Genomic DNA, 56,658 nt, shown 5'->3' with positions numbered 1-56,658 from the left:
CCCCCGACCTCCTTGTGCTCGACCTCGCGCTCGGCGATCGCGAACCCGGCGTCCGGAGTCAACAGGTCTTCGATCATCTCGACCACGCTCGGCGCGCTGGTGGCGATGCCGAGCAAGCGGCCGGCGGTCTCCGAGGACACCACCACCGAGTCGGCGCCTGACTGGCGCAGGAGATGCTGGTTCTCGGCCTCTCGTACCGAGGCGATGATCTTGGCCTTCGGGGCGAGCTCCCGGGCGGTCAGGGTAACCAGCACCGCAGTCGGGTCGCTGTTGGTGGCCACGATGATGGAGTTGGCGTGCTGGGCGCCGGCCAGCCGCAGCACATCGGACTTGTTGGCGTCGCCTTTGACAGTGACGAGCCCGGCCGCGTTGGCCCGGTCCAGCGAGGCCTGGTCGGTGTCGACGACGACGATGTCGGCGGGGGCGGCTCCGTCACCGACCATCGCGGCGACCGCCGTTCTGCCCTTCGTCCCGTACCCGATGACGACGGTGTGGTTGCGCACGCTGTTCCTCCAACGCTGAATCTTGAGAGCCTGCCGCGACGCCGTGGTCAGGGTTTCGACGGTGGTACCGACCAACACGATCAGGAACGCCACCCGCAGCGGGGTGATCACGAGGACGTTCACCAGCCGCGCGTTCTCGGTGAAGGGCGTGATGTCGCCGTAGCCGGTGGTCGACAGCGACACCGTGGCGTAGTACAGGCAGTCCAGGAAGGTCATGGACTCGCCGCGGACATCTCGGTAGCCGTCGCGGTCGAGGTACACGATGACGACCGCGGCGAACAGTGCCGTCAGCGCGTAGAACAGTCGACGAGCGATGCGTCGGCCCGGGCTGACGAACTTGTCGGGGATGTGCAGATAGTCGACAAGCGCACTGTCGGGCTTGGCTGCCAGGTTCTCGTCGATCGCCTCGAGCCTGCGCCGCAACCTACCCTTGGCCACGCGACTCCGTCATCGTGCCCAACCCTCTCGCACCGGGTGCCACCACTCCAGCATTATGTACCTATGCCGACGACGACTACCGAACTCGAACCCCAACGCAGCGCCAGCCAGCTGCCCGCCTACCGAACCGCCGCGATGCTCATTGGCATCGGCATCGGCCACTTTGTGGCCCCCAAGCCGTTCGATGACATCGTGCCCGCCGAGTTGCCCGGCGATGCGCGGTTCTACACCTACGCCTCGGGGGTTGCCGAAGTCGGCATCGGCGCCATGCTGCTGGTGCCGCGGACACGCCGCGCCGGCGCGGCGTTCGCGATCGCGTTGTTCTTGGCGGTGTTCCCGGCCAACGTCAACATGGTCCGCCTGTGGCGGGACAAGCCGTTGCCCATGAAGCTGGTGGCCCTGGCGCGGTTGCCGCTGCAGGTGCCGATGATCACGCAGGCGTTGGCGATCAGGCGCAACGCTCCGCGCTACTAGAGCGCGTCGGCTCGGTCAGCGCCCCGTAGGTGACGGATCGCGTTATTCCGCGGATGTCGGGGACCGGGTAGGGCCGCCCCGTCATCGCGTTGCCGGCGTCGACCTGCTGGACCATTCCGACGACGACAACGTCGTTGGTGGGGTCGACCCAGAACCAGGTGCCGTGGACGCCGCCCCAGTAGTAGGTACCAGCACCGATCGCCCCGCCGTTGAAGTCGGCGTGCGCGGGGTCGAGCACGATGCCGACACCCATGCCGTAGCCGACGCCGGTGAAGGGTTGCAAGAAGCGCAGCGGCACACCGTCGGGTAGCAGGTTGCTCGTCATCAGCGCAACCGACGATGGCGCCAAAATCCCTGCGCCGTCGAGCATTCCGCGGTTGGCGAGCATCTGCGCAAACCGCAGGTAGTCCTGCGCGGTCGAGTACAGCCCTGCGATCGACAACAGATACTTCGGCTTCTCCCCCGCCGGGGTGCCGGCCAGCACCGGGAACGGCGACTGATCGTCAGCGAGGTGGAGTTCGAGGTTGTCGTCGAGCGCGTACCGGGGCGCGATGCGGTCGCGCTGTTCGGGTGCGACCCCAAATCCGGTGTCTGTCATGCGCAACGGCGCGAAGATCCGGCGCTGCAGGAAAACGTCGAGCGGCTCACCGGCGATCCGCTGGATGATGACGCCCTGCACCTCTTGTTGGAGTCCGTACCGGAACAGGGTGCCGGGTTGCGCCTCCAGCGGGAGTTTGGCGATCTTGGCGATGAAGTCTTCGTTGGTGCCGCTGAAAAGACCTGCCTGCGCATACATTTCGTCGACCTTCGGGTTGGTGCTGCCCATCGGGACGAGAAAGGCGAATCCTGCGCAGGTGGCCATCAGGTGGCGCATTGTCATGGGCCGGTCCAGCGGCACCAGATTTCCACCTTGCAGCACCTTCAGGTCCGCGAACTCGGGGATGAACCTGGTGACAGGATCGTCGAGCTGCCAGCGGCCCTCTTCGTAGAGGAGCATCATGGCCACGGCGATGATCGGCTTGGTCATGGACGCGATGCGAAAGATCGCGTCTTCCCGCAGTGGCGCACGGGTTTCCAGCGACTGATAGCCGTAGCGGTTAGCCTTCACGAGCTGGCCGTGGCGAGCGATCATGACGCTGATCCCGGCGTAGTGGCCGGCGTCGATTTCGGCCTGCATCGCCCCGTCGAGACGGTCCAGGCGCTGCGGATCGAATCCGAGCTCCTCTGGGGCGGCTTGTGGCAGTGAAGTTGTCATGACAGACCCTTCGCGAAGTCGGCGATATCGGCGGCGGTGCTGCGGCTGACGTCGGGACAGATGACCGGCAGGATTTCGGTGGCGTGCACAGTGCCCATGACCTGGCGACCGCGCGCGGCGACGCCGCTTTCGAGGAGCAGCCGGTAGAAGCCGATTCCCTCGTCTCGCAGGGGATCACACTCATTGACGCTGATGACCACCGGCGGAAGGCCACGCACGTCGTCGATGGTGGCCATGCCGGGCCAGGCGAGCGGGTTGCGCTGATTGAAGGCGTCGATGCCGTAGGCCATGGTGCTGCGGTTCTCCTGCACGAAGATGAAGATGCCTTCGTTCTCCGTCGAGGAGGGGTTCTGCGGCAGCGGCCACTGACCCGCGATGAATGGACACATCGCGTACAGCCCGGTGATCAAGTCGAGCTGACCATCCCGCTTGAGTGCCATTCCAAGCGCCAAACTCAGGTTCCCGCCGCCACTTTCGCCGGCCACGATGATGCGATCCGGGTCGATGCCGAGCGAGTTTGCATTGGCGTGCACCCACTTGAGGCCGGAGACGCAGTCGTTCAAGCCCGCGGGAAACGGTGCTACCTCTGGCGCCGAGGACGGGTGCACCGAGTTACGGAAGTCGACCATGGCCACCGCGACGCCGCGGGCGGCGATCATCCGCCCCCAGGTCTTGTAGTTGCCGAGGTAGCAGGAGCTGAACTGCATCCGTCCGCCGTGGATGTAGTAGACGCACGGCAGGGTCTCGTCGGTGTCCGGCCGGATGTACTGGATCTTGATGGTGTTACCGTCCGGCGACGAGACGAAAGTCTCAGTGCGGACAGATAATCCGGCCGATGGTGCGACGTCCTCGCTGTCCATGGCGTCGAACAAGGCGTTGGTGGTGTCCTGAGCGGCGAGCGCTGCCGGGGTGTATTCCTGCGCCAGCAGCTCGTCCCGACTGGAGACGTTGGGCCGCACCGTCCCCAGGTCGATTCCGGCGAAGGCCGCCTTGATCCGGGGATCGATCCTCGGGTCGGCTTCAAGCTTGGAGGTCATCGCGCGGCTAACGTGTCGTCGAGCCAGTCGTAGATGCGAGCGAACGCAAGACGCCCCGCACCGGCTTGGCAGTGCGCGCCTGCGCCCTCTGCTTCGGTGAACTTCAGCAGTGCCTTCGGACAGGTGAGGTGGTCGAAGAGCAGCTGAGGTTGACCCTCGAAGAAGATATCGGTGGCCGCTTCGCACACCAGCGTCGGGCAGGTGATCTGCTCGGCGATTCCATCGGCCAGCGTGTAGTCGAGGTAGGACGCGAAGAACGCGCGCGGGCTGTCGACTCCCATGACGTACTGGCCATGCGTGGCAGCCCAGCGGATGTTCGGGTCGGTCTTCATGAGGTCCTCGATCATCGCGTCGACCTCCGGCGCGGACTCGGCCCGCAGAACGGCCTCCACCTCGGCTCGCGGAGCGGGCATGCGCTGCGTCACCGTGAGGCCCATGTCGTAGACACCGTCGAACGCGATGCAGGCGGCGAGTCGGTGCTCGAAGGCAGCCGCCCGCGGCGCCAGCTCTCCACCCATAGAGGCACCGAACAATGCGACTTTGTTCGGGTCGACGTCGGGTCGCTGCAGCACCCAGTCCACCACCGGGGTGACGACGTGCTCCCAGTCGGGGCGGAACACCAGCCCGTCGAAGTGCAGCGCCGCCGGCTGGCCGGGACCGTCGAAGGTGACGACGTTATAGCCACGCTCCTGAGCCGCGGCCGCCCCCAGGTAGTGCATCTCTTCGCAGGTGCCGTCGAATCCGCTGTGCATGAGGATCGTCGGCCTTGGGCCGCCGTCGCCGCGGTGTGCTGGATAGAAGTACCCGTGCAACACCGTGCCCTCGTAGGGAATCTCGACGGGCTCGACGGGCGGATCCATCAGGGCCGCCGCGGCGATGAAGCATTCACGGGCCCGAGTGTAGGAGTGGCTGATCCGCGGGTCGGCGGGATTGCCGTGCAGATAGAAGTCGGCCGACCGGTAGTAATTACTGGCTCGCAAAAGACCGTCGCGTGCACTGACGTGATGCCCTGCGGCCTGGGCTTTCTCCGCCTCGGCCGCGATCCGATCTGCGGTGGCCAGCCACTGGTCGTACCAGCCGTCGTAGTCGCCGGCGGTGATGGCCTGCGCCGTAACCAGGACCTCGCCGATGTCGGCTCCGCCGTATGCGGTGGCGCCGAGCACCCGCAATGTCTCGAACCAGAACGAGGTGTCGTCGGCGAAAAGGACGGGTTCCATGAGGTGCTCCTTAAATCAATGACAGTTGCTTTAAGCGACACTACGACGGCTATGTGATAAAAGCAAGAGATGATGCTTTAAGCTTGACGTGTGGCAGAGAACCCAGAAGTGCGCCGCCGCCCTGGCGGCCGCAGCGCCCGAGTGGTGGCTGCAGTTCACGAGGCGGTGGACGCACTGCTGATCGAATGCGGCCCAGGCGGTTTCACAGTGTCCGATGTGGCGCGGCGCGCAGGCGTGAACCCGACGAGTATCTATCGCCGCTGGGGCAGCTTGGAGGCGGTCATCCTGGACGTCGAGGCGGCCAGACTCTCCGAGACCTCACCGCTGCCCGACACCGGGACATTGCGCGGTGATCTGCTCGCCTACGCCCGCAGCGCCGCGGCCGATATCCCCCGGCCGGGCCGACTGGCGTTTCTGCAGGCCTTGATCAGCGCCGGTGAGCTTACCGCCGAGCAGCGACAGTCATTCCTCATCCAGCGTGCGATGCAGTTTCAGGACATGCTCGACCGTGGACGCGAACGCGGCGAACCCACCCTGGCCTACACCGCAATCGTGGACTGCATTCTGGCGCCGATCTACCTGCGCCACCTGCTCGGCGTCGGTGTCGCCGAAACGGACCTGGAGTTGTTCGTAGAACGTTCGTTCACCACGAAACAGACTCACTAGCAACGCAATTAGCGTCCGCCACTCGCACTGGCAAGCAGCGCCACCAATTCGTCTGGGCCGGAGAGGCTTTCCGGCATCACAGTGACACCTGCGCGCACATAGTGGAACGCTGCTCGCACTGACTCCTCAGGGCAGCCGCGCAGGGCAGCCCACGCCAGCCGGTACACGGCGAGCTGGACGGCGGCATGGCGTTGGGCGTTGTCGTCTTTCGGAGGTTCACCCGTTTTCCAGTCGACCACGGTCATGCCGCCGTCGGCATCGGCGAACACCGCGTCGATCCGGCCGCGCACCACGGTATCGCCGATCGCCATCTCGAACGGCACCTCGACGTCCACCGGTGTGCGCTGTGCCCAAGGTGATTCGGTGAAGGCTTTCTGCAGGGTGGCCAATTCCTCGATGTCGCCGGCCGTGCCGTCGACGGCACCGGGCAGGTCGTCGAGGTCGAACAGCCGCTCGGCGCCGTAGAACCGCTGCACCCACTCGTGGAACGCGGTGCCCAGGATGGCGTGCGGGTCTGGGCGCGACGGCAGCCGACGGGTCAACCGTCGCAGCGCCGCCGGGTCACGGTCCAGCTCGACGAGGGCGCTAACGGACAGCTGGCCGGGCAGTTCGGCCGGAGGCGCTGTGACGACGCGGGATCGCTCAGCCAGCAGGGCGTCGACGTCGGCGCCCCAGCCCTCAGGGTCCTCGCCCGGGCCAGATACCGCCCCTGCCTGTGCCGACCGGACCAGCGCGGCCCCCTGCTCGACGTCGGCGCGCGCGCGGCCGAGCGGGTCGGCAGGCCACACGGCCTCTTTGGTGTTGTCGTGCATGGGATTTCGATCACCCTCAGCAGGCGGTGGGGCCCACAGCTCGACCTCGCCGCACGGCTGGCCCGCCGCCGCCGAATCATCGATGATGTCTTTGATCTCCTGCAGGAAGTCCGACGGCCCACGCGGCTTGGTATCGCTGGGTCCCCAGTGGTGGCCGGAGAGCAGCAGGGTGTCCTCTGCTCGGGTGATCGCAACGTACAGCAGCCTGCGCTCCTCATCGAGGCGGCGCTGCTCGAGCTGATTGCGGTGGGACATGATGCTGTCGGACAATGCTTTTCGATCGTTGACCTCTGCGGTGTCGAGCACCGGCACGCCGTGCAGGCCGGCGGCCGCCCGGTCACCGCGCAGCAGCGGCGGCAGATCGGCCGGGTCGGTCAGCCAACTGCGCTTGGACGCCGTGGACGGAAAGACCCGGGCGGACAGGTGCGGCACGGCCACCACCTGCCACTCGAGGCCTTTGGCCGAGTGCACCGTCAGCACCTGTACCCGCCCAGTGGCCACACTGACCTCCGCGGGAGCCAGCCCGTTCTCCACTTTCTCGGCCGCGTCCAGGTAGGCCAGCAGACCGTCGATGGAGGCGTGCGGCCGGGCCGCGTAGTCGGCGACCACGTCGGCGAGCCGGTCGAGGTGCTCGGCACCGGACCACCCCGCCGCGACGGGCCGCGCGGCCCGTACTTCCACGTCCACCCCGAGTGCACGACGCACCTCGCTGACGAGCTCGGTGACCGGATGGCCCAAAAATGTTCTCAGTCTTGCCAGTTCGTCTGCCAGTTCGGCGATCCGCCGGCGTGCTTCTTCCGAGTAGGCGGCGGGCGGCCCGGGATCGGCCAGCGCATCGGCCAGGCTCGCGGTGTCGGCGTCGGGTGCGGCCGAGGCGATGATCTGCTCAGCGGACGCGGTTGCCGGCCGCGCTCCGTCGAGCGCGACGGCGCGGCGCCACAGGGCGGCGAGGTCGGCTGCACCCAGCTGCCAGCGCGGGCCGGTCAGCACTCGCATAGCCGCCGCACCGGCGGCCGGGTCCGCGACCAGGCGCACCATCGCGACTACGTCGGCGACCTCGGGGATCGACAGCAGACCGGCCAGCCCAACGACTTCCACCGGAACACCACGGGCGGTCAGCGCTTCCGCGATCGGACCGGCGTCGGCGTTGCGGCGCACCAGCACTGCCGCGGTGGGCGGTTCGCCATCGGCCTTCGCGGCGTCCTCGTAACGCGCGGCGATGTGCTCGGCGATCCACTCCCGTTCGGCGGCGACATCGGTGAGCAGGGCACAGCGCACGGTGCCGACCTCGGCGCCCGGGCGCGCCCGCAGCGCACGGACTGCCACCGATCGGCGGCGAGCCTCGGCCGAGACGGCGTTGGCGATATGCAATGTGCTCGGCGGGTTGCGCCAGCTGGTCCGCAGCTCGAGAGTCGGTGCGGGAGAGCCATCGGGTCGCGGGAAGTCGGTGGTGAACCGCGGCAGGTTGGTCGCCGACGCACCGCGCCAGCCGTAGATGGACTGGATCGGATCCCCTACCGCCGTCAGCGCCAGCCCCTCGTCGCCACCGGCGCCGAACAACGAGGACAGCGCGATCCGCTGGGCGTGACCGGTGTCCTGGTATTCGTCGAGGAGCACCACCCGGAACCGTTCGCGCAGTTGCTCTCCCACCTGCGGGCAGGCCGAGGCCAGCCGCGCCGCCGCCGACATCTGCGAGCCGAAGTCCATGACCTTGTCGTCCCGCATCCGCGCATGCAGTGCATCGATCAGCGGCACCAGGGCGGTGCGTTCGGTCTGAGTGGCCAGCATGTTCAGCAGCCACTGGCTCGGGCCACGGTCTCGCTGGTAATGCCCAGCCGGCAGGTGATGCACCAGGCGTTCGAGCTCGAGGTGGGTGTCGAGCAACTGGTCGGTGTCGACCAGATGCTCGGCCAGCTCACTGGACAGCCGCAACACCATTGCGGTGACACCGGCCGGGTCCCTCTCGGTGTCCAGCGGCCCCGGATACGAGCTGACCACCTCGAAAGCCAGCTGCCACAGCTCAGTTTCGCCGAGCAGACGGGCGTCGGGCTCCACCGGCAACAGCGGCCCGAACTCACGCAGCAGCGCACCCGCGAACGCGTGGTAGGTGCTCACGGTCGGCGCGCCCTGCTGGGGGGTGCCCGCGAGGTGACCGGCCAGCCGAGCCAGCCGGGAGCGAACCCGGCGCAGCAGCTGCCCGGCCGCCTTACGGGTGAACGTCAGGCCGAGAACCTGTCCGGGATCGGCGAATCCGTTGGCCACCAACCACACCACGCGCGCCGCCATCGTCTCGGTCTTGCCTGCGCCGGCACCGGCGATGACGACCAGCGGCCCGGGTGGGGCGGCAATGACGGCGGCCTGCTCGTCGGTGGGCGTCGGAAGTCCAAGGGCCTCCGCCAGTTCGGTGGGGCTATAGGTCACGACGGCTCCGTTCGCGGCGAGATGTGGGCGGGGCAGGCCGCCCGCATGGGGCAGTGCGTGCAGCCGTCGTTGACCCTGGCGACGAAATGCGGGCCAGCGGTGGCGCCCGCGGCCTCCTGCACGGTCTGGCGCCACTCGCCGGCGCTGTCCGGGGTCAGAGCGGACTGCTCACGTTCGGTCGCCCCGGATGTGTTCGGCTTGGCGACGTAAACCAGCTTTCCGCCACCGGGGCGATCCCCTTCTGCGAGTGCACCTTCGGCCACCGCCAACTGGTAGAGGCCGAGCTGGGCGTGGCGCTGGGCCGCATCCTTGGTCACCGGGCTCTTGCCGGTCTTGACGTCGACGATGACCAGCCGGCCTTCGGCGTCACGCTCGAGGCGGTCGACCCGCCCGCGCACCCGAACACCGGGCAGCTGGCCATCGGGGTCGGCGATCACCCCGTCGACGTCGATCTCCGTGCCGATCTCGGTCAGCTCGTGGCGGGTCGCTGACCGCCAGGCCACGAACGCCTCGAGCATGGCGCGGTGCCGATCCAGCTCGTTGTCGGCATACCACGGCGAATCGAATGGCAAGCTGCTCCAGAGCTTCTCCAGCTGTGCGGACAGCTGCTCGGAGCTGCTCGCCGAATCGGCGATCAGCGCGTGCACCACCGAGCCCAGCGTGGAGCGCAGCTCGCGACGGTTGGCGCCGCCGTGGCGTTCGGCCAGCCAACGTAGCGGGCAGTCCGTCAGGGTCTGCAGGGTCGACGGGCTCAGGGTGACAGTGTGCTGGTCACCGCTCCACAACGGCTCCAGTGTGCTGACGCTGGTCATGCCGTACCACTGCGACGGGTCGGCGCCGGGCACGCCCGCATCCGCCAACCGCGCCAATTGCTCTGCAGCTGTGGCACGTTCACCTTCGGTGACCGTGCCGACCCGGGCGCACACCACCGCGCGCAGCCGGCCGACGACCGCCGCCGGTGCGAGCACCGGCGGCGCGACGGCCGGCTGAGGCGCGGCGGCCTCGCCGGTGGTGTACTCCGCGAGTTCGGCGACGAACGGCGACGGCAACGCCGTGTCGTCGCCGGCCTCGCTGTCGACGGCGGTGATCAGCAGCCCGCGCCGGGCGCGACCCATCGCAGCGATGAGCAGCCTGCGCTCCTCGGCCAACAGCGGTGCCCGCGCGGACACGTCATCGCCGAGGCCGTCGAGGACGTCGAGCAGCCGCTGGGTGCCCAACACACCACCGCGCGGTGTGGTGTTGGGCCACAAGCCGTCTTGCAGCCCGGCAATGACCACCAGCTCCCAGTCGCGGTCAAGGGCCGCGTGCGGGCTCAGCACTGCCACCGTCTCAGCCGACGTCCGGGAATCGACGCTGACCTGTGGAAGTTGCAGGCCCGCAACATGATCGAGCAGGCCACGCAGCGACGCGCCCGCGGTACGCGAGACGTAATCGTCGGCGATGTCGAACAGTGCAGTGACTGCCTCGAGATTGCCGTCGGCCAGCGCTCCCTCGGTGCCCCCGCGCTCGGCCACCGACAGCCAGCGGCGCTGCAGTCCGCTGCGCTCCCAGGCCTGCCACAAGGTGTAGCGGGGGTCGCGGTGCTGACGGTGGCCTCGGGCGGCCGCCGTCAGCACCGCTCGCACCCGGTTGACCGGACGGGCCAGCGTCGCCGGCAGCTCGACCCGGCCGGTGGTAAGTGCCGCGACGAGTTGCTCCCCGAAAACCCCGGGCCCACTGCGGCGCAGCGCACGACGCAGCTGACGCAGGGTCACCGGGTCGACCCGGCCGATCGGCCCGGTCAACAAGGCCACCGCCTGCTCGCCGGTGAGACCGTCCGCGGTTGCGGCCAACACCCCCAGCAAGGCTGCGGACGCGGGTTGCTCGGCAACCGGCCCGGCCACGTGATTCGCGGCGACCGGAACCCCGGCACCCGCCAGCGCCCGGGGCAATGCCGCAACCGCCGACGGCGAGCGGACGATGACAGCCAGCTGCGACCATGGCACACCGTCGACGAGGTGTGCGCGGCGCAGCGTGTCGGCGATCAGGGCCGCCTCGGCATGCGCCGAACCGGCCACCCGCACGCGGACGGATCCGCCGTCGTCGCCGTTACCGTCCAGTGCGCGCCAGGCGCTGTTACCGGGCAGGCCCGCCGCGATGCCACTGATCGCCCCGGTCACCGCGGGCGCGCACCGATGTGACCGGGTCAGTTCGACCAGCGGGGTGTCCGCGGCGGTCAGCACGGCAGGGTCGGCACCCCGGAACCCGAAGACCGCCTGGTTCGGGTCACCGGCCAACAGGGTGAGATCGGCGCCCGCGGCCAGCACGCGGACCAACCGGGCAGCCTGCGGGTCGAGGTGCTGGGCGTCGTCGACGAGCAGCAGCCGGATCCGGGAGCGTTCGGCGGCCAGCAGGTCGGCATTCGAGGCCAGCGCCTCCAGCGCAGCGCCAACCAGCTCGGCGGCGCCCAACGCGGGCACGGTGGCCTGCGGTGCGGCCGTGCCGACGGCCGCGCGCAACAGCATCACCTGCTCGTACTGCTGGGCGAACCGGCCCGCCGCAGCCCATTCGGATCGCCTGGACAGCCGTCCGATGCGTTGCAGCTGCAATGGATCCACCCCGCGCTCGGCGCAGCGGGCCAGCAGGTCGCGGAGTTCGGTGGCGAACCCGGCGGTGGTCAGCGCGGGACGCAGTACCTGCGGCCAGCGCGATGCGGAGGCCTCCCCGTCTTCGAGGTCACCGGCGAGCAGCTCGCGGATGATGGCGTCCTGCTCGGCTCCGGTGACCAGGCGCGGCGGCGGATCACCAGCCCGGGCGGCGGCCTGCCTCAGCACCGCGAACGCGTAACTGTGCACGGATCGGACCAGCGGCTCACGCACCACCGCGCGGCACGGTTCGGCTGAACGTGCCGCGAGCAGCTCGGTGGTGAGCGCGCTGCGGGTGGTCGCGGCCAGCCGGCCCGAACCCGTCAGCAGCAGAACCGATTCCGGGTCGGTTCCCGCCGCGATGTGCGCAGCCGCCGCCGCGACCAGCAGGCTGGTCTTGCCGGTGCCCGGCCCGCCCACAACTCGCACCGTGCCACGCAGCTCCGGGCGCAGCACGTCGGCCGGCTCGGTCACCTCGTGCACGAGTGCGGGTGTCGTCATGACAGGCATGACACCACGTACCCCCGACAAGTTCGATCAATGGCAGCATGAACGCCGTGACCCACGCCCTTCACGTGCATCGGTTCGGCCCGGACGGACCAGTTCAGGTGCTGGCCATCCACGGCCTGACGGGTCACGGCCGCCGCTGGGGCAGGCTGGCCGCCCGGCACCTGCCCGAAATCACCGTGGCTGCACCCGATCTGATCGGGCACGGCCGCTCGTCATACTCGGCGCCGTGGACCCTCGAGGCCAATATCACCGCACTCGCGACTTTGATCGAGAACGACGCCGACGGCCCGGTGCTGGTGGTCGGCCATTCGTTCGGCGGGGCCGTCGCGCTGAACCTGGCGGCGGCGTACCCGGATCTGGTGTCCGGGTTGGTGCTGCTGGACCCCGCGATCGGCCTGGACGGCCAGTGGATGCACGAGATCTCCGAGGCCATGCTGGCTTCGCCGGACTACCCCGACCGCGACGAGGCCCGCACCGAGAAGTTCACCGGTTCGTGGGCCGACGTGGACCCGGCCGAACTCGACGAGGACCTCGACGAGCATCTCATCGCGCTGCCGAACGGGCGCGTCGGCTGGCGGATATGCGTGCCGGCGATGATGTCGTACTGGAGTGAGCTGGCCCGAGATATCGTGCTGCCGCACAAGGGAACTCCTACCACAGTGGTGCGGGCGCAGTGGACGGATCCGCCGTATGTCGGCGAAGAACTGATCAACGGGCTGTCCGAACGGCTCGGTGCCGACTTCAGTCTCGTCGAGCTGGCCTGCCAGCACATGGTTCCGCACGCCAAACCGGCGGAGACCGCCTCGCTCATCCGAGAACTGCTCGAGGCACGCTAGCCATGGCCCCGGTCACCGAGGACCAGGTCGAGCTGGTGCGCCGGCTGGTGGCGTCGATACCGGCGGGCCGGGTCGCCACCTACGGTGATATCGCTTCGGCCGCAAAACTTTCCAGCCCGCGAATCGTGGGATGGATCATGCGCACCGACTCTTCGGATCTGCCATGGCATCGGGTGATCACCGCGTCGGGTCGGCCGGCCGCGCATCTGGTGACCCGACAGCTCGAGCTGCTACGCGCAGAAGGCGTGCTGGCCAAGGACGGCCGGGTGAGTCTGGCGCAAGCCCGTCACGAGTTCTAGAGCACCAACCGGATCAGCGCCGCGGTCCGCGCCAGACCGGGGAACGCCGCCGCCGTCGAACGCGGATGCAGCGCGTGCACCGCAAGCCGAAAAATCAAGGCACGCAGCAACATCTGCGGCCACTCCGGCAGGGCATCCCAACGCTCGATCAAACCGTCGTCGGCCTCACCCCACGCGAGTGCATCGACAACGACCACTCCGGCCGCCCACGACGCCGGCCGCCAGTACGGGGTGATGTCCGTGATACCCGGCGCGGCCGTCCCCGCGAACAGAACGGTGCCGTACAGGTCGCCGTGAACCAGCTGACTGGGGCTCTTGGTCGGCTTGCGCAATCCGGCCAGCTGATTGATCAGTTCCACCGACCGTTCGCCGTCGGCCGAGCCCGGTGCCACCATCGCCCCAGGCGGAAGCGAGTGCAGCGGACGCTCTTCCCACGCCGCGCGGTCCGCGGCGATGAACACGTCCACATCGCTCCACGGTGCCACCGGCGCCTGGGTCAGGAACCGGGGCCTCTCCAGTTTGGCGGTGGCCTCGTGCAGGCGCACTCCGGCCGAGACGACCTCGTCGTGGCGAGGCTCCGGAGTACCGGCCACGAATGTGTCTGCCCGCCAACCCGACACCACATAGCGGCCGTCAGTCGACCGCACCGGCCGGGCGAGCCGGACTCCGTCGATGAACAACGTCTCGCGCGCCTTCGCCGACCAGGCGGCCCTGGCGTGGTCGGCGATCACCGAAAGCACCACCTCGCCGCACTTGAAGCCGCCCTCCCAGCCCCCGCCGAGCGGTTCGGGATCATTGCCCTTGAGACCGAACGCCGCCAAAACATGTTCGGGCGGGTTCTCGTCAGTCACCCCGACAGCCTAAATTGTCGCGGTGCAAAGTTAGCGTCAGTAGATCACCATGTCGGGATCGATTTGCTTCGCCCAGGCGACAATGCCGCCCTGCAGATGCAGCGCATCGGCGAAACCGGCCCTCTTCACCACGGCCAGCGCCTCGGCCGAGCGCACCCCCGTCTTGCAATAGAGCACCGGGGTGCGGTCGTGCGGCAACCTGCTCAGGCCTTCACCGGACTCGATCACCGACTTCGGGATGAGTTCGGCGCCGGTGATGTGGTTGATCTCCCACTCCACCGGCTCTCGGACGTCGATCAGGGCGACCTTCTTGCCCGACTCGATCAGCTCACGCAACTCCAGCGGAGTCACGGTGGAACCCTGGGCGGCGTCGGCGGCGGCATCGGACACCACCCCGCAGAACGACTCGTAGTCGATGAGTTCGGTGATCTTCGGCGTCTCGGGGTCCTTGCGGATCCGGATCGTGCGGTACGTCATGTCCAGCGCGTCGTAGACCATCAGCCGGCCCAGAAGGGTATCCCCGATGCCGGTGATCAGCTTGATGGCCTCGGTGCCCATGATCGAGGCGATCGAGGCGCACAGTATGCCCAGGACGCCACCTTCGGCGCAGGACGGCACCAAGCCCGGCGGCGGTGGTTCGGGATACAGGTCGCGATAGTTGAGGCCCAGACCGTCGGGGGCGTCCTCCCAGAACACCGAGGCCTGTCCCTCGAAGCGGTAGATCGAGCCCCACACGTAGGGCTTGTGCGCCAGCACCGCGGCGTCGTTGACCAGGTAGCGGGTGGCGAAGTTGTCGGTGCCGTCCAGGATCAGGTCGTACTGCTCGAACAACTGCACCGCGTTGTCGGGCTCCAGGCGCAGCTCGTGCAGGTGCACCGTGACCAGCGGGTTGACCTCGAGGACGGAGTCGCGGGCGCTCTCGGCCTTGGAGCGGCCGATATCGGACTGGCCGTGAATGATCTGGCGCTGCAGGTTGGACTCGTCGACCACGTCGAACTCGACGATGCCGATCGTGCCGACGCCGGCCGCGGCCAGGTAGAGCAGGGTGGGCGAGCCCAACCCGCCGGCGCCGATCACCAGGACCTTGGCGTTCTTCAAGCGTTTCTGCCCGTCCACACCCAGGTCCGGGATGATCAGGTGGCGGCTGTAGCGCGCGACCTCTTCACGGGCGAGCTCGGCGGCTGGCTCGACCAGCGGCGGCAACGAAGACACCGGCTACTCCTCGGATTCGCTCGAATCGGCACTCGCCCGACGGACGTTCCTCATCCATCTCAGCAGGTGGTCAGAGCAACGGCAAACAGCCGCGAAACCTTCCCGAGCCTGGCCTCACCCTGCATCGTCGTCAGGCGCTGCCCGATTGCCCGACTCCTCCTCAGGGCTCGTACCTCACCCCGCATCGTCGTCAGGCGCTGCCCGATTGCCCGACTCCTCCTCAGGGCTCGTACCTCACCCCGCATCGTCGTCAGGCGATCGGATACGGCCACGAGTTGAACCGGCAGGTCTTCCCGTCGGGCTTGACGTACTCCGGGTCGAACCGCGAGGCGTCGTTGTCGGCGGTGGAGAACGTCTGCTGCATCATCACCGGAGCCAGGCCGCCGTTGTCGTCGCAGGGTTCGTGGTGCTGATAGCCGATGGCGTGGCCGACCTCGTGATTGATCAGATATTGCCGGTAGGAACCGATATCGCCCTGGAACGGCACCGCGCCGCGCACCCAGCGGGACTCGTTGATGAACACCCGCGGCTGGGCATCAGGGCCGCCGTACGCCGGGTTGTAGCAGGAGGACTCGAGCGGAATCTCGTAGCCGCAACCCTCGCGCACCGTCATCGGGGACGTCAGCGACACCCGGAAGTCCGGTTTGACGCCCGCGCTGCTGGCGTCGACCCGCTGGAAGGCGAACTGCGGATTGTGGATCCAGCTCTTCGGGTTGGCCAACGTCTCGGTGACCATCCGGGCAAACCCCTCGTCACCGCCGAACGATGCGGTGTCGACGCCGTCCTCGACTTCCACGGTGTAGGTGAAGGTCTTCGCAGTGCCCTCACCGACCTTGGGTGTGGTGCCCGGCACGATGTGCCATGTCTTGGCTCCGGCCTCGGTGTACTCCCCGCCGTCGGGCAGAATCCCGGTCGGTAGGTTGGCGTCGAATTCGGTCAGGCCGCGCGGCGGCGCGCCGATGATCGACGTGCCACTCGACCCGATCGTCGGCGGCCCCTGAACTTCGTGTTCGGCGGTGCCCTCCGGAGCCGGAGCGGCGGTTCCGGTGATGGTCTGATACAGCACCACTCCGGTGAGCACCACCAGCACCGGCAGCGCGTATGCGCGCCAGCCGTAGGTCGAGATGAACCTGCCCAGCCAACTCTGCTTACGCCATTGACGACGCTGGTCCCGGTTGGATCTGGGCCGGCCCGACTCTTCCGCCAACGGATCCCGTAGCGCGCGCAGCGGCTCGCGCCACTCGTTGCGCAGCATCGGCACACGACCGCCGCCGCGGTGCCCCGGGTCGTAGGTCACGGACCCAGGATGGCACAGCAGCCGAGGACGAGACTCCCGGCGCGCCCGTACCGACGCCCGCGTGCGCTACGGGCGAGTAACCCCGGCCGGGTAGTAATGTCGGTTCGACGGGGGTGGCAGCGTGGGGTGGTGCCGCCCGTCTACACACCAGATTGAGGACTTGATGAGCGATCTCGCCGACACGGCCGAGCGGAAACCCGCTCGAGCGGCCACGGGCGACCGACCCGCCGCCACCCCTCGGCGCGGTAGCCGCCTGCCGCGAGACGAGCGACGAGGCCAGCTGCTGGCAGCCGCCAGCGAAGTCTTCGTCGACCGCGGCTTTCACGCCGCCGGCATGGACGAGATCGCCGATCGCGCCGGTGTGAGCAAACCCGTTCTGTATCAACACTTCTCGAGCAAGCTCGAGCTGTACCTGGCAGTCCTGAATCGGCACGTCGAGAACCTGGTGTCCGGTGTGCGGCAAGCCTTGCGCACCACCACTGACAACCGTCAGCGGTTGCGCGCGGCAGTTCAGGCCTTCTTTGATTTCATCGAGCACGACGGCCAGGGCTACCGGCTGATCTTCGAGAACGACTACATCACCGAGCCGCAGGTTTCCTCGCAGGTGAAGGTGGCCACCGAATCGTGTACCGACGCGGTATTCGACCTGATCAGCCGCGATTCCGGCCTCGATCCGCACCGCGCGAGGATGATCGCGGTCGGGCTCGTAGCCATCAGCGTCGACAGTGCGCGGTACTGGTTGAACGCCGACCGCCCGGTCTCCAAAGAGGCCGCGGTCGACGGAACGGTGCAGTTCGCCTGGGGCGGACTGTCACACGTCCCGCTGACGCGCTCCTAAGCCCTAAGCGCCGGCAGACGATCCTGCGGCGATCCCGAAGCCGACCCGTCGCACGTCGGCGACACCGATCTCGACATAGCTGATCTTGGCGGTCTGCACCAGGAAACGGCGTCCCTTGTCGTCGGTCAGGCTCAGCACGTCCGGGCCACTCTTCGAGAACGCCGAAGTCACCAGCTCCTCGACCTCTGCGGGCGTCTGGGTGCTTTGGAACACAAGTTCACGCGGGCTGTCCGTGACACCGATCTTGACCTCCACACTGGCCCCTTCCCTGTCGAATGCAGCGTTACCCCAGAAGGCTAGTGGACGCTCGACGGCGGGGTGACAGCCAGCCGTTCGCGGTCAGCGAATAGGGCGTCAAGCTGGGATAACAGCATGGCAACGGACAGGCGCGCCGTGCAGCGATAGTGATGATTCGTCCATAACCTTGCCTCGTGAGCGACGAAAAGCGCCGGCGGGGGCTGGTGCAGTGGCCGCGGGTGGCCCTGACCACCGCGGGCGTGCTGGGCGCCGCCTGCGCGACGATGCTGGTGGTCCGGACCGGCGATGCTGCCACCACCACCCCCGAATTCGGTGGCGCCACCCCGACTCGCACCGTGGTGGCCATCCCGGCTCCCCGGACGTCGACGCCCGCACCCGCGCCGGTCACCGTCACTGTGCCGGGGCTGCCAGTCGAGACACCGGTCCTGGTCCCCCAGACCAGCACCCCCGCAGCGCCCATGGCCCAGACGACGGTCGATCCCCGCCTGATCGTCTACACCGTCGCGGGCAACCAACGGCCCAACGACCCGGTGACCATCACCTACGCCGACGAGACAGGCGCGCTGCGGACCGTCGACAACGTCGTGCTGCCGTGGCAGCTGACCGTCATCCCGAACGTGCCGGTCAACTACGTCACGGCCAGCAGCGGCGGAAGTCAGCTCAACTGCTGGATCACCGACGCCAGCGGGGCGACGGTCGCCGCCCAGACCGACAACGCCATCTCGGCGACCTGCAACCGCTAGGCCAGACCGAGCTCGCGCATCCGCTCGTCATGAGTGCGCTGCAGCCGGTCGAAGAAGTCGGCCACCTGCCCCAGGCCGCCTGGGCCGGCCAGCACCAAATCCACCAGCTCGTCATGTTCGGCCAGCACGTACTGGGCCTGCGTGATGGCCTCACCCAGCAGCCGGCGCGACCACAGCGCGAGCCGGCTGCGTTGCCGTCCGCTGGTGGTCACCGCCTGGCGGACCTCGGCGACCACGAATTGCGAGTGGCCTGTCTCCGACAGCACCCCGCGCACCACGGCGGCCACCTCATCGGGCAGCACGTCGGCGATCTCGAGGTAGAAATCGGCGGCCAGCGCATCGCCGACATATGTCTTGACCAGCGCCTCCAGCCAGGTGCTCGGAGTGGTCAGGCGGTGGTAGTTCTCCAGCGCCGAGGCGTGGCGCGACATCGCCGGGACGACGTCGACGCCGCGGGCCAGTAAAGCGTCGCGCAGCAGGTCGTAATGGGCCATCTCGGCGGCGGCCATACTCGCCATATTGATGCGGCCGCGCAGGTCGGGCGCCATCCGCGCCTCGTCGGTCAGCCGGTAGAACGCCGCCACCTCGCCGTAAGCCAGCAGCGCGAACAACTCGTTGACGCCGGGATGATCGGCGGAGATGCGCGCCGGTGACGCCGGGGCGGGTTGAGGGGCTGTCATGGCCGTCACTGTAGTCGCGGCTGAGACTGTGATCGGTCCCAGCGACCGCGACCAGCTACAATGAGAGCTGATTAGCGCCGTGAGGCGCAGTCAAGGAAATGTGCGTGCACGCAGTGGGCCCGCCTCCCTCAGTGCAGGGCCCGGCGAATCGGCATCGAAACTCTTGAAGCCGAATCCATTCCGACTTCTCAGAACTCGTGCGCGCTGGACAACACCACGAGGAACGACAGCGGAAGGCAAGACGCCACCAGCATGACACCACTAACTACACATCCCCAGACCACATTCGCCGAACTCGGAGTACGCGACGAGATCGTCCGCGCCCTCGGCGAGCAGGGCATCGAACACGCATTCGCCATCCAGGAACAGACGTTGCCGCTGGCCCTGGCCGGCGACGACCTGATCGGCCAGGCCCGCACCGGCATGGGCAAGACCTTCGCCTTCGGGGTGCCGCTGCTACACCGCATCACCACCGACACCGCACGTCCGCTCAGCGGCATCCCGCGCGCACTCGTCGTGGTGCCGACTCGCGAGCTGTGCCTACAGGTCCACGGCGACCTCGTCGCCGCGTCGAAGTATCTGCAGGCTGACGAATCCCGCAAGCTGACCGTCACCGCGATCTATGGCGGGCGCCCCTACGAGCCCCAGATCGAGGCCTTGCAGAAGGGCGTCGACGTGGTCGTCGGTACCCCGGGCCGGCTGCTCGACCTGGCTCAGCAGGGGCACCTTCAGCTCGGCGGTCTGTCGGTGCTGGTGCTCGACGAGGCCGACGAGATGCTTGACCTGGGCTTCCTGCCCGATATCGAGCGCATCCTCAAGCAGATCCCCGATCAGCGGCAGGCCATGCTCTTCTCGGCGACCATGCCCGACCCGATCATCACGCTCGCCCGCACGTTCATGAACCAGCCCACCCACATCCGGGCCGAGGGCGTGCAAGGCGCAGCCACCCACGACACCACCGAGCAGTTCGTCTACCGCGCCCACGCGCTGGACAAGGTCGAGGTGGTCAGCCGGATCCTGCAGGCCGAGGGCCGCGGCGCGACGATGGTCTTCACCCGCACCAAGCGCACCGCGCAGAAGGTGGCCGACGAGCTGGCCGAGCGCGGTTTCAAGGTGGGCGCCGTGCACGGTGACCTGGGCCAGATCGCCCGCGAGAAGGCACTCAAGGCGTTCCGCACCGGCGACGTCGACGTGCTGGTGGCCACCGATGTGGCCGCCCGCGGCATCGACATCGATGACATCACCCACGTGATCAACTACCAGATCCCCGAGGACGAGCAGGCTTACGTGCACCGCATCGGGCGCACCGGCCGGGCCGGCAAGACCGGAATCGCGATCACTCTGGTCGACTGGGACGAGCTGGAACGCTGGTCGATGATCGACAAGGCGCTCAATCTCGATTGCCCCGACCCCGCGGAGACCTACTCCAACTCGCCGCATCTCTACTCCGAACTCAGCATCCCCACCGAAGCCGGTGGTTCGATCGGTGGCCCGCGCAAATCGGCGCAGGCCGCCAAGAGTCAAGACGGGACCCGGATCAGCTCGACGGACTCCAAGCGGGAACGGCCGAGCCGCAACCGGTCTCGTCGCCGCACTCGCGCCGGCGAGGGCGCCACCGGGCACCTCGAGACGGCCGCCGACGCCCCCGCCGACCCCACCTCCGGCGACAACGCCAAGGCCTCCGATGGTGGCGACGACAGCCCGGCACGCAAGCGCCGTCGCCGGCGTCGGCCGCGCAACGCCGCCGAGGCCCAGGCAACGGCAGGCTGACAGCCGCTATCGTCCCCTAAATGGTCAGACCCGAGCGCCGCACCAAGGGCGATCTCGTCGCTGCGGCGACGATCGCTGTCGTCGTGGTCGTCGTGGCCGCCCTGTTCTGGTGGAACAGCTCGGCGCGGGCCACGATCAGCCGGCCCGCCACCTCTGCGGCACCCAATCCTGTTCCGGCACGGGTGGTTCCCGACACCCTGCACCAGTTGTGGACCGCGGCCAGCCCGCGCACGCTGAGCCCGATCGTGGTCGGCGGCACCGTGGTCAGCGGCGACGGGCACACCGTCGCGGGCCTCGACCCGCAGACCGGCCAGAACCGGTGGACCTACGCCCGTGACATCGATCTGTGCGGGGTCTCCTACGTTTACGACCTCGCCGTCGCGGTCTACCCCGACATCCGCGGCTGCGGCCAGGTCAGCAGCATCAACGGCGGCACCGGGCAGCGCGGCCCGACTCGCACCGCCTACGCCGACAAACACGTGGTGCTCAGCTCCAATGGCAGCGCTGTGCTGTCGGCCGGTCCGACCCGGCTGGAATTGTGGCGCTCGGATCTGGTGCGGATGCTGTCCTACGGCGAGATCGACGCCAGGGTGAAGCCGGTCAACCAGGGCCTCGGTACTGGCTGCACCTTGATGTCGTCGGCCGCCAGCGATGAGGCCGCGGCGGTCACAGAGGCCTGCCGCGACCAGAAGGACCTGCGCCTGACTCTGCTCAAGCCGGCGAAAGAGGAAGACGAACCCGACACCAAGAACGTCGCGCTGCCCGGTGTCGCCACCGATTCCGAAGCACGGGTTCTGGCCGTCGCGGGCACCACCACCGCGGTGTACCTGCCCTCACCGCAACCCGAGATCGCCGTCTATGACGACACCGGCACCAAGGTGTCGAGCACGCTCCTGAAAAAGCCTCCGGTGCTGGCCAATTCGGCCCAGGCCGTCACCCGCGCCGGCGACCTGTTCACCTGGTGGACCGGCGACAGTGTGGAGGTCTTCGACGCCCGGCTGTCCTATCGCTACACCATCGAGTCCACCGGCCCGGTGGGCACGCTGGGTCCGGGCGCGATGATGGCCGGCAAGCTACTCATCCCCCTGACCACGGGTATCGGGGTGTACGACCCGACCAGCGGCACCAACGAACGCATCATCGCCGTGACCCACCCGGCCGGTTCAGGACCGGTGGTCCCCACCGTCACCGGTTCGATGGTGATCGAGCAGCACGGCGCGGCGCTGGCCGCTTACGGTCCCTAAACCTCTGGAGCGAATGTCGGCAGCGCCTTGCCCGACTTCCAGTGCTTCAGCAACGAGGCCGCCAGTTCGCGATAAGCCGTGCCGCCCTTGCTCTTTCGGCCGGCGAGTACCGATGACCCCGACGCGCTCGCCTCGGCGAAGCGCACGGTCCGCGGGATCGGCGGAGCCAGCACCGGCAGGTCGTAGCGGTCAGCCACATCCAGCAGCACGTCGCGGCTGTGTGTGGTCCGCGAGTCGTACAGCGTCGGCAGAGCACCCAGTAGCTTGAGGTTCGGGTTGGTGATCTGCTGCACGTCGTCCACGGTGCGCAGGAACTGGCCAACGCCGCGGTGTGCCAGGGTCTCGCACTGCAGCGGCACGATCACCTCATCGGCGGCGGTCAGGCCGTTGAGGGTGAGCACCCCCAGCGACGGCGGGCAGTCGATGATCACCACGTCGAACTGGTCGAGCTTGTCCAGTGCGCGTTTGAGGGCGTACTCCCGCCCGGCCCGCATCAGCAGCATCGCCTCCGCTCCGGCCAGGTCGATGTTGGCCGGCAGCAGCGTCATGCCTTCAGCCGTATCGACCAGCGCAGTACTCGGTTCGACGTCGCCGAGCAGCACTTCGTGCACGGACACCGGCAGCTTGTCCGGGTCGGTACCCAGCGAGAAGGTCAAACAGCCCTGGGGGTCGAGATCGACGAGCAAGACTCGCTTGCCCGCGTCCACGAAAGCCGCACCCAGAGACGCGACCGTGGTTGTCTTGGCCACCCCACCCTTTTGGTTGGCGACCGCCAATACTCGGGTCACGGTGACCATCCTTGCAGGTTCTGAGCAGATGCGTCCCGGCTGCTACGGCGCGCCTGGTCATCGGGCAGAATCAGTGACCGTGAGCGTCGGAACGCACCGGTTGGTCCTGCTTCGGCACGGCGAAACCGAATGGTCCAAGAGCGGCCAGCACACCAGCACCACCGATCTCGACCTCACCGAGCGCGGGCGCGAACAGGCCAAACTAGCCGCCCTGACACTCGAGCACCTGGGCTTGGACAACCCGCTGGTGATCAGCAGCCCGCGCAAGCGCGCGCTGGCCACCGCAGAGCTGGCCGGGCTGACCGTCGACGAGGTCTCCCCGCTGCTCGCGGAGTGGAACTACGGCGACTACGAAGGCCTGACCACCCATACGATCCGCACCGACACACCTGGCTGGCTGTTGTGGACCTACGGCTGCCCCGGCGGCGAGAGCGTCGACCAGATCAGCATGCGCGCCGACCAGGCGGTGTCCTACGCCCTGGAGAACATGGTCGACCGCGACGTGGTGTTCGTCGGCCACGGCCATTTCTCGCGCTCGGTGGTCACCCGCTGGGTGGAGCAGCCGCTGCGCGAGGGTGCGCGCTACGGGTTCGGACCGGCCTCGGTCGCGGTGTGTGGTTTCGAGTACGGCTTGCGGCAGCTCTCGGCGCTGGGGTTGACCAGCCACCGCGAGCCGGTCACCGGGACGTGATGGCCCAGCCTTCCTTTGTGCTGAGCGGGCCCGCCGGAACGGTCGTCGCCGAGGGGATTCAGACGGGTTACGACGACGTCGCCACGGCGTCGGCCGCGTTGGCCGCCGCCTCGGTCGACGTAGTGGTCGGCGCGCTGCCGTTCGATGTCCGGGGCAAGGCGGCACTGCTGGCGCCGTCGACGGTGACATTCGGCGACGCGCTGCCCGCGTGGCCGACGGCGGCCCTGCCCGCGGTTCGGATCGCCGCGACTGTGCCCTCACCCGAGGAACATCGCGCCCGCATCCGCCGAGCCCTGGATCGCCTCAACGAGCCCGAAAGCGCTTTGCAGAAAGTAGTTTTGGCGCGATCGCTGCGCCTCGTTGCCGACGGCCCGCTGGACGAGCTGGCGATCCTGCGCCGGCTGGTGGCCGACGATGCCGAAGCCACCGCGTACCTGACCGATCTGTCACCGGCCGGGGGCGATTACACCGGCACCGCACTGGTGGGCGCCAGCCCCGAGTTACTCGTCGCACGCACCGGTGACCTGGTGAGCTGCCAGCCGTTCGCCGGGTCCGCGCCGCGGTCAGGCGACCCGCAGACCGACACCGCCAACGGCGCCGCTCTGGCCGAGTCGGGAAAGAACCGTCACGAACACCAGCTGGTCGTGGACACCATGCGCAGTGCATTGGAGCCGCTGTGCACTGAGCTCGACGTCGCCGCAGAACCGCAGCTGAGCCGCACTGCCGCGCTGTGGCATCTGTCCACCCCGATCCACGGCCGGCTGCGCGATACCTCCATCACCGCAATCGATTTGGCGCTGGCGCTGCATCCCACTCCGGCGGTCGGCGGGGTGCCGACGAGTGAGGCGGTCGATCTGATCGCGCAGCTGGAAGGCGACCGCGGGTTCTACGCCGGCGCGGTGGGCTGGTGCGACGCTCGCGGCGACGGGCGCTGGGTGGTGGCGATCCGCGGCGCCCAACTGTCCACTGACCGGCGTGGCGCGCTCGCACAGGCCGGTGGCGGTATCGTCGCCGAATCCGATCCCGATGACGAAGTCGCGGAAACCACAACGAAATTCAGAACGATCCTGTCGGCACTGGGGGTACAGCAATGACCGAGATCCGTCTGGCGCGTCCCGGTGACGAGGCCGAAATCGTCGCGATGATCCGCGAGCTCGCCGAATTCGAGCATGCGCTCGACCAGTGCACGGTGACCGAAAGCCAGATCACCGCAGCGCTTTTCGTCGAGAACCCGGTCGGGTTCTGCCACATCGCCGAAATCGACGGCGAAGCCGCCGCGGTGGCGCTATGGTTCCGCACCTTGTCCACCTGGGACGGCGTGGCCGGTATCTACTTGGAGGACTTGTTCGTTCGCGACAAGTTCCGCCGGCGCGGGCTGGCCCGAACGCTGCTGGCGACGCTGGCCAAAGAATGCGTCGACAACGGTTACACCCGGTTGGCCTGGGAGGTGTTGGACTGGAACGTCAATGCGATCGCGCTGTACGACGCTGTCGGCGGCAAGCAGATGTCGGAATGGCTCAACTACCGGGTCAGCGGCCCTGAGTTGGACGCACTGGCGACGGAGGTCTAGTCGCGCGCCCCTGCCGCCCAGCGCACCGCGGACGGACTGAACAGCAGCACCAGCACCGCAATGGCCACCCCGCCGAGCGCGATCGCGTAGACGAGTTGGTGTCCGGCCACGATGTACCAGGCCACCGGCAAGAGCAGCAGGTTGGCGAACACCACGATGCCCCTGCCCCAGCGCCGTCCGATGATCAGCGCCCAGCCGCCGGCCAGCACGGCCGCGCCCATCACGGCGAACCAGCCGGCCGTTCCGAATCCGTTGACGATGTGCTGGTCGGCCCCGGCGATCCCGCGCACCACCAGCACCACCGCGAGGACGAGAGCCACCGCACCTTCGGCGGCTGCCGCCATTCCGGCGTAGCGGACCACAGACGGAAGGGAAGGTTCAGTCACACCCGTAAGGTAGCCGGTCGCGCTACGCCGGTTCCGGCCGCGCGGCGCGGAACCAGCCCAGCGGGTTGAGCCCCCGATAGGGATCGGTCTCCCGCAGCCCCAGCAGGTCGTCGAGAATCCGCTCGAGCCCGGTCTGGGTGCGCCGCTTGACTTCCTCGGCCCAGCCGGACGAGTCGATGCCCACAGGTGTGGTGGTGTCGATCGGAGCGCCGAACCTCAGATACATCCGTTCCGGGCGGGGAATCAGTGTCGGCCCGACCCCGCGCACCAGCGGCATCGCCATATCGTCCCGGCCGCCGAGCCGGCTGCCGATGGCCTGGCTGAAGCGGCCCCATGCGCTGTCGCGGACCGTGAGGCTGCGATAGACGTCGTCACCGCCGACGAGTCCCACCGGGACGATGGGATAGCCGTTCTCCACCGCGAGCCGGGCGAATCCCGAACGCCCCTGCCAGCGCAAGGTGTACTCCTCCCCCTTGAACTTAGGGATCTCGCGACCGCCGCCCGGGAACACCAGGATGGTCTGGTCGTGGCGCATGAGCTCGCGCGCGGTCTCCGGGGCGCCCACGACACCGCCGAACGCCGCCATGAGGTCACCCGGCAGTCCGCGGATCTGACCGAATTGCCGGTCGGCCAGCGGCCGAACACGGACTCCGATCTCGCGTCGCACGGCGTACGGAATCAGCAGGATTTCGGCACTACCCATCTGAGTGTGGTTGCCCACCAACAGAAATCGGCCATCAGCCGGCAGGTTGTGCAGACCGTCGATGTAGGGGCGCCACAGGTCGATCACCGGATCGATGCCGTCGGCCACTGCGCCGAGGACCCGCTTGAGCGCGCGCACCCGCGGCGGGTGGTCCATGACGGCGGTCAGTGCCGCCTCGTCAAAGGTGACGGGCGCACTGGGATCTGGTCGGCTCCCCACTGTGACTCCTTCATCGCGTCGTTCTCTACCCAAACGAACTAGTTCGTTCTTTATACTCTTGCTTCATGAGAACCACCTCAGAGCTGCGCGACGAGATCCTGGCCGCCGCCCGCACCGAGTTCGCCCGGTACGGGTTCGCCGGGGCACGGATCGACCGCATCGCCTCAGGGGCCAGTGCCAGCAAGGAGCGCCTCTACGCGCACTTCGGTGACAAGGAGGCGCTCTTCCGTGAGGTGCTGGCCGCCGATATCGCCGAGTTCTTCCAGGCGGTCACCATGCGCCCTGACGCCGTACCCGAGTTCGTCGGCGATGTCTTCGACCTGAGCATGCGCCGCCCTGAGCACCACCGGATGGTGGCGTGGGCCCACCTGGAGGGGCTCACCCTCGACGAACCCACCGCCGACGGCCAACCCCTACCCGAACTGGCGATCGCCGCGATCGTCGAGGCCCAGGCCGCCGGACACGTCGATCCCTCCTGGGAACCCACCGACCTTCTCGTCGTTCTGTTCGGTATTGCCCTGGCGTGGGCACACTTTCCCGACCGCGCGGCCGCGGACACATCGGACGCGGTACTGGCGCACCGGCGCACCACAGCGGTCGAGGCGGCAACCCGCGTCGTCTCCCCCGCCCGGTGAATCAGCGCCGGAACACCACCCAGCGCATCGCGCAATACATGTAGATCCCCTCGCAGGCGCCGGCCGCCATCCGCGCCAAGTGGTACTCGACACCGAGCGCGCGTAGCGCAGTGGACACTCCGAGGATGAACGCCAGGTAGTTGATCACGACCACGACGACGTACACGGCCACCTGAGGTCCGACCGCGCCGTGCGACTGGAAGTTCACCACCCGGTTGAGCACGTAGCTCGCGGCGAAGGCACACGCGTAGGCCAGCGTCACCGCAAGCGCGAACGGTAGATGCAGCGCACCGTGCAGCAGCGTGAGCACCGCAAGGTCCAGTGCGAACGTTCCGGAGTTGATGACCACAAACCCCAAGAACGTCGGCGCCACAACGGAATTCAGCCCGAAAGGCAGACGCGCGACCACGACCTCACAGGCCCGGTGGAACCAGCCGACGGCACTGGCCGAACCCGGCTCCGACCCCACAACCACGCCGCGAGCATGCCACCGGCAGCTGACCCCTTGGTGATGAGCAGACGAACACTTCGAACGCCGACCCGGCGCGCGGTTAGGCTCAACGCTCGTGCGTGCCGTCCTCATCGTCAACCCGAACGCCACTTCCACCACCGCCGCCGGCCGCGACCTGCTCGCCCACGCGCTGGAGAGCCGGGTGGACCTGACGGTGGTGCACACCGATCACCGCGGCCACGCCATCGAAATCGCCGAAACCGCCCGGCACGACGGCACCGACGTGATCATCGTGCACGGCGGCGACGGGACCGTCAACGAGGTGGTGAACGGGCTGATGGGCCGGCCGAGCCGGAGGGCAGGAGCGCAGCGACCCGGGACCGAGCAGGAGCCGCTGCCCGACACGATGCCCGCGGTGGCGGTGGTGCCCGGCGGGTCGGCGAATGTCTTCGCCCGGGCGCTGGGTATCAGCCCGGACCCGATCGTGGCCACCAATCAGCTGGTCGACCTGCTCAGCGCGCGCCTCAACGGCGCGCAATGGCGGCGGATCGGTCTGATGGACTGCGGCGAGCGCTGGGCGGTGTTCACCGCCGGGATGGGTGTGGACGGCGACGTGGTGGCCGCGGTCGAAGCGCAGCGCGCCAAAGGCCGAAAGGTCACCGCGAGCCGCTACATCCGGGTGGCGGTGCGCGAGATGCTGGCCAGCGCCCGCAAAGAGCCGCAGCTAACCCTCGAACTACCCGGCCACGCGCCGCTGACCGGCGTATATTTCGCGTTCATTTCCAACTCGACGCCGTGGACGTACGCCAACACCCGGCCGGTCTGGACGAACCCGGACACCACCTTCGAGACCGGCCTCGGCCTTTTCGCCGTGACCAGCATGAACGTGTGGAGAAACCTGATGCTGGTGCGACGGATGGTGTCCAAGAAACACGAGATCAAGGCCAGGCACCTGATCCGCGACGACGACCTGGCCTGGGTGCGGATCGTGAGCTCTGAACCGGTCGCTAGCCAGATCGACGGAGATTTTCTCGGCCTGCGCGAAGAAATGATGTTTCGTGCTGTCCCGGGGGCCTTGAGGGTGGTAGCCCCGCCTCCCGCCATAGCCTCTGAGCTGCGGTAATAGCGTCACGCAGACCCATTCAGGGCGCAGATGGGTTAAGTGTAGTACAAACGAGTAGAGGGTTTGGTAACCCACCCCCGTAGTGAGATTGCACACGTGTTAACTGAGTCCTATTGACATCCGTCGTCGCTGTGAAACGATCGGATGCAACAGCACAGAAACATTTGTGTGCACGAGTTAACAGCCGAAGAAAAAGCGAGTGCGCTTCGTTGCGCACATAGTAAAAGGAGTAGCGACAAATGGATTGGCGCCATAAGGCGGTCTGCCGTGACGAGGATCCGGAACTGTTCTTCCCCGTGGGGAACAGCGGCCCGGCTCTCGCCCAGATCGCTGACGCGAAGCTCGTCTGTAATCGGTGTCCGGTGACGACGGATTGCCTGACCTGGGCTTTGGACTCCGGTCAAGACGCTGGCGTCTGGGGCGGGATGAGCGAGGACGAGCGCCGCGCGCTCAAGCGTCGCAATGCCCGCACCCGCGCCCGCAGCACCGTCTGAGCACGCCCTTCTCAGTTCGTAAGATCGCGGCCCCAGCTAATGCCTGGGGCCGCGATTTCTATTTGCCAGAAATGTCGTTTCCGTCACATTTGCTATTGCGGAACTCGCGCGGTCGAACGTCGGCCGAGGGGCACGCGCAACACAACGTCGGTCCCGCCCCCGGGGACGTCGTGCATTCCCAGCGAGCCGTCCAGTTCCGCGGTCACCAACGTCCGCACGATCTGTAGGCCCAGCCGGTCGGACTTTTCCAGGCTGAATCCGTCGGGCAGCCCGCGTCCGTCGTCGTGGACGACGACATCCAGCCACCGCGCCGAACGCTCGGCCCGAATGGTCACGCAGCCTTGTTTTGCCGTCGATTCGAAGGCGTGCTCGATGGCGTTCTGGACCAGCTCGGTCACCACCATCACCAACGCGGTGGCCCGGTCTGCGTCAAGCACGCCCAACGCCCCGTCGCGGTTGATGCGGATCGGGGTGTCGACCCGGGCCACGTCGTTCATGATCGGCAGGATCCGGTCGATCACCTCGTCGAGGTTGACCTCTTCGTCGACCGACATCGACAGCGCCTCGTGCACCTGGGCGATAGAGGCCACCCGGCGCACCGATTCCATGAGGGCCTCGCGGGCCTCCTCGTTGCTGGTGCGGCGCGACTGCAGGCGCAGCAGAGCAGCGACAGTCTGCAGATTGTTCTTCACCCGATGGTGGATCTCGCGGATTGTGGCGTCCTTGGACAGCAGGGCGCGGTCGCGACGCTTGACCTCGGTGACGTCCCGGATGAGCACTGCCGCGCCGGCAGCGGCGCCGTGGACCACCAGGGGCATCGTGCGCAGCAGCACCGCGGCACCGCCCGCGTCGACCTCCAGCCGCATGCTCGATCCACCGGTCAGCGAGTCACGCACATGCTCGGCCAGTTCCTGCGCCTCGAATGGGTCGGAGATCAGCGGCCGGGTGATCGCGACCAGGTTGTGGCCCTCCAGCTCGGCGGCCAGTCCCATCCGGTGATAAGCCGATAGCGCGTTCGGGCTGGCGTAGACGACGACACCGTCGACGTCGAGGCGGATGAAACCGTCTCCGACCCGTGGACTGGATCGCGACAACGCCAGATCGCCGATGTTGGGGAAGGTTCCTTCGCTGAGCATGTGCAGCAGGTTGCCCGCACAGTCCAGGTAGGCCCGCTCCAGCGGCGAGGACGTGCGCCGCTCGGCGAGTGCGGTCTGGTGGGTCAGGACGGCCACGACCTGGTTGCTGTACCGAACCGGGACGGCCTCGACGTCGATGCCCGGTTCGCGCAGCTTGGCGTCGCTGTCGCTGCGGCCGATCGCACCGGAGGTGAACGCCGACGTCACCAGGGGCAGCTCCCCCTGTGCGACGACGGTGCCGACGGCGTCCTTGAGCAGGACGGTCGGTGCGGTGTTGGGCCGGCATTGGGCCACGCAGACCAGCGCGCCGTCGTCGCGGCGCACCCACATCAGGTAATCGGCGAACGAGAGGTCCGCCAGCAATTGCCATTCGCCGACCACCGCGTGGAGGTGGTCCACGGCGCTGCCCGGCAGCACCGTGTGCTCGGCGAGGAGGTCACCGAGGGTGGACACGAACCTAGTCGATCACGGCAATGAGGTCACCGGCCTGGATGACGTCACCAACCGACACACTGACCTCGGTGACGGTGCCACCGACTTCGGCCAGCACCGGGATCTCCATCTTCATTGACTCCAGAAGCACCAGGGTGTCGCCCGCGCCGATCTGGTCTCCCTTGCTGACCACGACCTCGAGCACACTGGCCACGATCTCAGCGCGAACATCCTCGGCCATTTTCACCCTCACTCTTGACTCATATAGCGGCTCTATCGAACCACAACACCGGGTGGTCAGAGGTTCGATGGGGCCGTGAGACACTGTATGCAAGCGACAAACCTATGGAGGTACATCATGGCCAAGCGTGGTCGTAAGAAGCGTGACCGCAAGCACAGCAAAGCCAATCACGGCCGGCGTCCCAACGCCTGACAAACAAAGTGCCCGGCAGCTGCCGGGCACTTTTGTTTGCGCGACTACCCGCGCCTGATGATCGTGGTTTGACTGATCTGCAGGCGCACCCGCTCCAGCAGGTGCTTGGGTGCCGTCTCCCCACTGCACCGAGACGCGACCAGCTTCTTGATCCGCTCCTCGACCCCGTAGTGCTGCAGGCACGTCGGGCACTCCTCGAGGTGATGGCGCAGACGGTCTTTCGTCTCGGCCGTGCACTCACCGTCCAGCAGCGTCCACACCTCGGCGATCACCGCCGCGCACTCCGGATGATCCGGGTCCACCGGCCCTACCGGCGGGCGCCACTCGTCGTCGGCGGAACCAAATACATGGTCGTCGCTCATGAGGACACCTCCTCGGGCGTGTCCTCGACCTGGCCGCGGTTGAAACCGCGTTCCTTGGCGACGTCGGCAAGCAGGCCACGCAACTGGCGCCTACCTCGGTGCAGACGGGACATCACCGTCCCAATCGGGGTATCCATGATCTCGGCGATCTCCTTGTACGGGAAGCCCTCGACGTCGGCGTAGTACACCGCCATCCGGAAGTCCTCAGGCAACGCCTGCAGAGCTTCCTTGATTTCGGTGTCGGGGAGCAGTTCGAGAGCTTCGACCTCGGCCGACCGCAGTCCGGTAGACGTGTGCTCGGCGTTGGCCGCCAACTGCCAGTCGGTGATCTCCTCGGTCGGATACTCAGCCGGCTGGCGCTGCTTCTTGCGGTAGCTGTTGATGTAGGTGTTCGTCAAAATCCGGTACAACCACGCCTTGAGGTTGGTGCCCTCCCGGAACGAACGGAACCCGGCGTAGGCCTTGACCATGGTTTCCTGCAACAGGTCTTCGGCGTCTGCCGGGTTGCGCGTCATGCGGAGTGCACCGCCGTAGAGCTGGTCCAGCAGCGGGATCGCGTCGCGCTCGAAACGCGCGGTCAACTCCGCGTCGGACTCCTCGCGCTGAGGCGTCTCGGTGTCGATGTCGGTCATCGTGGGTGACACAGTCCCTTCTGCCGCGGCGCCCGCGAGGAACTCCGGCAGCGGTATCGGACGGATGAGAAATGCAGGTGCCTGCTCTTCGGCCATGCAGACTGCAGCTGACACCGGACTTCTCTCCTTCCAATCCTAAGGCTGTGACCAACAGCTTTTTCGATTGCCGCCTTGACGGCGGCGAACACACTCCACAACAGGATTTCCCACCTGGCTATTTCCGCCTGTTAACTGAGCCGGTGAGTCGTGCCTCTACCCCGGCGATCGCCGCACTGCTGACCGCCGGCGCACCCCATGAGGTGCTGCGTTACCACCATGACCCGCGATCGCAGTCATATGGCGAGGAAGCGGTGGCCGCGCTGGCCGGTGATTCCCTGGTGCCCGAGCAGATCTTCAAGACGCTGATCATCGCGGCGGGCCCGGTGCTGGCGGTGGCGGTGCTGCCGGTGCCGTGGAAGTTGTCGCTGAAGGCCGCCGCCGCGGCATTGGGGCTGGCCAAGGTGGCGATGGCTGATCAGGCGGCCGCCGAACGCGCCACCGGATACGTGCTGGGCGGTATCTCACCGCTGGGCCAGCGCAAGCGGTTGCCGACGGTGGTCGACAGTTCGGCGCTGAGCTTCAGCAAGGTGTTGTGCAGCGCCGGCAAGCGCGGCTGGGATGTGGCGCTGTCTCCGCAGGATCTGGTTCGGCTGACCGACGCGGTAACCGCCGATATCCGCGCCGTCTAGATCCCCTGATCCCCCGAGGGGACACCCAGAAGGGATGCCGCCTGATCTGGTGTCGCCACGTCACGCCCAACCTGTTGGCAGAGGCTGACGGCTTCGGATACCAGCTCAACATTCGTCGGAGTTCGCTCACCCGCGTAGAACTCAAGCCCAACGTGAAGATTGCCGCCACGCTCAAGTGCGCGGATGGCAATATCGCTGGCGCAGAGATCTCCTCCGACGACGGAAACCGCCCACGGCACATCGCATCCGTCGAGGAGTTCCATATAGGCGTTGAAGGCGGCCTCCGTTGGAGGAAGACCGAACGGCGCGCCGAGGTAACCGCGTTCAGTGGAGAAGTAAAGCTTGATCATGGCGCCTGCGGGTAGTCGTCCCGCTCGCCACCATGCCAGCGTGGTGCGAAGGAAGCCCGGTTCGTAGATAGCGAGGCTCGGGCCGATCTTCGCCTGACGGCAGATGTCAAAAGCGCGGGCAATGGTTTCGTAGGAATTGCTGTAGACCATTGGCCCGACCGGGACGCCATCGGGATCGGTTCCGCCCAGGTTGACCGACCCGGGATCGGTGACTCCGAGACGCATCCCCTCTGCAGCTAGGGGCAGCAGGTGCTCGTACGAGATCGACAGGCCCGCGCCGAAGTGAATCGTGGGATACAGGAGGGCATCAGGCCGCTGGGCGAGCACTGGCCGCCACGCCTCGAGGTAGCGCTGTGCGGCCTCCTCCACGCTGACGCCGTAGCGGTCGATGTGGTTGTGAATGATCGCCGCGCCCGCCTGCATGCATGCGAGTGCGTCGGCGGCAATCTCCGGTGGCTCGACAGGGACGTTGGAATTGGTCGCCTTCGACGTTGCACCGTTGATCGCGCATTCGATGATCACCGGGTTCATCTGACCTCTTCCTGTTGCGACTCGGTACGTCCGCCGACCATGCTGCCGCAAACGAAAAACCGCGATGCCGGTAGTGCGGAATCGGCGGCGAATAAGGTGGGAGGCATGGCAGGCACACCCTTCTCCGGCAAGACCATGTTCATCTCCGGCGCCAGCCGTGGCATCGGCCTGGCCATCGCCAAGCGGGTCGCGGCCGACGGGGCCAACATCGCGCTGGTGGCCAAGACGACCGAGCCCCATCCCAAACTGCCCGGCACCATCTACACCGCGGCCAAGGAAATCGAAGAGGCCGGCGGCCAAGCGCTGCCAATCGTCGGTGACGTCCGCGACGGCGATTCGGTGGCGGCCGCCGTGGCCAAGGCTGTCGAACAGTTCGGCGGCATCGACATCTGCGTCAACAACGCCTCGGCGATCAATCTCGGCTCGATCGAGGAAGTGCCGCTCAAGCGATTCGATCTGATGAACGGCATCCAGGTCCGCGGCACCTACACCGTGTCGCAGGCCTGCATCCCGCACATGAAGGGCCGGGAGAACCCGCATATCCTCACGCTCTCACCGCCGATCCGGCTGGAGTCGCAGTGGCTCAAGCCAACTCCGTACATGATGGCGAAGTTTGGAATGACATTGTGCGCCTTGGGAATCGCTGAAGAGATGCGCGAGGCCGGAATCGCGTCCAATACATTGTGGCCACGCACCATGGTCGCCACCGCCGCCGTCCAGAATCTCCTGGGTGGCGACGAGGCAATGGCGCGCTCCCGCAAGCCCGAGGTGTACGCCGACGCCGCGTACGCGGTGCTGTCCAAGCCGTCCCGCGAGTACACCGGCCAGACGCTGCTGTGCGAGGACGTGCTGCTGGCGTCCGGCGTCAAGGACCTGTCGGTCTATGACTGCATTCCGGGTTCCGAACTGGGAGTGGACCTGTGGGTCGACACCCCCAACCCGCCCGGGTACCGCAGCCGCTGATTCTCAGACCTGGACAACTGTGTTGCGGCCCGTCCCCTTGGCCCGGTACATCGCCTCGTCGGCGCGTGCCGTCGCCGTCATCGCGTCTTCGCCGGGGACGGCGAGGGTGGCGCCAATACTCAAGGTGGCGTGGATGATTCCACCGGGATGCTCGATCGGCTCGGCGGCACGACAGCGGATCTTTTCCGCGACCGCCGCAACCTCATCGAGGCTGTGGACGCCTGGTAACAGGACGAGGATCTCGTCGCCTCCGGTGCGTCCGACGGTATCCCCGCGGCCCACGCACTCCCGGATCCGGGTGGCCAGCGTGGCCAGCACGATATCGCCGACCGCATGCCCGCACGAGTCGTTGATGCGCTTGAATCCGTCGACATCGCAGAACAACACGCCGAGCCGCCGGCCGTCGGCGTTGGGACCTGCCAGCGCCGACTCCAGCCGACCGAGGGCCTCGGCCCGGTTGACCAGACCGGTGAGTACATCGAAACGCGCCAACTGTTCGAGGCGGCGCTCGAATTCGACCTGTTCGTCGACGACGCGGATGGCAACAATCACGCCGTCGGTGTTCCCGTCCGCGTCCGTGTAGGGCTTCGAACGGCAGTCGACCCAGTGAAATCCACCGTCGGCACAGTTGATCCGAAACCTTTCGACTGCTGGCTCTCCGGTGGCGGTTCGCTTTTCACCGAGATTCACGAAGTCGACGTCGTCGGCGTGGACGTGCTGGTTGAAGCCCGATCCGATCCACGAGTCCTCGGTATCGCCGAATGTTGTGTGCACCGAAGGGGAAATCCACGCAACCCGCGCGCCCTGAAGGTGAACGACCGCGTCCACGGCGTTGTCGGCGAGGATGCGGTACCGCGCCTCGGCATCCTCACGCTCGCGGATGAGGACGGCCCTGTCGATCAGGAGCCGCTGTTCGCGCTGACTCAGGTAGAAGACCGCCACTCCGATGACGACGGCGCTCACCGTTATCGACAACGCCCACACCGCGTCCTCGTGCACGCCGAGCGCCAGGAACGCCAGCCGGGACAGCCCGACGACGATCGGCAGGGCGGCGAACAACGCCGCCAGCCGAACTAGTGCCCGGCCATCGGGCCGGGCCAACAGCCACGCCACCGGATTCCAGTCGAGCCGCGCGATGAAGGCCGCTCCGATCAGAAGCAGCAGCGTTACGGCGGTCGCGATCCCCATTCCGGTCGACGGCGCAACTTCGATGACCGAGAGCGTCTGAAACGTGTAGGCGGTTACCACGACGAACGGGATGGCATCGGCTACCACCAGACTCACCGTCCGCACCGCCCGAGTGGATGACCGACCCACGCGCGTCAGCCCCACCGCAATCGCCAGCAGCAGGACCGTCACCGATGTCTGCGGACTGGGGCGGCCCGGCCACGTCTGCTGCATGCTTGTCACCCCGCCGGAAAACCACAGTTGATCGAGACCGAATGAACGGCCGGTCACGTACTCGGCAAGAATGGCCACCGTGACGGCGGCGACCGCCACCGACAGGGCGCGCCCAACCCACACCCGAGAAGTCGACGGGCGCCCGAATTGGAGCAGAATCGCCACTCCCAGAATGGCAGTCAGCAGGGCCGTCCACGGCGTCATCTGCGGCCAGGAGCGAAAGACCCTCGTCAGCCGCTCGTTCCCCGTCGCCCAGCCGAGCCAGTTCGACGCGGAGACGACGAACACCACTCCGAGCGCCAGGCGACCCCCTCGGCGCACAAGCGTTTCGAGGTGCTCGTCAGGCTCGGCCGCGGCCATCGGTTCTCCCACTTACATGATGTGAATCAGCGGTGGCGATCGCATCTATGAAAGCACGCGGCATCTCGAGGCCGAGTACCGCGAACCGTGGCTACCTCTAGTTCTTCGGGCGGAGCCCACGCTGCCTATTTCTTCGGGCGGAGCCCACGCTGCCTATTTCTTCGGGCGGAGCCCGAAGCGGCGCACACCGTTGCCTGCGAACGCCCGCATCGCCACCAGCGCGACCCGCCCCTGCCGCCGCGACGACGAGTACCACACCAGCTCGGACTTCTGAGTCGGGATACGCGGCGCAGTGATCGCCTGCTGACGACAGAATTTGATCAGGCCACTGGGCCCGCCGGCCCGGTAGCCGATACCGGAGTCCTTCCAACCGCCCATCGGAAGCGACGGGCAGAACACGTTGGTCAGCGCGTCGTTGATGTTGACCGCGCCGCATTCCAGCCGGCGGGCGACCCGCTCACCGCGTTCGGTGTCGCCGGTCCAGACGGTGGCCGACAACCCGTATTTGGAGTCGTTGGCCAGCCGGATGGCTTCTTCCTCGTCGGCGACTTTCACCACCGGCAGCGTCGGGCCGAAGGTCTCCTCGGCGATGCACGACATCGTCGGGGTGACATCGGCCAGCACGGTCGGCTGGAAGAAGGTGCCGACTCCGGTCGGCTTACCGCCGGCGAGAACCCGCGCGCCGCCGGCAACAGCGTCCTCGACGTGGCGCTCGACGATATCGCGCTGCGCCGCTGTGGCCATCGCACCGGTGTCGTACTTGAAGCCCGAATTCTCTTGTCCCTGAGCGATATTGCGGACATTCTCGGCGAGCTTGCCGATGAACTCGTCGTAGACCGGGGCCTCGACGTAGACCCGCTCCACCGAGATGCACACCTGACCGGAGTTGAACATGCCACCCCAGGCGATGCCGTTGGCCGCACGGTCGACGTCGGCGTCCGCCAGCACGATCGCCGGGTCCTTACCGCCGAGCTCCAGGCTGAACGGGATCAGCCGCTCGGCGCACGCCACCGCGACTTTGCGGCCGGTAGCCGTCGATCCGGTGAAGTGGACGTAATCGGAGTTGGCGATCACCGCGCTACCAGTCTCGCCGTAGCCAGTGGCCAGCCCGAGCACTGGCGGAGCGCCGACCGCGGTCCAGCCGCGGGCAAACTCAACGGCCGAAAGTGGCGTCACCTCAGACGGTTTCAGCAGTACCGCTGCGCCGGCGGCCAGCGCAGGCACCACATCGAGCGCCAGCATCGCCAGTGGGAAATTCCACGGCTCGATGATCCCGACCAGTTGATACGGGTGGTACACGGTGGTCAGCTTCTTGACCCGATAGATCAGGGTGTGCGGCTTGGGGTGCTGGTCGGCCAGGAACACCTCGGCGTTGCCGGCCCAGTACTTGATCGAGTCGGCGAGAGCCACCGGTTCGAGGCTGGCGTCATTGCGCGATTTTCCGGTTTCCGACATCAACACCTCGGTGAGGTGGTCGGCGTTGTCGAGAATCCAGTCCTGCCACTTGAACATCCAGGCCTTGCGCCCGCGCGGGCCGATCTGCTCCCACTCGGTCTGGAACAGCCGCAACTCGCGAGCCTTGGCGGCCACGGCGGCGGCGTCCTCGATCGGCACGCTGCCCACGACGCGGCCATCGGCAGGATTGCGCACGGTGATGGTGGCCTGATCGGCCTTGGGCTCGACGGCGGTCATGGCCGGCTCCTCTTGCTGGTCGGATCTCGCCTGAGCGTAGCCGCCGTCGCGCCGCTAGAACAGGCCAACCGGTTGGTTGTGCGGACCGGCGGGCTCGATGAGCTCGGGTCCGTTGTTGCGGACGCTGTTGACCAGCGTCGAGACCTCTCGCACGTCGATGCCGGCGATGTCCGGCGGCGCGCTGAGCAGGTCGGCGTCGGCGGGCTGGTCGGGGTCCAGCCACCGGTCCCAGTCGCGCTGCTCGACCACAAGCGGCATCCGGTCGTGGATCTCGGCGAGCTGCCCGACCGCGTCGGTGGTGATGATCGTGCAGGTCAGCAGCGGCGTCGCCGCGTCGTTGGCTTTCCAGACCGACCACAGGCCGGCCATGAACAACGGCTCGCCGTCTTCACGGTGCATGAAGAACGGCGTCTTGCGGGCCTTCTTGCCAGCCGGGGTGTCCGGGTTCGGTTTCCACTCGTAGTAGCCGTCCATCGGCACCAGGCAGCGCTTGCTCTTCGCCGACGCCCGGAACGCCGGCGAGCTGGCAACCTTTTCCGCGCGGGCGTTGATCAGCATGGGGCCCTTGTTCTCCGGGGTGCCGTCGGCGGTCGCCTTCACCCACGGCGGCACCAGACCCCAGCGCATCAACCGCACCCTCCTGGTCGGGGTGTCATCGGGATCGGTGTGACGACTGACCACCGTGGCGACAGTGGCCGTCGGGGCGACGTTGTAGTTGGGCCCGCGGGTTTCCTTGGCCCCCTCGGTAGCCTCGTCGATGGCCTGGATCTTTTCGGCGAGCAGGGCCGGGTCGGTGGTCACCGCGAATCGTCCACACATGACTCCATGGTGGCGCACATGGACGACAAGGCAGGATGTATAGCCGTGAGCACCGAGTTGTGGGCGGCACCAGTGGCGGCGACGGCCGTTGACGCCACGGTGACGGTCCCCGGCTCGAAATCGCAGACCAATCGCACCCTGGTGCTCGCGGCGCTGGCCGCCGCCCAGGGTCAGGGCACCTCCTCGATCAGCGGCGCCCTGCGCAGCCGTGACACCAACTTGATGATCGGCGCCTTGCAAACCCTCGGTATCGAGGTCACCGGCGCGGACGCGGAGTTGGTGGTCGGCGGTGGATTGGCCCCCGGCCCGCAGGCCCGCGTGGACTGTGGCCTGGCGGGCACGGTGCTGCGGTTCGTCCCGCCGTTAGCGGCGCTGAGTACCTCGGTCGTCGAGTTCGACGGCGACGAGCAAGCCCGCACGCGGCCGATCGCTCCCCTTCTCGACGCACTGCGGGGGTTGGGTGTCGAGATCGACGGCACGGGACTGCCGTTCCTGGTGCGCGGCCGTGGGTCGGTCGAGGGCGGCACCGTCCACATCGACGCCTCGGGTTCGTCGCAGTTCGTCTCGGGCCTGCTGCTGTCCGGCGCGGCTTTCAGCCAGGGCTTGACCGTCGTGCACACCGGCACGTCGGTGCCTTCGGCACCGCACATCACGATGACGGTAACCATGCTGCGCGAGGCCGGTGTCGACGTCGACGACGCCGTGGCGAACAAGTGGCGGGTGACGCCGGCCCCGATCGTGGCGCGACACTGGGATGTCGAGCCGGACCTGTCCAATTCGGTGCCGTTTCTGGCCGCGGCGGTGGTGAGCGGCGGCGCGGTGGGCATCACCGGCTGGCCGGCGGCCAGCGTGCAACCCGCTGACACCATTCTTGGCATCCTGAAGTTGCTCGGATCTACTGTGCACCAATCAGATTCGGCCCTTCAGGTGCGCGGCCCGCAGTCCTACGACGGCTTTGACGTGGACCTGCATGACGTCGGCGAGCTGGCGCCGGCGGTCGCGGCGCTGGCCGCGCTGGCCGCACCGGGTTCGGTGTCACGCCTGACGGGGATCGCGCATCTGCGTGGCCACGAGACCGACCGGCTGGCGGCGCTGCGCGCCGAGATCAGCGGCCTCGGCGGCGATTGCGTCGAGACCAACGACGGCCTGGTGATCACCGCCGCTCCCCTGCACGCCGGTACCTGGCATTCCTACGCCGATCACCGAATGGCGATGGCCGGGGCCATCATCGGGCTACGGGTACCCGATGTCATGGTCGAGGACATCGCAACCACCGCAAAGACACTGCCCGAATTCCCGCAGCTGTGGACCGAGATGGTGGTGGGCGGCGCTTGAGTCCACGCGAGTACGACGAGTCCGACGTCAAGATCAGGTCGGGCCGTGGCTCGCGGCCCCGCACCAAGACCCGCCCCGAACACGCCGACGCCGAGTCGGCCATGGTGGTTACCGTCGACCGCGGCCGGTGGGGCTGTGTTCTGGACAGCGATCCGCATCGGCACGTCACCGCGATGCGTGCCCGCGAATTGGGTCGCACCCCGATCGTCGTCGGAGACCAGGTCGATGTAGTCGGTGACCTGACCGGACGGCCCGACAGTCTGGCCCGGATCGTGCGCCGCAGTGACCGGCGAACGGTGCTGCGCCGCACCGCCGATGACACCGACCCCACCGAACGTGTGGTCGTCGCCAACGCTGACCAATTGCTCGTCGTGGTGGCCCTGGCCGATCCCCCGCCGCGCACCGGACTGGTGGATCGGACGCTGATCGCGGCGTACGCCGGCGGGCTCCGGCCGATTCTGTGCTTGACCAAAACCGACCTGGCGCCGGCTGCACCGTTCGCCGAGCAGTTCGCCGATCTGGAACTCACCGTGATCACCGCAGGGCGCGGTGAGCCGATCGACGAGGTAGAGGCGTTGTTGGCCGGGCAGGTTACCGTGCTGCTCGGGCATTCCGGGGTCGGGAAGTCCACGCTGGTGAATCGTCTTGTGCCGCAGGCAGAGCGGGCCACCGGTGAGGTGTCCGGGGTCGGCAAGGGCAAGCACACGTCGACGCAGTCGGTGGCCTTGCCGCTGCCCGGCGGCGGCTGGGTGATCGACACCCCCGGCATCAGATCGTTCGGCCTGGCCCACATCGAGCCCAACGATGTGCTGCGGGCGTTTTCGGATCTGGCTGACGCAATCAAAGACTGCCCGCGCGGATGCGGCCACATGGGGCCTCCTGCCGACCCGGAATGCGCGCTGGACGCACTGACCGGCGCTCCCGCGCGGCGGGTCGCCGCGGCCCGGCGGCTACTGTCGGCGTTGTCAGAAGGCTCCGCGTACTGATAATTGTTTGCAATACCAACCGAGAGGGCACGCCGCAGACATGAGCACCGTTCCGAACCTGACACTCAACGACGGCACCCACATCCCCCAGCTCGGGTTCGGGGTGTTCCAGATCGATCCCAACGAGACCGCGGCCGCCGTGCGCACCGCGCTGGAACTCGGCTATCGCCACATCGACACCGCCGAGATGTACCAGAACGAGAAGGGTGTGGGCGAGGGTGTCCGCGACTTCGGCATCGACCGGGGCGAGGTGTACATCACCAGCAAGCTCAACAATGGTTTCCACAAGCCCGACGACGCGCGGCGCGCATTCGACGCGACGATCGACGCGCTGGGCTTCGACTACGTCGACCTGTTCCTGATCCACTGGCCGCTGCCGACGTTGTACGACGGCGACTTCGTGTCCACGTGGAAAACGTTGGAGGAGTTCAAGAACGACGGGCGCGCCCGCAGCATCGGGGTGTCCAACTTTCAGATCCACCACCTCGAACAACTCGCCCGCGACGCCGAGACGGTGCCCGCTGTCAACCAGATCGAGGTGCACCCATATTTCGCCAATGACGCGCTGCGCGAATACGGCACCGACCACAGCATTCTCACCGAGGCGTGGTCACCAATCGCCCAGGGCGCGGTGCTCGGCGACCCGGTGATCGGCGCGATCGCGGAGAAGATCGGCAAGAGTCCCGCCCAGGTGGTGCTGCGCTGGCACGTCGAGCGCGGCGACATCGTGTTCCCGAAATCCGTGACCCCCGAGCGGATCAAGGAGAACATCGAGATCTTCGACTTCGAGCTGAGCGACGACGACATCGACGCCATCACCGCACTCGACAAAGGCGAGGCCGGCCGCCGGGGCCCCAACCCCGACACCTTCGACTACATCCCGAAGTAGCTCACAGCCCGACGATCGCGAGCAGGTCGCGGAAGTCGGCGATCCGGAAGTTCGGCTCGCAACCATCGTGGTGCTTGGTGCCCTGGTCGGAGTCGTACATCACGGTCCGCATGCCGGCCTCGCGGGCGCCGAAGATGTCGCGATGCATGTCGTTGCCGACGTACACCGCTTTGTCTGCTGGCACACCCATCCCGTCGAGAGCGAAGCGAAACAGCCGCGCATCGGGCTTGCGGAATCCGTGGTCGCCGGAGACCACGATCGGATTGAAGAAGTCGGTCAATCCGACCTTGTGCAATTCCCCACGGGCGTAACTGCTCTGGCCGTCACTGACGATCGCCAGCGGGAAGTGCTCACGCAGCACCCGAAGCGTTGACCGAACGTGGGGGTAGAGCTTCAGCTTGCGCCGAGTGACCCCGCGGTAGATCTCGGCCAGCGTCAGCGGCAGTTCCGCCAGCCGCTGCGGGGGCAGGGCTCTGGTGTAGTCGCTGGCGAATTCGTCGATGATCGACTTCCAGATCCCGGGTCCGTCGAACTCGGGGTACGCCTCCTGACTCTGGCGTTGTTGGGCTTTCAGGCGCTGGAAATAAAGCTCGCGAATGTGGTTTCGGCGCAGGTCGATTCCCTGGTAGGTCAGGAAGTGGCCCACCGCGCGGAACGCTTCCTCGCGGTCGTCGTCGGTGCGGATGTGAGTCAACGTGCCATTCACGTCGAAAGCGATGGCGGCGACTTCCATGGCGATACGCGGCTTCCTAACGTCGAGCGGACGGAGCTACGAGGCCTGCAACAGCAACTTGGCCTTGCGGACGAGCCTCGAGCCGTATTCCTGTGAAATGTAGTCGTTGCGGGCGATTCTGAGCAGGTTCAGAGCCATGTAGTACGGCAGCCGGGTGGTGATCGACTCGAATGCCTGCCGCCGATCCGGGAAGTGGCAGCTGTACTCCCACAGGAAGTGGCCGAGGAAGGGCTCGGCCCGTTTGCTCGATCCGGTACCGAGCATGAATGCGTGCTGGAGTTCGCCGGCAACGCGGCCGACGTCGAACATCCGGTCGCCGCGCCGCATCCGCTCAAGATCGATCGCGGCCACGTCGAGTCCGTGGCCGAACAGGAAGTTGGCCGGCGTCGCGTCGCCGTGCAGCCAGACCTCCCGGTCCTGCCACATCGCCGGACGTTCCTGCCACAGAGCCTGAAGCCACAGCAGTTCGTCGACGTCCCACTGGCCGATTCGCTGGATCCGGTGCAGCTTGCCGACGAGCTGGCCGAAATAGTGGCAGTCGTCACCAAAGTCCACCGTCTTGCCGTTGGCGGTCCGATTATGTTGGGTGGCAAGGAAATAGCCGAGCGCCTTGAGCCTCCAGAACAGATGGGCGCTGTCATTGCCCTGGATACAGCGGGTGATCGCCTGGCTGAACTGTTCACCGGCGTAGAACTCGAGTGCGATCACGCCGTTGATGTCGGGGTCCACGCCCAGCGGACGGATCACGTGGTGCGGCGACCCGATCAGGTCGTAGCCGCGCAGCCGCTGCAGGCTGTCGAATTCGCGGTAGGCCATGCCACTGGCGCGATCGGAGCCGTACCGCGCCCCGTAGAACTTGCAGATGATCCGAGCCCGAGTCCGCTTCTCCTCATAGGCATACACCTCGTTGCTGCCGTGCAACCGGAATGCCCGAAACGCCGGCGACGAGGTGTGCACGCCGAGATGGTCTCGGCAGATGCCGCCGAGAAAACCATGCAGCCGGTCGTCACGACGGACGTAGCCGACGAAGTGTCCGATAACAGCGCCTCCCGATGGCCAGCGGCGAGGGCTGTGTTCGCCGAACGGTCACCAATCGTTCACACGATAGCGGTGACGCCCGGAATCGGCCTGCTGAGCGGATCAGTCCCGGCCGTCGAACTTCGACAGGTACAGCCAGGTCGGCCGGTACCCGAAGCGTTCGTGAAGCCGCACCGAACGCATTCGATTGCGAATCACAAAACGAAATCGACGCCGGCGCGGGAGTTACTCGAACTTTCCCTCGCCAGCGTCGATCTCGTTGAAAACCCTAGGCAGCCTTGGCGCGACGCTTCTCACGACGCTTGGCACGCACGGCCGCAATGGAGGACTTCAGCCCCCGGCGCGGTTGGTCACCGAGTTCGGCGAACATCCGCTCGCTGCGGGTCTCGGGTGCGTCGTCGGCGGTGTCGCGCAGGTACTTGTCCGGCAACGACAGTTTCGCGATCGTGCGCCACGTCTTGGCGTACTGCACCAGGAACGGCCCGCTGGTGTACGGCAGATCGTACTTGTCGCAGACCTGGCGCACCCGCACCGATATCTCGGCCAGCCGATTACTCGGCAGATCGGGATAGAGGTGGTGCTCGATCTGGTAGGACAGATTGCCGGTCATGAAGTCCATGGCCCGACTGCCGTCGATATTGGCGCTGCCCAGCATCTGGCGCAGATACCACTGACCCTTGCTTTCACCGACCATGTCTGTCTTGGTGAATTTCTCTGCGCCATCAGGGAAGTGGCCGCAGAAGATCACCGCGTTGGCCCACACATTGCGGATCACGTTGGCAATGGCGTTGGCAGTGGCCGTCGAGCGATAGGTGGCACCCGGAGACAGCGACGTGATCGCCGGATAAGCCACGTAATCCTTCAACAGCTGCCGGCCGGCCTTCGCGCCGAACTCGCGCACCCGGATGAGGGTGGCCTTGCGATCGTCACGGCCCTTGAAGATCTTGCCGAGCTCCAGGTGCTGCAGCCCGACGCCCCACTCGAAGCCGATTGCCAGAAGCGTATTGAACAGCAGATTGCCGTACAGGTTGAACGGCTTCCACCTCGTATCGCGAGTGACCCGGATGACGCCGTAGCCGACGTCGTCGTCCATACCGAGGATGTTCGTGTACTTGTGGTGCATGAAGTTGTGGGTGAACCGCCAGTGTTTGGACGCCCCGCCCATATCCCACTCCCACGACGAGGAGTGAATCTCGGGATCGTTCATCCAGTCCCACTGGCCGTGCATGACGTTGTGGCCGATCTCCATGTTCTCGATGATCTTGGCCACCCCCAGCGTCACCGTGCCGGCCCACCAGGCCGATCGCTTCGAGCTGGCAGTCAGCATCAGCCGCCCGGCCACCTCGAGCCCGCGCTGGGCAGCGATAGTGCGGCGGATATAGCGCGCGTCCCGCGCACCCAGGGAATCTTCGATGTCCTGGCGGATCGAGTCGAGCTCGACCGCAAGGCTGTCAATGTCCGCGTCGGTCAGATGCGTAAACGCGTCAACATCGGTAATTGCCATAAGTCAGGCCTCCCTTCTTGTGCCTACGCTACCGTAACCTACGTACCCGTAGGTTACTAGCCAGTAAACCTCAGACATCGACCACGCAGTCACCCGACGCGGCCGACACACAGGTTTGAATCCGAGTACCCGGTTCGTGCTCGACACCGGTCCGCAAGTCGCGAACGTGCCCCTCGACCAGCGGCACCACACATGACTGACAAATGCCCATGCGACAGCCGAACGGCATCTGCACACCGGCCTGCTCGCCAGCCTCCATCACGGATGTCGCCGCGTCGGCCGCGACCGTCTTGCCGCTGCGGCCGAAGGTCACCGTGCCGCCCTGCCCGTGCGGGGCCGCCCGGGATGCCGCGAACCGCTCGAGGTGCAGCTGCTCGCCGAGCCCGGCCTCCTGCCACACCTTCTCGGTCTCGGTGAGCATTCCCTCCGGACCGCAGGCCCAGGTCTGGCGCTGCCGCCAATCCGGAACAACTTCGTCGAGCTGGCGCAGATCCAGACGCCCCTGACTGCGCGTGGTGCGCACCGTCAGCCGATAACTGTCGTGATCACGAGCCAGTTGGGCCAGTTCGTCGGCGAACATGACATCGGATTCGGTTGGGGCCGAATGGATATGGACGATATCGCCGATCTGGCCACGGCGAGTCAGCGTCCGCAGCATCGACATCACCGGGGTGATGCCGGAGCCGCCGGTCAAGAACAGCACCGATGCCGGCGCGGGATCGGGCAGCACGAAGTTGCCCTGCGGCGCGGCCAGTCGGACGATCGTGCCGGGCGTCACCCCGCCGACCAGGTGGGTCGACAGGAAGCCCTCCGGCATGGCCTTCACGGTGATCGTGATGGTGCGCGAGCGACCGGCGCCGTCCGAATGCGGGCTCGACGTCAGCGAGTAGGACCGCCACCGCCAGCGTCCGTCCACCAGCAGGCCGATACCGATGTACTGGCCGGGCTGATAATCGAAGGTGAATCCCCAACCGGGTTTGATCACCAGCGTCGCCGAGTCCTCGGTTTCCCGACGGACCTCGATCACCCGGCCCCGCAACTCGCGCGCCGACCACAGCGGGTTGGCGAGCTGCAGGTAGTCATCGGGCAACAGCGGTGTCGTGATCCGCCCGAACAGCGCCCGCACGGCATCGATCGCGGGGTTGCGCCCCTCGCCTGCCACCGCCGGTCGCACGGTCTCTACCACGTTCGCACTGACTTTCACCTGGCTCTTCACCGTCACCACCTCCTGTCGCCGTTAACCTACGGTACCGTAACTTACGGTTCCGTATCTAGGCGTCAGAGCAAATCGAGCAGGAACGGCAGCTCCTGGTTGGCGTACCACGCCAGCGCGTGATCCTGGGCGTCGCCGACGACGAACTCAGCGTCCTCGTCACCCAGGTCGGCCTCGTCGATGACCGCGATCGCGGCCTTCACAGCCGGTTCGGCGTCGGCGACGTCAACGTAGGCGGCGACCACCTGCGACAGCGCAACCCGCCCGCTGATCCGCACCACCGCATCGTCGAGGTCGGGCCGAACAGTCGCGTCCGCATCGGCGACGAGGACCGCCCGGCGCAGCGGCAGCGCCTGGAAAGACGGGTCGGCCGGCGCGGATTCGGAGGCCAGCAACCGCATCGACGCCAGCGCCGCCTCCCCGATCGCCACCTCCGCCAGCTCCTCGTCATCGCCCTCGGCATAGGACTCCCGCAGAGTCGGCGTGACCGCGAAGGCCGTCCCGCTCAACGGCTGAATGGACCCGACATCGACCAACTGCTGCAGCATGGCCAATGTGGCCGGGATGTACACCCGCATCAGGGCAGATTAGTCCTCGCCTTAGTCCTCGTCGTCGCCGAGCAAGGTGGCCACATGGTCGGGGACGTAGTTGGCCAGTTCCCGCGCGGGCCGGACGTAGTTGCCCATTACCGGACGCTTGGGCAGGTCGACCTTAGGGTGGTCGACTTCGTGATAGTCGATGCTGGCCAACAGGTCAGCCATCATGTTCAGCCGCGCGTGCTTCTTGTCGTCGGACTCGACGACAATCCAGCGGCTGTTCGGAAGATCCGTGTGCACCATCATCTCGTCCTTGGCCCGCGAGTAGTCCTCCCAGCGGTACACCGACTCGAGGTCCATCGGGCTCAGCTTCCAACGCCGCAACGGGTCGTTGCGGCGGGACTTGAATCGGCGCAGTTGCTCGTCGTCGGACACCGAGAACCAGTACTTGCGCAAGATGATTCCGTCATCGATCAGCATCTGCTCGAAGATCGGGCACTGCCGCAGAAACAGGGTGTGTTCCTGAGGTGTGCAGAATCCCATGACCCGCTCGACTCCGGCGCGGTTGTACCAGGAGCGATCGAACAGCACGATCTCGCCGCGAGCCGGCAGGTGCTCGATATAGCGCTGGAAGTACCACTGGCCGCGCTCGCGTTCGGTGGGCGCAGGCAAGGCGGCGATGCGCGCGACGCGCGGGCTCAGATATTCGGTGACCCGTTTGATGGTGCCGCCCTTGCCCGCCGCGTCCCGACCCTCGAACACCACGACGACGCGAGCGCCGGTCGCCTTCACCCACTCCTGCAGCTTCACCAATTCCGTTTGAAGCCTGAATAATTCGGCTTCATAGATGTCTTTGGGAATCTTGCGGTTGCGCTTTTTGACCGTTGTTTCGCTTGACTCGCGCTTGCCCATCCGCCGAATACTAGGCTACTGAGCAGCTTCCAGCAGTTCGTCGAGCGATTCCGCCAACAGCGCGGGCAATACGTCGACATCGCTCATCGCGTCACGGTCGGCGTTGATACCGAAATACAGCATGCCGCAATACGACGTCACGCCGATGGCCAGCACCTGGTTGTGCAGCAGCGGCGGCACCGCGAAAATCTCCAGCAGCTTGGCCCCCGCGATATACATTTGCGACTGCGGCCCCGGGACGTTGGTGATCAGCAGATTGAATTGGCGCGCCGAAAACTGGGTGGCGACCCGGGTACCCATCGCGTGCAGCGTCGGCGGCGCGAAGCCCGACAGCGTCACGATGGTGCGCGCGTCGACCAGACTGGCCGCCGCCGAATGGGACTCGGTGGTGTGGGCAATCTGGGACAGCCGTACCACCGCGTTGCCCTCGCCCACCGGCAGGTCGACCAGAAACGGCGCCACCTCGCTGATGGCCTGGCCCGGACCGGTGGTTTCCAGCACAGCCTCGGGGTACACCGACGTCGGCGCCATCGCCCGCACCGTGGAGCTGTTGGTGACCGGCTCACCGCGTGACAGCAGCCAGTTGCGCAGTGCACCGGCGATCACGGCCAGCACGACGTCGTTGACGTCGCAGTCGTAGCGCGACCGCACCAGCCGGTAGTCGGCCAGTGAGCCGGCGGCGACGGTGAACCGGCGGTTGCGGGACACCTTCGTGTTCAACGGGCTGTCGGGCGCGGTGCCGCGGGCGACCGTGCGCGCGACGTCGGTCAGCCGGCGCGCCATGTCCACCAGCTCGCCGCTGTTGGTGGCGACCTCGCCGATAGCCGAACGGACGGCCTGCATCTGCACTCTCGGCCGGGCCAGCCATTCCCCGATCGCACCGACCAAGAGTTGTTTGTTGGTTGGTTCGCGGCCCGGGATCCAGATGTCCTCACCGAATGTCGGCGGCTTCTGAGTGCGGTCGGCGACGACGTGGCCGATCTCCAGCGCCGTCATCCCGTTGACGAGGGCCTGGTGGGACTTCGTGTAGATCGCCAGCCGATTCTTTGCCAGGCCCTCGATGAGGTACATCTCCCACAGCGGGCGCGAGCGGTCCAACGGGCGCGAACCCAGCCTCGCGATGAGCTCGTGCAGCTGGGCGTCGCTTCCCGGCGACGGCAGCGCGGAACGTCGCACGTGGTAGGTGATGTCGAAATCGGGATCGTCAACCCAGACCGGACGGGCCAGACCCAGGGTCACCTCGCGGATCTTCTGGCGATAGCGCGGGATCTGGGGCAGACGACGTTCGACGGTCTCGAGCAGAGTTTCGTAGCTCAGGCCGGAACGCGGCTTACGCACAATCGCCAGTGAGCCCACGTACATCGGAGTCGAGGTGTTCTCCAGGTGATAGAAAGACGCATCGGATGCTGACAGCCGGGTCACCATCGTTGCGACATTCCCATCGTCGAAGTAATCCCCCAACTCCGTCCCGACACGTTAACCGCCAACCCCCACGTCCCGCATCGCGGGTGCACACAGCGGTGCGGCAGGTGTCCACACCAAAACGTCAACTGTGCCATCATGTCGCCATCGGTTCGCCCCTCTCCGGCGACCGGTCCCCTGCCGACCGATCACTGGAGAGTGCCCATGTCCTGCGTCGTTCCCGTCGTCGATTACGAGCCACCCATGCTGCGCACCCCACCCCAGCGGGTGCGGCTGCTGCGGCCCCGCGGCGGCACAGCACCGCGCCGCCCCGCACCAGTTCCGGTCGAGACCGCCCCGATGCGCGCAGCGGCGGGATTCGCCGATGCGGCGCTGCGCCGAGTGCTCGAGGTGATCGACCGGCGGCGCCCCCTGGCGCAGCTGCGCCCGCTACTGGCGGCCGGACTGGTCGACTCGCTGCTGCCGGCAGTGGCCCGCCAGGAGGGCCGCGGAGCCGCACACCTGCGCCGGCTCAGGGTGCAGCCGGTGGGGACGGACGGGTCCGCCGCCGAGGTGGCGGCCACCTACAGCCGCAACGAGCGCACCCATGCGATCGCCTGCCGAGTCGAACAGATACAGACCCCGACTGGCGTGCGCTGGCAGGTGGTCGCGCTGCACATCGGCTAGCCGCGGCGCAGCGTCCTGCCGCCCTTGGCCTGCTTGCGGGCCGCCTCGCGACGCTCCTTGCGCGTGGTGCCCGCAGCCGCTGCCGCCTGCTTGGCGCCACCGTTGCGCTGCACCTCGGCCGAGCCGTCTTCGGCGGGGCCCGAGTAAGTCAGCTGGCGGGAGTCCTCGTCGTCGATTCCCTTGGCGCGCAACGCCGGCGCGGGCTCCTGCGGCTGGGCGGCCAAATCGGCCAGCCCCTGCGGGGTGTCGACCGGTGCCACCGTGGGCGACGGTGTCGCCTCCACCTGGACGTTGAACAGGAAGCCGACCGACTCTTCCTTGAGGCCCTCGAGCATGCCGACGAACATGTCGTAGCCCTCGCGCTGGTATTCGACCAGCGGATCGCGCTGCGCCATGGCCCGCAGGCCGATGCCCTCCTTCAGGTAGTCCATCTCGTAGAGGTGCTCACGCCACTTGCGGTCGATCACGTTCAGCAAGACGTTGCGCTCCAGCTGCCGCATGGCACCTTCGCCGGCCAGTGCGGTGATCTCGGCTTCCCTTGTGGCGTAAGCCTTTTCGGCGTCCGCCACCAGTGCGTCGAGGAGTTCCTCGCGGGTCAGCTCACCGGGCTCGCCGACGGCGTCGGAGTCGAGCAGGTCGTGGTGGTCGATGCCCACCGGGTAGAGCTGCTTGAGCGCAGTCCACAGCTGCTCGAGATCCCAGTCTTCGGCGTAACCCTCGGCGGTGGCCCCGTCGACGTAGGCGGTGATGACGTCGACCAGCATGTCGTGAGCCTGCTGCTCGAGGTTCTCGCCCTCCAGGATCCGGCGGCGCTCCTCGTAGATGACCTTGCGCTGCTGATTCATCACCTCGTCGTACTTGAGGACGTTTTTGCGGATCTCGAAGTTCTGTTGCTCGACCTGGGTCTGCGCGCTCTTGATGGCGCGGGTGACCATCTTGGCCTCGATCGGTACATCGTCGGGCAGGTTGAGCCGCGTCAGCAGGCTCTCCAGCGTTGCGCCGTTGAATCGCCGCATAAGTTCGTCACCCAGCGACAGATAGAACCGGGACTCGCCGGGATCGCCCTGGCGGCCCGAACGGCCACGCAGCTGGTTGTCGATACGGCGTGACTCGTGCCGCTCGGTGCCCAGCACGTACAGACCACCGACGTCGATGACGTGCTCGGCCTCTTCGGCGGCTTGCGCCTTGATCTTGGGCAGTTCCTCCTGCCAAGCGGCTTCGTACTCGTCGGGGGTCTCGATCGGGTCCAGGCCCCGCTCGCGCAGGCGCTTGTCCACCAGGAAGTCGACGTTGCCGCCGAGCACGACGTCGGTACCGCGGCCGGCCATGTTGGTGGCCACCGTGATCGCACCGCGACGGCCGGCCTCGGCGATGATGCCGGCCTCCTGCTCGTGGTACTTGGCGTTGAGGACGTTGTGCGGGACACGCCGCTTCTGGAACTGGCGCGAGAGGTACTCCGAACGCTCCACGCTGGTGGTACCGATCAGGACCGGCTGGCCCTTCTCGTAGCGCTCGGTGACGTCGTCGACGACGGCGATGTACTTGGCTTCCTCGGTCTTGTAGATCAGGTCGGTCTGGTCCTTACGGACCATCGGCCGGTTCGTCGGGATCGGGACCACACCGAGCTTGTAGATCTCGTGCAACTCGGCGGCCTCGGTCTCGGCGGTGCCGGTCATACCGGAAAGCTTGTCGTAGAGGCGGAAGTAGTTCTGCAGGGTGATCGTGGCCAGGGTCTGGTTCTCGGCCTTGATCTCGACATTTTCCTTGGCCTCGATGGCCTGGTGCATGCCCTCGTTGTAACGGCGGCCGATCAGGACGCGGCCGGTGAACTCGTCGACGATCAGCACCTCGCCATTGCGGACGATGTACTCCTTGTCGCGCTCGAAGAGCTCCTTGGCCTTCAGCGAGTTGTTGAGGTAGCTGACCAGCGGCGAGTTGGCGGCCTCATACAGGTTGTCGATACCCAGCTGGTCCTCGACGAACTCGACACCCAGCTCGTGCACACCGATGGTGCGCTTCTTGATGTCCACCTCGTAGTGGGTGTCCTTCTTCATCAGCGGAGCCAGCCGGGCGAACTCGGAATACCAGTGCGAGGCGCCATCGGCGGGGCCGGAGATGATCAGCGGGGTGCGGGCCTCGTCGATGAGGATCGAGTCGACCTCGTCGACCACGGCGAAGTTGTGGCCGCGTTGCACCATCTCTTCGACCGAGTGCGCCATGTTGTCGCGGAGGTAGTCGAAGCCGAACTCGTTGTTGGTGCCGTAGGTGATGTCGGCGGCGTAAGCGGCGCGGCGCTCGTCGGGAGTCAGCCCGGACAGGATCACGCCGACCTCGAGCCCGAGGAACCGGTGCACGCGGCCCATCCACTCGCTGTCACGTTTGGCCAGGTAGTCGTTGACGGTGACGACGTGGACGCCGTCGCCGGACAGGGCGTTGAGATAGGCCGGAAGCACACAGGTCAGGGTCTTGCCCTCACCGGTCTTCATCTCGGCGACATTGCCGAAGTGCAGGGCGGCGCCGCCCATCACCTGCACGTCGAAGTGCCGCTGGCTCAGCACTCGCCAGGCAGCTTCGCGCGCCACGGCGAAAGCCTCGGGTAACAGGTCATCGAGGCCTTCGCCGTCTGCGACGCGCTTCTTGAACTCGTCGGTCTTGGCTCGCAGCTCCCCGTCGGACAGCTTCTCTACGTCGTCGGACAAGGTGTTGACATAGTCAGCCACCCCCTTGAGGCGCTTGACCATGCGACCTTCACCGAGGCGCAGCAACTTCGACAGCACATTTTCCCCTGGAATAGACAGAGGGTGTTCCCCTGTGGATTGGAGGCTTAAGCGTTCTCCATCCTAGGTGACGCGCTGGTGAAGCCCGGCCAGCGGCGATCAGCCCAGCCGGATCAACCCGTAGTCGTAGGCGTGCCTGCGATAGACGACAGACGGCCGATCGCTCTCCTTGTCCTGGAACAAGAAGAAGTCGTGCCCGACCAGCTCCATCTCATAGAGGGCGTCGTCCACGGTCATCGGCCTGGCGGGATGCTCCTTGGTCCGCACGATGCGGCCCGGCTCGTGGTCGTCGAGCGCGACTTCCTGGACGGCGGACTGCTCGGGCTTGAAAGCCGCGGCGGCATCGATGAGCGGTGTGACCGCGGTGGCCTCGTGGAGCGATACCGGTGTCTTATCGCCGTAGTGGACCTTGCGCCGGTCCTTGGTGCGGCGCAGTCGGTTCTCGAGTTTGTGGACGGCGGCCTCGAAGGCTCCGTAGAAGCTGTCCGCGCAGGCTTCACCACGGACGACCGGCCCGCGCCCCCGCGCGGTGATCTCGACGTGCTGACAGTTCTTGCGCTGGCGGCGGTTGCGTTCGTGCTCGAGCTCGACATCGAAGCGGTAGATCGAGCGGTCGAACCGTTCGAGGCGAGCGAGCTTCTGCGCGACGTAGACACGGTAGTGATCGGGGATCTCGACATTGCGACCGCAGACCTGCACCTCGGCGTTGGCTTCGGATTCGGCAAGGTCGTCTTCGTCGGCGAGTAGTTGACCGGTGTTCACGGAATCGATTGACATGCTTGACAACTCGTTTCTGTTACGGGTTGCACGCGCAGTGGCGTGCCGGCCTGTCTTCGGTGGCTGCGCCGACAGGGTTGGCACGAGATTTCACCCGCCGGCGCTAGGGGTCGAGGAACCTCACCTCCTACCGTGTGTCGGCGAAGCGACGGGCCTGTGGGTGTAGGCCGCCCCCGTGATGTGTTCACGGTGTGTTGGCTCCGAAGGTAGTCGTTGTTCACGGGGTGGTGCCACCTTTTTGGCGCACCTGTTTCCAAGTCTTTCGACGCCCGTTACAGGGACCATCTACCGCGCCTGGTCAGGCGTGCGCGAGGGTGAGCACAGCCGTCACTTCTGCCCCTGTTTGTCGCAGCATCCGCACAGCTTCTCGGGCGGTGGCACCGGTGGTGACGATGTCGTCGACCAGCAGGACGTCGCCTGCGACCGCCTTTCTGATCTTGATGCGGCCGTTGAGATTGCGCTCGCGGTCTGCGCTCGTCAGGCCGACCGAGTCGCGGACCATCGCGCGTGTTCTCAGCGCTTGGGTGACCTCGATCTGCGGGTGTTCTCGGGTGGCCTTGACGGCGATGCGGGTGACGGGGTCACCGCCGCGGCGGCGGGCTGCCACGGCGCGGGTCGGCGCTGGGACGAGAGTGAACGGCGTATCAAGGATGCCCCAACTGAGCAGCTGGTGGATGCCGAGAGCCAAGGCGTGGGCCAGCGGTGCGATCAGGTCGCGGCGGCCATGCTCTTTGAAAGCGACGATGGCCTGGCGTCGGGGGCCGGCATAACGGCCGAGGGCGAAGACAGGCACGCCGGGGTCGACGCGCGGAGTGACGAGATGGGGTTCGTCGGTGTGCACTTTCAGTGTGGCGGCACACGCGTCGCACCATTTCGTCTTGTGCGCGCCACAGCCTCCGCATTCCAGCGGAAGGATGAGGTCGAGCATGGCTTGAGTGTGGCCCTTGTGGGTGACATCTGCGGAGTACTGTCCCCAGGCATGACGGGTTCGCTCGGATTCGTTGAGGCGAATGGGCTGCGGTTCGCCTATCTCGAGGAGGGCTCCGGTCCCCTGGTGCTCATGCTGCATGGCTTCCCGGACACTGCACATACGTGGGACGCCCTGCGCCCCCTCATCGCCGCCAAGGGGTATCGCGCGGTCAGTCCGTTCATGCGCGGCTATCACCCGAGCGGGTTGCCTCTCGCGGATGCCGATCAGGAGACGCTGGCGCGCGATCCGCTCGCCTTGATCGAGGCGTTGGGTGCGGATGAGGCGGTGCTGATCGGGCACGACTGGGGTGCCGGAGCCGCATACAGTGCGGCGGCGCTGGGACCCGACCGCGTGACGAAGCTGATCACCGTTGCCATCCCGCATCCCGCGACCTTGAAACCTGCGTTACGAAAGCTATGGGGCGTGCGGCATTTCGCGGTATATAAGCTTCCGGGGGCGGCGAAACGCTTCGCCCGCAACGATTTCGCGGCGCTGCCCGCGATCTGTCGACGGTGGTCACCGACGTGGAGCCCCGATCCGCAGGAGTTCAATGCGGTGCGGGAGTGTTTCTCGAGTCCGGGGAGTCTCGATGCGGCATTCGGCTATTACCGGAAGTTCTCACCACTGCCGTCTCCGTCGCTCAAGGTGCGGATCACGGTGCCGACGATCGTCTTTGCCGGACTTGACGATCCCCTTGCCGAGCCGTCGGACTACCGGCGCGCCGCGCGAATGTTCGACGGCGACTACGTCATTGAGGAAGTTCCCGGCGGGCACTTCATGCATCGAGAGCATCCAGAGGTGTTCGCGGAGCGGGTTCTTTTGCATCTTTGAAGCAGGCCGTTTTTTGTCGGTGGCTGGTGCTTTGATGGTGGTATGTCCTGGCCCGCAGCGCCTCCCGCGGCAGTCAACTCCAAGAAGCGTCTTGATGTGCTCTTTGAGGAGTTGGCGGAGCTGGCAGGTCAGCGTAACGCGATCGATGGGCGCATCGTGGAGATCGTCGCCGAGATCGATCACGATGGAATCTGGGGGGCGACGGGTGCACGTTCGGTCTCGGCAATCGTGGCCTGGAAGCTGGGTATCTCCTCGACGAACGCCAACACCATCGCCGCTGTCGCGCACCGACTCCCGCAATTCCCCCGCTGCACCACCGCGCTGCGGGAAGGCCGGTTATCGGTGGATCAAGTCGGGGTCATCGCCGCCCGCGCCGCTGACGGTTCCGATGAGCACTACGCCCAGTTGGCGTCAGTGGCCACGGTCTCCCAACTGCGCACCGCGGTGAAGCTGGAGCCGCGGCCCAAACCCGCCCCCTGGCTGGAACCGCAACGCGGCATCAAGAAAACTTCCAACGAAGAGTCCACCAGCTGGAAGATCACCCTGCCCAACGACGAAGCCGCCACCTTCGACGCCGCCCTGCAGTCGCATCACGACGCGCTGGTCGCCGACTGGAAACGCGATCACGACGATGCCGAGTGTGCAGAGAACTCGCCACCCCTGCCGAACACCACCGACGCGTTCATAAGCCTGGTCGAAGCCGGCTGGGACACCGACGTGGCGCGCCGTCCCCACGGACAACGCACCACCGTCGTCGTGCACGTCGACGTCGAACAGCGCGTCGCAGCACTGCATCTGGGGCCGTTGCTCACCGAGGCCGAGCGCCAGTACCTGAGCTGTGACGCTACCTGCGAGGTCTGGTTCGAACGCGACGGCCAACCCATCGGCGTCGGCCGCACCACCCGCACCATCAGCCGCCGGCTGCGCCGCGCCCTTGAACACCGCGACGCCACCTGCGCGGTCCCCGGCTGCACTGCCACCCGAGGCCTGCACGCCCACCACATCCAACACTGGGAAGACGGCGGCTCCACCGAACTGTCCAACCTGGTGCTGCTGTGCCCCTTCCATCACCGGGCCCATCACCGCGGCGACATCACCATCACCGGCCCCGCCGAGCACCTCACCGTCCTGGACTACGACGGCCAACCCCTCACCGCACGATCACTGGCCCGCCCACCCAACCAC

56 protein-coding genes (1 of these 56 only partly in view) are annotated in these 56,658 nt (G+C 66.9%); 23 read left to right on the top strand and 33 right to left on the bottom strand.

The features are described 5' to 3' along the window. Positions 1-941 carry the 5' portion of a potassium channel family protein gene (locus CG716_RS24835; RefSeq protein WP_094483787.1) on the bottom strand. Its footprint begins 133 nt before the window's first position, so the window shows 941 of its 1,074 coding nt (coding positions 1-941); the start codon lies at positions 939-941; its stop codon lies beyond the left edge, outside the window. Positions 942-1,004: 63 nt separating this feature from the next. On the opposite strand from CG716_RS24835, the gene CG716_RS24830 reads away from it, so the two are divergent. After that, positions 1,005-1,415 (top strand): DoxX family protein, encoded by a 411-nt coding sequence (locus CG716_RS24830; RefSeq protein ID WP_094483786.1) that lies wholly within the window; start codon positions 1,005-1,007, stop codon positions 1,413-1,415. Here the strand turns inward: CG716_RS24830 and CG716_RS24825 are convergent. Genes CG716_RS24825 through CG716_RS24815 form a run of 3 tightly spaced genes read right to left on the bottom strand, consistent with a single transcriptional unit; the run spans position 1,390 to position 4,924 of the window. Continuing rightward, positions 1,390-2,670: a serine hydrolase domain-containing protein gene (locus tag CG716_RS24825; protein WP_094483785.1), complete on the bottom strand. Its 1,281-nt coding sequence runs from the start codon at positions 2,668-2,670 to the stop codon at positions 1,390-1,392. The two genes, CG716_RS24830 and CG716_RS24825, sit on opposite strands and share 26 nt — an antisense overlap. Beyond that, complete coding sequence (locus CG716_RS24820; RefSeq protein WP_094483784.1) at positions 2,667-3,707, bottom strand: alpha/beta hydrolase; 1,041 nt, start codon at positions 3,705-3,707, stop codon at positions 2,667-2,669. Before CG716_RS24820 ends, CG716_RS24825 begins: the two co-directional genes overlap by 4 nt. After that, positions 3,704-4,924: an alpha/beta hydrolase family protein gene (locus tag CG716_RS24815; protein WP_094483783.1), complete on the bottom strand. Its 1,221-nt coding sequence runs from the start codon at positions 4,922-4,924 to the stop codon at positions 3,704-3,706. Before CG716_RS24815 ends, CG716_RS24820 begins: the two co-directional genes overlap by 4 nt. Before the next feature lie 90 nt (positions 4,925-5,014). Between CG716_RS24815 and CG716_RS24810 the strand changes: the two genes are divergently transcribed. Further along, positions 5,015-5,590, top strand: a complete 576-nt coding sequence (locus CG716_RS24810) for a TetR/AcrR family transcriptional regulator (protein WP_207760767.1) — start codon at positions 5,015-5,017, stop codon at positions 5,588-5,590. An 8-nt stretch (positions 5,591-5,598) separates the two neighbouring features. Here the strand turns inward: CG716_RS24810 and CG716_RS24805 are convergent, their stop codons facing one another. Both CG716_RS24805 and CG716_RS24800 read right to left on the bottom strand, forming a co-directional pair. Then, entirely contained in the window at positions 5,599-8,886 is a 3,288-nt protein-coding gene (locus CG716_RS24805; RefSeq protein ID WP_094483825.1) for an ATP-dependent helicase, read from the bottom strand. Next, positions 8,820-11,948: an ATP-dependent helicase gene (locus tag CG716_RS24800; protein ID WP_094483781.1), complete on the bottom strand. Its 3,129-nt coding sequence runs from the start codon at positions 11,946-11,948 to the stop codon at positions 8,820-8,822. Before CG716_RS24800 ends, CG716_RS24805 begins: the two co-directional genes overlap by 67 nt. A gap of 56 nt (positions 11,949-12,004) precedes the next feature. Here CG716_RS24800 and CG716_RS24795 point away from each other — a divergent pair, with 56 nt between their 5' ends. Both CG716_RS24795 and CG716_RS24790 read left to right on the top strand, forming a co-directional pair. Beyond that, entirely contained in the window at positions 12,005-12,793 is a 789-nt protein-coding gene (locus CG716_RS24795) for an alpha/beta fold hydrolase (RefSeq protein ID WP_094483824.1), read from the top strand. Between the two features lie 2 nt (positions 12,794-12,795). Then, on the top strand, positions 12,796-13,092 hold the full coding sequence (locus tag CG716_RS24790) for an MGMT family protein (RefSeq protein WP_094483780.1): 297 nt from the start codon (positions 12,796-12,798) through the stop codon (positions 13,090-13,092). Here the strand turns inward: CG716_RS24790 and CG716_RS24785 are convergent. The 3 genes from CG716_RS24785 to CG716_RS24770 form a co-directional block, all read right to left on the bottom strand. Continuing rightward, entirely contained in the window at positions 13,089-13,943 is an 855-nt protein-coding gene (locus CG716_RS24785; protein WP_094483779.1) for a TIGR02569 family protein, read from the bottom strand. The two genes, CG716_RS24790 and CG716_RS24785, sit on opposite strands and share 4 nt — an antisense overlap. Positions 13,944-13,979: 36 nt before the next feature. Then, the gene (gene moeZ, locus CG716_RS24780; protein ID WP_207760771.1) at positions 13,980-15,146 is read right to left on the bottom strand and encodes an adenylyltransferase/sulfurtransferase MoeZ; all 1,167 of its coding nucleotides are present in this window, start codon (positions 15,144-15,146) and stop codon (positions 13,980-13,982) included. A gap of 259 nt (positions 15,147-15,405) precedes the next feature. Continuing rightward, entirely contained in the window at positions 15,406-16,452 is a 1,047-nt protein-coding gene (locus tag CG716_RS24770; protein WP_094483776.1) for a DUF3152 domain-containing protein, read from the bottom strand. 163 nt (positions 16,453-16,615) lie between these two features. Between CG716_RS24770 and CG716_RS24765 the strand changes: the two genes are divergently transcribed. Continuing rightward, positions 16,616-17,290 (top strand): HTH-type transcriptional activator FasR, encoded by a 675-nt coding sequence (locus CG716_RS24765; RefSeq protein WP_094483775.1) that lies wholly within the window; start codon positions 16,616-16,618, stop codon positions 17,288-17,290. Between the two features lie 3 nt (positions 17,291-17,293). On the opposite strand, the gene CG716_RS24760 is transcribed toward CG716_RS24765, so the two are convergent. Then, the gene (locus tag CG716_RS24760; protein WP_094483774.1) at positions 17,294-17,545 is read right to left on the bottom strand and encodes a DUF3107 domain-containing protein; all 252 of its coding nucleotides are present in this window, start codon (positions 17,543-17,545) and stop codon (positions 17,294-17,296) included. Between the two features lie 176 nt (positions 17,546-17,721). On the opposite strand from CG716_RS24760, the gene CG716_RS24755 reads away from it, so the two are divergent. Next, positions 17,722-18,291, top strand: a complete 570-nt coding sequence (locus CG716_RS24755; RefSeq protein WP_094483773.1) for an MmpS family transport accessory protein — start codon at positions 17,722-17,724, stop codon at positions 18,289-18,291. Here CG716_RS24755 and CG716_RS24750 read toward each other — a convergent pair. Beyond that, positions 18,288-18,971: a ferritin-like fold-containing protein gene (locus CG716_RS24750; RefSeq protein WP_094483772.1), complete on the bottom strand. Its 684-nt coding sequence runs from the start codon at positions 18,969-18,971 to the stop codon at positions 18,288-18,290. The genes CG716_RS24755 and CG716_RS24750 overlap by 4 nt on opposite strands. Before the next feature lie 252 nt (positions 18,972-19,223). On the opposite strand from CG716_RS24750, the gene CG716_RS24745 reads away from it, so the two are divergent. Further along, a complete protein-coding gene (locus CG716_RS24745; RefSeq protein ID WP_094483771.1) occupies positions 19,224-20,741 on the top strand; it encodes a DEAD/DEAH box helicase in 1,518 nt (505 codons plus the stop codon). Positions 20,742-20,761: 20 nt separating this feature from the next. Continuing rightward, the gene (locus CG716_RS24740) at positions 20,762-21,985 is read left to right on the top strand and encodes an Rv3212 family protein (RefSeq protein WP_094483770.1); all 1,224 of its coding nucleotides are present in this window, start codon (positions 20,762-20,764) and stop codon (positions 21,983-21,985) included. Here the strand turns inward: CG716_RS24740 and CG716_RS24735 are convergent. Then, positions 21,982-22,782, bottom strand: a complete 801-nt coding sequence (locus tag CG716_RS24735) for a ParA family protein (RefSeq protein WP_165774290.1) — start codon at positions 22,780-22,782, stop codon at positions 21,982-21,984. The two genes, CG716_RS24740 and CG716_RS24735, sit on opposite strands and share 4 nt — an antisense overlap. Positions 22,783-22,852: 70 nt before the next feature. Between CG716_RS24735 and CG716_RS24730 the strand changes: the two genes are divergently transcribed. Genes CG716_RS24730 through CG716_RS24720 form a run of 3 tightly spaced genes read left to right on the top strand, consistent with a single transcriptional unit; the run spans position 22,853 to position 25,034 of the window. Continuing rightward, positions 22,853-23,464 (top strand): acid phosphatase, encoded by a 612-nt coding sequence (locus tag CG716_RS24730; protein ID WP_094483822.1) that lies wholly within the window; start codon positions 22,853-22,855, stop codon positions 23,462-23,464. Next, on the top strand, positions 23,464-24,558 hold the full coding sequence (locus CG716_RS24725) for an isochorismate synthase (protein ID WP_420093225.1): 1,095 nt from the start codon (positions 23,464-23,466) through the stop codon (positions 24,556-24,558). The genes CG716_RS24730 and CG716_RS24725 overlap by 1 nt, the downstream gene beginning before the upstream one ends. Further along, positions 24,555-25,034: a GNAT family N-acetyltransferase gene (locus tag CG716_RS24720; RefSeq protein ID WP_094483768.1), complete on the top strand. Its 480-nt coding sequence runs from the start codon at positions 24,555-24,557 to the stop codon at positions 25,032-25,034. Before CG716_RS24725 ends, CG716_RS24720 begins: the two co-directional genes overlap by 4 nt. Here the strand turns inward: CG716_RS24720 and CG716_RS24715 are convergent. Together CG716_RS24715 and CG716_RS24710 are read right to left on the bottom strand one after the other, a co-directional pair. Further along, complete coding sequence (locus CG716_RS24715) at positions 25,031-25,378, bottom strand: hypothetical protein (protein ID WP_207760770.1); 348 nt, start codon at positions 25,376-25,378, stop codon at positions 25,031-25,033. The genes CG716_RS24720 and CG716_RS24715 overlap by 4 nt on opposite strands. 64 nt (positions 25,379-25,442) lie before the next feature. Beyond that, positions 25,443-26,279, bottom strand: a complete 837-nt coding sequence (locus tag CG716_RS24710) for a lysophospholipid acyltransferase family protein (protein ID WP_094483766.1) — start codon at positions 26,277-26,279, stop codon at positions 25,443-25,445. A 128-nt stretch (positions 26,280-26,407) separates the two neighbouring features. On the opposite strand from CG716_RS24710, the gene CG716_RS24705 reads away from it, so the two are divergent. Next, positions 26,408-26,977 (top strand): TetR/AcrR family transcriptional regulator, encoded by a 570-nt coding sequence (locus CG716_RS24705; protein WP_094483765.1) that lies wholly within the window; start codon positions 26,408-26,410, stop codon positions 26,975-26,977. Between the two features lies 1 nt (position 26,978). On the opposite strand, the gene CG716_RS24700 is transcribed toward CG716_RS24705, so the two are convergent. Next, positions 26,979-27,452, bottom strand: a complete 474-nt coding sequence (locus CG716_RS24700) for a GtrA family protein (protein ID WP_234818017.1) — start codon at positions 27,450-27,452, stop codon at positions 26,979-26,981. Positions 27,453-27,543: 91 nt separating this feature from the next. On the opposite strand from CG716_RS24700, the gene CG716_RS24695 reads away from it, so the two are divergent. Together CG716_RS24695 and CG716_RS24690 are read left to right on the top strand one after the other, a co-directional pair. Further along, the gene (locus CG716_RS24695; RefSeq protein WP_094483764.1) at positions 27,544-28,551 is read left to right on the top strand and encodes a diacylglycerol/lipid kinase family protein; all 1,008 of its coding nucleotides are present in this window, start codon (positions 27,544-27,546) and stop codon (positions 28,549-28,551) included. 239 nt (positions 28,552-28,790) lie between these two features. Further along, positions 28,791-29,045, top strand: a complete 255-nt coding sequence (locus tag CG716_RS24690; protein WP_094483763.1) for a WhiB family transcriptional regulator — start codon at positions 28,791-28,793, stop codon at positions 29,043-29,045. Positions 29,046-29,137: 92 nt separating this feature from the next. Here CG716_RS24690 and CG716_RS24685 read toward each other — a convergent pair whose 3' ends face one another. After that, the gene (locus CG716_RS24685) at positions 29,138-30,634 is read right to left on the bottom strand and encodes a two-component system sensor histidine kinase PdtaS (RefSeq protein WP_094483762.1); all 1,497 of its coding nucleotides are present in this window, start codon (positions 30,632-30,634) and stop codon (positions 29,138-29,140) included. Between the two features lie 4 nt (positions 30,635-30,638). After that, a complete protein-coding gene (locus CG716_RS24680) occupies positions 30,639-30,854 on the bottom strand; it encodes a biotin/lipoyl-binding carrier protein (RefSeq protein ID WP_047333209.1) in 216 nt (71 codons plus the stop codon). Positions 30,855-30,971: 117 nt separating this feature from the next. Between CG716_RS24680 and CG716_RS31385 the strand changes: the two genes are divergently transcribed. Further along, positions 30,972-31,046, top strand: a complete 75-nt coding sequence (locus CG716_RS31385) for a 50S ribosomal protein bL37 (RefSeq protein ID WP_085976028.1) — start codon at positions 30,972-30,974, stop codon at positions 31,044-31,046. A 44-nt stretch (positions 31,047-31,090) separates the two neighbouring features. On the opposite strand, the gene rsrA is transcribed toward CG716_RS31385, so the two are convergent. Beyond that, the gene (gene rsrA / locus CG716_RS24670; RefSeq protein ID WP_094483761.1) at positions 31,091-31,408 is read right to left on the bottom strand and encodes a mycothiol system anti-sigma-R factor; all 318 of its coding nucleotides are present in this window, start codon (positions 31,406-31,408) and stop codon (positions 31,091-31,093) included. Then, a complete protein-coding gene (locus CG716_RS24665) occupies positions 31,405-32,040 on the bottom strand; it encodes a sigma-70 family RNA polymerase sigma factor (protein ID WP_207760769.1) in 636 nt (211 codons plus the stop codon). Before CG716_RS24665 ends, rsrA begins: the two co-directional genes overlap by 4 nt. Positions 32,041-32,279: 239 nt before the next feature. Between CG716_RS24665 and CG716_RS24660 the strand changes: the two genes are divergently transcribed. Beyond that, positions 32,280-32,768, top strand: coding sequence for a YbaK/EbsC family protein (locus tag CG716_RS24660; protein WP_094483820.1), 489 nt, complete (start codon positions 32,280-32,282; stop codon positions 32,766-32,768). On the opposite strand, the gene CG716_RS24655 is transcribed toward CG716_RS24660, so the two are convergent. Then, complete coding sequence (locus CG716_RS24655; RefSeq protein WP_094483759.1) at positions 32,765-33,649, bottom strand: beta-keto acid cleavage family enzyme; 885 nt, start codon at positions 33,647-33,649, stop codon at positions 32,765-32,767. The two genes, CG716_RS24660 and CG716_RS24655, sit on opposite strands and share 4 nt — an antisense overlap. 105 nt (positions 33,650-33,754) lie before the next feature. Between CG716_RS24655 and CG716_RS24650 the strand changes: the two genes are divergently transcribed. Further along, entirely contained in the window at positions 33,755-34,612 is an 858-nt protein-coding gene (locus tag CG716_RS24650) for an SDR family oxidoreductase (protein WP_094483819.1), read from the top strand. A gap of 3 nt (positions 34,613-34,615) precedes the next feature. Here the strand turns inward: CG716_RS24650 and CG716_RS24645 are convergent, their stop codons facing one another. The 3 genes from CG716_RS24645 to CG716_RS24635 all read right to left on the bottom strand — a co-directional run bounded on the left by CG716_RS24645 (position 34,616) and on the right by CG716_RS24635 (position 38,884). After that, complete coding sequence (locus CG716_RS24645) at positions 34,616-36,385, bottom strand: diguanylate cyclase domain-containing protein (protein ID WP_234818016.1); 1,770 nt, start codon at positions 36,383-36,385, stop codon at positions 34,616-34,618. A 141-nt stretch (positions 36,386-36,526) separates the two neighbouring features. After that, positions 36,527-38,065 (bottom strand): aldehyde dehydrogenase family protein, encoded by a 1,539-nt coding sequence (locus CG716_RS24640; RefSeq protein ID WP_094483757.1) that lies wholly within the window; start codon positions 38,063-38,065, stop codon positions 36,527-36,529. Positions 38,066-38,119: 54 nt separating this feature from the next. Next, a complete protein-coding gene (locus CG716_RS24635) occupies positions 38,120-38,884 on the bottom strand; it encodes an SOS response-associated peptidase (protein ID WP_094483756.1) in 765 nt (254 codons plus the stop codon). 45 nt (positions 38,885-38,929) lie between these two features. On the opposite strand from CG716_RS24635, the gene aroA reads away from it, so the two are divergent. From aroA to CG716_RS24620, 3 genes are read left to right on the top strand one after another with little or no spacing between them, the layout of a single operon-like run. After that, the gene (gene aroA, locus CG716_RS24630) at positions 38,930-40,219 is read left to right on the top strand and encodes a 3-phosphoshikimate 1-carboxyvinyltransferase (RefSeq protein ID WP_234818015.1); all 1,290 of its coding nucleotides are present in this window, start codon (positions 38,930-38,932) and stop codon (positions 40,217-40,219) included. Continuing rightward, entirely contained in the window at positions 40,216-41,205 is a 990-nt protein-coding gene (rsgA, locus tag CG716_RS24625) for a ribosome small subunit-dependent GTPase A (protein ID WP_094483817.1), read from the top strand. The genes aroA and rsgA overlap by 4 nt, the downstream gene beginning before the upstream one ends. Positions 41,206-41,245: 40 nt before the next feature. Continuing rightward, entirely contained in the window at positions 41,246-42,094 is an 849-nt protein-coding gene (locus CG716_RS24620; protein ID WP_094483755.1) for an aldo/keto reductase, read from the top strand. 1 nt (position 42,095) lies between these two features. Here the strand turns inward: CG716_RS24620 and CG716_RS24615 are convergent, their stop codons facing one another. The 7 genes from CG716_RS24615 to CG716_RS24585 all read right to left on the bottom strand — a co-directional run bounded on the left by CG716_RS24615 (position 42,096) and on the right by CG716_RS24585 (position 49,455). After that, on the bottom strand, positions 42,096-42,827 hold the full coding sequence (locus CG716_RS24615) for an HAD family hydrolase (protein WP_094483754.1): 732 nt from the start codon (positions 42,825-42,827) through the stop codon (positions 42,096-42,098). 36 nt (positions 42,828-42,863) lie between these two features. After that, positions 42,864-43,784 carry a phosphotransferase gene (locus tag CG716_RS24610; RefSeq protein ID WP_094483753.1) on the bottom strand — a complete coding sequence of 307 codons (921 nt, stop codon included), beginning with the start codon at positions 43,782-43,784 and terminating at the stop codon, positions 42,864-42,866. Positions 43,785-44,133: 349 nt separating this feature from the next. Further along, the gene (locus CG716_RS24605; protein ID WP_094483752.1) at positions 44,134-45,369 is read right to left on the bottom strand and encodes a fatty acid desaturase family protein; all 1,236 of its coding nucleotides are present in this window, start codon (positions 45,367-45,369) and stop codon (positions 44,134-44,136) included. Between the two features lie 70 nt (positions 45,370-45,439). Continuing rightward, a complete protein-coding gene (locus CG716_RS24600; protein WP_094483816.1) occupies positions 45,440-46,585 on the bottom strand; it encodes a ferredoxin reductase in 1,146 nt (381 codons plus the stop codon). 62 nt (positions 46,586-46,647) lie between these two features. Further along, entirely contained in the window at positions 46,648-47,163 is a 516-nt protein-coding gene (locus tag CG716_RS24595) for a DUF6912 family protein (RefSeq protein WP_094483751.1), read from the bottom strand. A gap of 18 nt (positions 47,164-47,181) precedes the next feature. Further along, positions 47,182-48,030: a polyphosphate kinase 2 gene (ppk2, locus tag CG716_RS24590; protein ID WP_094483750.1), complete on the bottom strand. Its 849-nt coding sequence runs from the start codon at positions 48,028-48,030 to the stop codon at positions 47,182-47,184. 15 nt (positions 48,031-48,045) lie between these two features. Next, positions 48,046-49,455: a WS/DGAT/MGAT family O-acyltransferase gene (locus CG716_RS24585; RefSeq protein WP_094483749.1), complete on the bottom strand. Its 1,410-nt coding sequence runs from the start codon at positions 49,453-49,455 to the stop codon at positions 48,046-48,048. 201 nt (positions 49,456-49,656) lie between these two features. Between CG716_RS24585 and CG716_RS24580 the strand changes: the two genes are divergently transcribed. Further along, on the top strand, positions 49,657-50,118 hold the full coding sequence (locus CG716_RS24580) for an Rv3235 family protein (protein WP_094483748.1): 462 nt from the start codon (positions 49,657-49,659) through the stop codon (positions 50,116-50,118). Here the strand turns inward: CG716_RS24580 and secA are convergent. The 3 genes from secA to CG716_RS24565 all read right to left on the bottom strand — a co-directional run bounded on the left by secA (position 50,115) and on the right by CG716_RS24565 (position 54,600). Next, positions 50,115-52,895 (bottom strand): preprotein translocase subunit SecA, encoded by a 2,781-nt coding sequence (gene secA, locus CG716_RS24575; protein ID WP_094483747.1) that lies wholly within the window; start codon positions 52,893-52,895, stop codon positions 50,115-50,117. The genes CG716_RS24580 and secA overlap by 4 nt on opposite strands. A 99-nt stretch (positions 52,896-52,994) precedes the next feature. After that, positions 52,995-53,672: a ribosome hibernation-promoting factor, HPF/YfiA family gene (gene hpf / locus CG716_RS24570; RefSeq protein WP_207760766.1), complete on the bottom strand. Its 678-nt coding sequence runs from the start codon at positions 53,670-53,672 to the stop codon at positions 52,995-52,997. Between the two features lie 298 nt (positions 53,673-53,970). Continuing rightward, positions 53,971-54,600, bottom strand: coding sequence for a ComF family protein (locus tag CG716_RS24565; RefSeq protein WP_094483746.1), 630 nt, complete (start codon positions 54,598-54,600; stop codon positions 53,971-53,973). A 51-nt stretch (positions 54,601-54,651) separates the two neighbouring features. Between CG716_RS24565 and CG716_RS24560 the strand changes: the two genes are divergently transcribed. Together CG716_RS24560 and CG716_RS24555 are read left to right on the top strand one after the other, a co-directional pair. Continuing rightward, the gene (locus tag CG716_RS24560; protein WP_094483745.1) at positions 54,652-55,473 is read left to right on the top strand and encodes an alpha/beta fold hydrolase; all 822 of its coding nucleotides are present in this window, start codon (positions 54,652-54,654) and stop codon (positions 55,471-55,473) included. Between the two features lie 42 nt (positions 55,474-55,515). Next, on the top strand, positions 55,516-56,658 hold a 1,143-nt coding region (locus CG716_RS24555; RefSeq protein ID WP_094483814.1), incomplete at its 3' end, for an HNH endonuclease signature motif containing protein.

It is taken from the genome of Mycolicibacterium sphagni, from assembly GCF_002250655.1.
GTDB lineage: Bacteria > Actinomycetota > Actinomycetes > Mycobacteriales > Mycobacteriaceae > Mycobacterium > Mycobacterium sphagni.
This window is presented reverse-complemented; position numbering and strand designations above follow the sequence as displayed.

Bases quoted from the DNA above. Each gene is read 5' to 3' on its own strand.
- CG716_RS24640 (WP_094483757.1), bottom strand. From the start codon at position 38,065: ATGACCGCCGTCGAGCCCAAGGCCGATCAGGCCACCATCACCGTGCGC.
- CG716_RS24830 (WP_094483786.1), top strand. From the start codon at position 1,005: ATGCCGACGACGACTACCGAACTCGAACCCCAACGCAGCGCCAGCCAG.
- CG716_RS24680 (WP_047333209.1), bottom strand. From the start codon at position 30,854: ATGGCCGAGGATGTTCGCGCTGAGATCGTGGCCAGTGTGCTCGAGGTC.
- CG716_RS24715 (WP_207760770.1), bottom strand. From the start codon at position 25,378: ATGGCGGCAGCCGCCGAAGGTGCGGTGGCTCTCGTCCTCGCGGTGGTG.
- CG716_RS24560 (WP_094483745.1), top strand. From the start codon at position 54,652: ATGACGGGTTCGCTCGGATTCGTTGAGGCGAATGGGCTGCGGTTCGCC.
- CG716_RS24585 (WP_094483749.1), bottom strand. From the start codon at position 49,455: ATGGTGACCCGGCTGTCAGCATCCGATGCGTCTTTCTATCACCTGGAG.
- CG716_RS24655 (WP_094483759.1), bottom strand. From the start codon at position 33,649: ATGAACCCGGTGATCATCGAATGCGCGATCAACGGTGCAACGTCGAAG.
- CG716_RS24710 (WP_094483766.1), bottom strand. From the start codon at position 26,279: ATGGACCACCCGCCGCGGGTGCGCGCGCTCAAGCGGGTCCTCGGCGCA.
- CG716_RS24735 (WP_165774290.1), bottom strand. From the start codon at position 22,782: ATGGTCACCGTGACCCGAGTATTGGCGGTCGCCAACCAAAAGGGTGGG.
- CG716_RS24750 (WP_094483772.1), bottom strand. From the start codon at position 18,971: ATGACAGCCCCTCAACCCGCCCCGGCGTCACCGGCGCGCATCTCCGCC.
- ppk2 (WP_094483750.1), bottom strand. From the start codon at position 48,030: ATGGGCAAGCGCGAGTCAAGCGAAACAACGGTCAAAAAGCGCAACCGC.
- CG716_RS24565 (WP_094483746.1), bottom strand. From the start codon at position 54,600: ATGCTCGACCTCATCCTTCCGCTGGAATGCGGAGGCTGTGGCGCGCAC.
- CG716_RS24635 (WP_094483756.1), bottom strand. From the start codon at position 38,884: ATGTGTGGACGATTCGCGGTGACCACCGACCCGGCCCTGCTCGCCGAA.
- CG716_RS24815 (WP_094483783.1), bottom strand. From the start codon at position 4,924: ATGGAACCCGTCCTTTTCGCCGACGACACCTCGTTCTGGTTCGAGACA.
- CG716_RS24820 (WP_094483784.1), bottom strand. From the start codon at position 3,707: ATGACCTCCAAGCTTGAAGCCGACCCGAGGATCGATCCCCGGATCAAG.
- CG716_RS24650 (WP_094483819.1), top strand. From the start codon at position 33,755: ATGGCAGGCACACCCTTCTCCGGCAAGACCATGTTCATCTCCGGCGCC.
- CG716_RS24605 (WP_094483752.1), bottom strand. From the start codon at position 45,369: ATGGCAATTACCGATGTTGACGCGTTTACGCATCTGACCGACGCGGAC.
- CG716_RS24705 (WP_094483765.1), top strand. From the start codon at position 26,408: ATGAGAACCACCTCAGAGCTGCGCGACGAGATCCTGGCCGCCGCCCGC.
- CG716_RS24690 (WP_094483763.1), top strand. From the start codon at position 28,791: ATGGATTGGCGCCATAAGGCGGTCTGCCGTGACGAGGATCCGGAACTG.
- CG716_RS24745 (WP_094483771.1), top strand. From the start codon at position 19,224: ATGACACCACTAACTACACATCCCCAGACCACATTCGCCGAACTCGGA.
- CG716_RS24580 (WP_094483748.1), top strand. From the start codon at position 49,657: ATGTCCTGCGTCGTTCCCGTCGTCGATTACGAGCCACCCATGCTGCGC.
- CG716_RS24615 (WP_094483754.1), bottom strand. From the start codon at position 42,827: ATGGAAGTCGCCGCCATCGCTTTCGACGTGAATGGCACGTTGACTCAC.
- CG716_RS24740 (WP_094483770.1), top strand. From the start codon at position 20,762: ATGGTCAGACCCGAGCGCCGCACCAAGGGCGATCTCGTCGCTGCGGCG.
- hpf (WP_207760766.1), bottom strand. From the start codon at position 53,672: ATGTCAATCGATTCCGTGAACACCGGTCAACTACTCGCCGACGAAGAC.
- CG716_RS24800 (WP_094483781.1), bottom strand. From the start codon at position 11,948: ATGACGACACCCGCACTCGTGCACGAGGTGACCGAGCCGGCCGACGTG.
- CG716_RS24825 (WP_094483785.1), bottom strand. From the start codon at position 2,670: ATGACAACTTCACTGCCACAAGCCGCCCCAGAGGAGCTCGGATTCGAT.
- CG716_RS24720 (WP_094483768.1), top strand. From the start codon at position 24,555: ATGACCGAGATCCGTCTGGCGCGTCCCGGTGACGAGGCCGAAATCGTC.
- CG716_RS24725 (WP_420093225.1), top strand. From the start codon at position 23,464: ATGGCCCAGCCTTCCTTTGTGCTGAGCGGGCCCGCCGGAACGGTCGTC.
- CG716_RS24665 (WP_207760769.1), bottom strand. From the start codon at position 32,040: ATGACCGACATCGACACCGAGACGCCTCAGCGCGAGGAGTCCGACGCG.
- CG716_RS24620 (WP_094483755.1), top strand. From the start codon at position 41,246: ATGAGCACCGTTCCGAACCTGACACTCAACGACGGCACCCACATCCCC.
- CG716_RS24790 (WP_094483780.1), top strand. From the start codon at position 12,796: ATGGCCCCGGTCACCGAGGACCAGGTCGAGCTGGTGCGCCGGCTGGTG.
- CG716_RS24765 (WP_094483775.1), top strand. From the start codon at position 16,616: ATGAGCGATCTCGCCGACACGGCCGAGCGGAAACCCGCTCGAGCGGCC.
- rsrA (WP_094483761.1), bottom strand. From the start codon at position 31,408: ATGAGCGACGACCATGTATTTGGTTCCGCCGACGACGAGTGGCGCCCG.